General features: G+C 42.8%; 57 protein-coding genes, 1 tRNA gene and 4 pseudogenes. 48 read left to right on the top strand and 14 right to left on the bottom strand.

Annotated elements, in window-relative coordinates:
- Positions 1–9: 9 nt before the first annotated feature.
- Together HADU_RS04080 and HADU_RS04075 are read right to left on the bottom strand one after the other, a co-directional pair.
- Positions 10–918, bottom strand: coding sequence for a nucleoid-associated protein (locus tag HADU_RS04080; protein WP_008303827.1), 909 nt, complete (start codon positions 916–918; stop codon positions 10–12).
- 143 nt (positions 919–1,061) lie between these two features.
- Positions 1,062–1,751, bottom strand: a complete 690-nt coding sequence (locus HADU_RS04075; protein WP_008303825.1) for a S24 family peptidase — start codon at positions 1,749–1,751, stop codon at positions 1,062–1,064.
- Positions 1,752–2,151: 400 nt separating this feature from the next.
- On the opposite strand from HADU_RS04075, the gene HADU_RS04065 reads away from it, so the two are divergent.
- From HADU_RS04065 to HADU_RS04010, 13 genes and pseudogenes are all read left to right on the top strand, one after another.
- Positions 2,152–2,457, top strand: a complete 306-nt coding sequence (locus HADU_RS04065; RefSeq protein ID WP_227499331.1) for a hypothetical protein — start codon at positions 2,152–2,154, stop codon at positions 2,455–2,457.
- A 49-nt stretch (positions 2,458–2,506) separates the two neighbouring features.
- Positions 2,507–3,293 (top strand): annotated as a pseudogene (locus HADU_RS04060) (phage antirepressor KilAC domain-containing protein).
- On the top strand, positions 3,290–3,457 hold the full coding sequence (locus HADU_RS15490; RefSeq protein ID WP_155756512.1) for a hypothetical protein: 168 nt from the start codon (positions 3,290–3,292) through the stop codon (positions 3,455–3,457). Before HADU_RS04060 ends, HADU_RS15490 begins: the two are co-directional and overlap by 4 nt.
- A complete protein-coding gene (locus HADU_RS04055; RefSeq protein ID WP_008303817.1) occupies positions 3,454–4,398 on the top strand; it encodes a helix-turn-helix domain-containing protein in 945 nt (314 codons plus the stop codon). Before HADU_RS15490 ends, HADU_RS04055 begins: the two co-directional genes overlap by 4 nt.
- Positions 4,399–4,456: 58 nt before the next feature.
- On the top strand, positions 4,457–4,936 hold the full coding sequence (locus tag HADU_RS04050; RefSeq protein WP_004646831.1) for a hypothetical protein: 480 nt from the start codon (positions 4,457–4,459) through the stop codon (positions 4,934–4,936).
- The gene (locus tag HADU_RS04045) at positions 4,933–5,304 is read left to right on the top strand and encodes a hypothetical protein (protein WP_008303811.1); all 372 of its coding nucleotides are present in this window, start codon (positions 4,933–4,935) and stop codon (positions 5,302–5,304) included. Before HADU_RS04050 ends, HADU_RS04045 begins: the two co-directional genes overlap by 4 nt.
- A complete protein-coding gene (locus tag HADU_RS04040; RefSeq protein WP_008303809.1) occupies positions 5,301–5,984 on the top strand; it encodes a hypothetical protein in 684 nt (227 codons plus the stop codon). Before HADU_RS04045 ends, HADU_RS04040 begins: the two co-directional genes overlap by 4 nt.
- A 7-nt stretch (positions 5,985–5,991) precedes the next feature.
- Positions 5,992–6,369, top strand: a complete 378-nt coding sequence (locus HADU_RS04035; RefSeq protein ID WP_008303807.1) for a hypothetical protein — start codon at positions 5,992–5,994, stop codon at positions 6,367–6,369.
- Positions 6,347–7,078, top strand: coding sequence for a hypothetical protein (locus tag HADU_RS04030; protein ID WP_008303805.1), 732 nt, complete (start codon positions 6,347–6,349; stop codon positions 7,076–7,078). Before HADU_RS04035 ends, HADU_RS04030 begins: the two co-directional genes overlap by 23 nt.
- Positions 7,068–7,265, top strand: coding sequence for a hypothetical protein (locus tag HADU_RS04025; RefSeq protein WP_008303803.1), 198 nt, complete (start codon positions 7,068–7,070; stop codon positions 7,263–7,265). The genes HADU_RS04030 and HADU_RS04025 overlap by 11 nt, the downstream gene beginning before the upstream one ends.
- Before the next feature lie 7 nt (positions 7,266–7,272).
- On the top strand, positions 7,273–7,698 hold the full coding sequence (locus HADU_RS04020; RefSeq protein WP_008303802.1) for a DUF1064 domain-containing protein: 426 nt from the start codon (positions 7,273–7,275) through the stop codon (positions 7,696–7,698).
- On the top strand, positions 7,699–8,376 hold the full coding sequence (locus tag HADU_RS04015; RefSeq protein ID WP_008303800.1) for a metallophosphoesterase: 678 nt from the start codon (positions 7,699–7,701) through the stop codon (positions 8,374–8,376). It begins immediately after the preceding gene.
- Between the two features lie 14 nt (positions 8,377–8,390).
- The gene (locus HADU_RS04010; RefSeq protein WP_008303798.1) at positions 8,391–8,912 is read left to right on the top strand and encodes a hypothetical protein; all 522 of its coding nucleotides are present in this window, start codon (positions 8,391–8,393) and stop codon (positions 8,910–8,912) included.
- Between the two features lie 111 nt (positions 8,913–9,023).
- Here the strand turns inward: HADU_RS04010 and HADU_RS04005 are convergent, their stop codons facing one another.
- A complete protein-coding gene (locus HADU_RS04005; RefSeq protein ID WP_008303796.1) occupies positions 9,024–9,968 on the bottom strand; it encodes a hypothetical protein in 945 nt (314 codons plus the stop codon).
- A gap of 165 nt (positions 9,969–10,133) precedes the next feature.
- On the opposite strand from HADU_RS04005, the gene HADU_RS04000 reads away from it, so the two are divergent.
- The 28 genes and pseudogenes from HADU_RS04000 to HADU_RS15820 all read left to right on the top strand — a co-directional run bounded on the left by HADU_RS04000 (position 10,134) and on the right by HADU_RS15820 (position 37,136).
- Entirely contained in the window at positions 10,134–10,826 is a 693-nt protein-coding gene (locus HADU_RS04000; RefSeq protein ID WP_008303794.1) for a hypothetical protein, read from the top strand.
- An 88-nt stretch (positions 10,827–10,914) separates the two neighbouring features.
- Positions 10,915–12,576 (top strand): terminase, encoded by a 1,662-nt coding sequence (locus HADU_RS03995; RefSeq protein WP_008303792.1) that lies wholly within the window; start codon positions 10,915–10,917, stop codon positions 12,574–12,576.
- Positions 12,577–12,589: 13 nt separating this feature from the next.
- A complete protein-coding gene (locus HADU_RS03990) occupies positions 12,590–14,887 on the top strand; it encodes a hypothetical protein (RefSeq protein ID WP_008303790.1) in 2,298 nt (765 codons plus the stop codon).
- A gap of 122 nt (positions 14,888–15,009) precedes the next feature.
- Positions 15,010–15,282, top strand: coding sequence for a hypothetical protein (locus HADU_RS03985; RefSeq protein ID WP_034592236.1), 273 nt, complete (start codon positions 15,010–15,012; stop codon positions 15,280–15,282).
- Positions 15,283–15,387: 105 nt separating this feature from the next.
- Positions 15,388–15,615, top strand: coding sequence for a hypothetical protein (locus HADU_RS03980; RefSeq protein WP_008303787.1), 228 nt, complete (start codon positions 15,388–15,390; stop codon positions 15,613–15,615).
- Positions 15,615–16,124: a hypothetical protein gene (locus tag HADU_RS03975; protein ID WP_008303786.1), complete on the top strand. Its 510-nt coding sequence runs from the start codon at positions 15,615–15,617 to the stop codon at positions 16,122–16,124. Before HADU_RS03980 ends, HADU_RS03975 begins: the two co-directional genes overlap by 1 nt.
- 84 nt (positions 16,125–16,208) lie before the next feature.
- A complete protein-coding gene (locus tag HADU_RS03970) occupies positions 16,209–16,400 on the top strand; it encodes a hypothetical protein (protein WP_008303785.1) in 192 nt (63 codons plus the stop codon).
- Between the two features lie 17 nt (positions 16,401–16,417).
- Positions 16,418–16,723, top strand: a pseudogene (locus tag HADU_RS15825) (Gp49 family protein); the annotation flags it as partial.
- A gap of 311 nt (positions 16,724–17,034) precedes the next feature.
- The gene (locus tag HADU_RS03960) at positions 17,035–17,406 is read left to right on the top strand and encodes a hypothetical protein (protein WP_227499330.1); all 372 of its coding nucleotides are present in this window, start codon (positions 17,035–17,037) and stop codon (positions 17,404–17,406) included.
- A gap of 646 nt (positions 17,407–18,052) precedes the next feature.
- Positions 18,053–18,128, top strand: a tRNA-Cys gene (locus HADU_RS03955).
- A 77-nt stretch (positions 18,129–18,205) separates the two neighbouring features.
- Complete coding sequence (locus tag HADU_RS03950) at positions 18,206–18,466, top strand: hypothetical protein (protein ID WP_155756511.1); 261 nt, start codon at positions 18,206–18,208, stop codon at positions 18,464–18,466.
- Positions 18,463–18,819 (top strand): hypothetical protein, encoded by a 357-nt coding sequence (locus HADU_RS03945; protein ID WP_008303781.1) that lies wholly within the window; start codon positions 18,463–18,465, stop codon positions 18,817–18,819. The genes HADU_RS03950 and HADU_RS03945 overlap by 4 nt, the downstream gene beginning before the upstream one ends.
- A 192-nt stretch (positions 18,820–19,011) precedes the next feature.
- Positions 19,012–20,046 carry a hypothetical protein gene (locus HADU_RS03940; protein WP_008303780.1) on the top strand — a complete coding sequence of 345 codons (1,035 nt, stop codon included), beginning with the start codon at positions 19,012–19,014 and terminating at the stop codon, positions 20,044–20,046.
- A gap of 20 nt (positions 20,047–20,066) precedes the next feature.
- Positions 20,067–21,359, top strand: coding sequence for a DUF4043 family protein (locus tag HADU_RS03935; RefSeq protein WP_008303779.1), 1,293 nt, complete (start codon positions 20,067–20,069; stop codon positions 21,357–21,359).
- Between the two features lie 56 nt (positions 21,360–21,415).
- Positions 21,416–21,892: a hypothetical protein gene (locus tag HADU_RS03930; protein ID WP_008303778.1), complete on the top strand. Its 477-nt coding sequence runs from the start codon at positions 21,416–21,418 to the stop codon at positions 21,890–21,892.
- A gap of 87 nt (positions 21,893–21,979) precedes the next feature.
- Entirely contained in the window at positions 21,980–22,849 is an 870-nt protein-coding gene (locus HADU_RS03925) for a RyR domain-containing protein (protein ID WP_008303777.1), read from the top strand.
- A gap of 2 nt (positions 22,850–22,851) precedes the next feature.
- Positions 22,852–23,523 carry a hypothetical protein gene (locus HADU_RS03920; RefSeq protein WP_008303776.1) on the top strand — a complete coding sequence of 224 codons (672 nt, stop codon included), beginning with the start codon at positions 22,852–22,854 and terminating at the stop codon, positions 23,521–23,523.
- Between the two features lie 84 nt (positions 23,524–23,607).
- Positions 23,608–24,015, top strand: a complete 408-nt coding sequence (locus HADU_RS03915; RefSeq protein WP_008303774.1) for a hypothetical protein — start codon at positions 23,608–23,610, stop codon at positions 24,013–24,015.
- Positions 24,016–24,090: 75 nt separating this feature from the next.
- Positions 24,091–24,471: a hypothetical protein gene (locus HADU_RS03910; protein ID WP_008303773.1), complete on the top strand. Its 381-nt coding sequence runs from the start codon at positions 24,091–24,093 to the stop codon at positions 24,469–24,471.
- Entirely contained in the window at positions 24,452–25,666 is a 1,215-nt protein-coding gene (locus HADU_RS03905; RefSeq protein WP_008303771.1) for a hypothetical protein, read from the top strand. Before HADU_RS03910 ends, HADU_RS03905 begins: the two co-directional genes overlap by 20 nt.
- Positions 25,656–26,006, top strand: a complete 351-nt coding sequence (locus HADU_RS03900) for a carboxypeptidase regulatory-like domain-containing protein (RefSeq protein ID WP_008303770.1) — start codon at positions 25,656–25,658, stop codon at positions 26,004–26,006. Before HADU_RS03905 ends, HADU_RS03900 begins: the two co-directional genes overlap by 11 nt.
- An 11-nt stretch (positions 26,007–26,017) precedes the next feature.
- Positions 26,018–29,653 carry a hypothetical protein gene (locus HADU_RS03895; protein ID WP_008303768.1) on the top strand — a complete coding sequence of 1,212 codons (3,636 nt, stop codon included), beginning with the start codon at positions 26,018–26,020 and terminating at the stop codon, positions 29,651–29,653.
- Entirely contained in the window at positions 29,653–30,843 is a 1,191-nt protein-coding gene (locus HADU_RS03890; RefSeq protein WP_008303767.1) for a hypothetical protein, read from the top strand. Before HADU_RS03895 ends, HADU_RS03890 begins: the two co-directional genes overlap by 1 nt.
- A 29-nt stretch (positions 30,844–30,872) precedes the next feature.
- Positions 30,873–31,457 carry a hypothetical protein gene (locus HADU_RS03885; RefSeq protein WP_008303765.1) on the top strand — a complete coding sequence of 195 codons (585 nt, stop codon included), beginning with the start codon at positions 30,873–30,875 and terminating at the stop codon, positions 31,455–31,457.
- A 5-nt stretch (positions 31,458–31,462) separates the two neighbouring features.
- Positions 31,463–34,078: a hypothetical protein gene (locus HADU_RS03880; protein ID WP_008303761.1), complete on the top strand. Its 2,616-nt coding sequence runs from the start codon at positions 31,463–31,465 to the stop codon at positions 34,076–34,078.
- The gene (locus tag HADU_RS03875; RefSeq protein ID WP_008303759.1) at positions 34,071–35,231 is read left to right on the top strand and encodes a hypothetical protein; all 1,161 of its coding nucleotides are present in this window, start codon (positions 34,071–34,073) and stop codon (positions 35,229–35,231) included. The genes HADU_RS03880 and HADU_RS03875 overlap by 8 nt, the downstream gene beginning before the upstream one ends.
- Positions 35,231–36,502: a hypothetical protein gene (locus HADU_RS03870; protein ID WP_227499329.1), complete on the top strand. Its 1,272-nt coding sequence runs from the start codon at positions 35,231–35,233 to the stop codon at positions 36,500–36,502. The genes HADU_RS03875 and HADU_RS03870 overlap by 1 nt, the downstream gene beginning before the upstream one ends.
- Positions 36,405–37,136: a hypothetical protein gene (locus tag HADU_RS15820; protein ID WP_227499328.1), complete on the top strand. Its 732-nt coding sequence runs from the start codon at positions 36,405–36,407 to the stop codon at positions 37,134–37,136. The genes HADU_RS03870 and HADU_RS15820 overlap by 98 nt, the downstream gene beginning before the upstream one ends.
- A 58-nt stretch (positions 37,137–37,194) precedes the next feature.
- On the opposite strand, the gene HADU_RS15815 is transcribed toward HADU_RS15820, so the two are convergent.
- Positions 37,195–37,848 carry a hypothetical protein gene (locus HADU_RS15815; RefSeq protein WP_008303757.1) on the bottom strand — a complete coding sequence of 218 codons (654 nt, stop codon included), beginning with the start codon at positions 37,846–37,848 and terminating at the stop codon, positions 37,195–37,197.
- 680 nt (positions 37,849–38,528) lie between these two features.
- Here HADU_RS15815 and HADU_RS03860 point away from each other — a divergent pair.
- The gene (locus HADU_RS03860; protein ID WP_008303755.1) at positions 38,529–40,565 is read left to right on the top strand and encodes a hypothetical protein; all 2,037 of its coding nucleotides are present in this window, start codon (positions 38,529–38,531) and stop codon (positions 40,563–40,565) included.
- 50 nt (positions 40,566–40,615) lie between these two features.
- Here the strand turns inward: HADU_RS03860 and HADU_RS03855 are convergent, their stop codons facing one another.
- Positions 40,616–41,512, bottom strand: coding sequence for a KilA-N domain-containing protein (locus HADU_RS03855; protein ID WP_155756513.1), 897 nt, complete (start codon positions 41,510–41,512; stop codon positions 40,616–40,618).
- A 77-nt stretch (positions 41,513–41,589) separates the two neighbouring features.
- A complete protein-coding gene (locus HADU_RS15485; RefSeq protein WP_155756510.1) occupies positions 41,590–41,751 on the bottom strand; it encodes a toxin-antitoxin system HicB family antitoxin in 162 nt (53 codons plus the stop codon).
- A 110-nt stretch (positions 41,752–41,861) separates the two neighbouring features.
- Here HADU_RS15485 and HADU_RS03850 point away from each other — a divergent pair, with 110 nt between their 5' ends.
- Positions 41,862–42,098, top strand: coding sequence for an Arc family DNA-binding protein (locus tag HADU_RS03850; RefSeq protein ID WP_008303750.1), 237 nt, complete (start codon positions 41,862–41,864; stop codon positions 42,096–42,098).
- Between the two features lie 41 nt (positions 42,099–42,139).
- On the opposite strand, the gene HADU_RS03845 is transcribed toward HADU_RS03850, so the two are convergent.
- Positions 42,140–43,024, bottom strand: coding sequence for a zinc ribbon domain-containing protein (locus HADU_RS03845; RefSeq protein WP_008303748.1), 885 nt, complete (start codon positions 43,022–43,024; stop codon positions 42,140–42,142).
- A gap of 132 nt (positions 43,025–43,156) precedes the next feature.
- Here HADU_RS03845 and HADU_RS15810 point away from each other — a divergent pair, with 132 nt between their 5' ends.
- Entirely contained in the window at positions 43,157–50,911 is a 7,755-nt protein-coding gene (locus HADU_RS15810; protein WP_008303745.1) for a PLxRFG domain-containing protein, read from the top strand.
- Between the two features lie 265 nt (positions 50,912–51,176).
- On the opposite strand, the gene HADU_RS03830 is transcribed toward HADU_RS15810, so the two are convergent.
- Together HADU_RS03830 and HADU_RS03825 are read right to left on the bottom strand one after the other, a co-directional pair.
- Positions 51,177–51,503 carry a hypothetical protein gene (locus tag HADU_RS03830; RefSeq protein WP_008303743.1) on the bottom strand — a complete coding sequence of 109 codons (327 nt, stop codon included), beginning with the start codon at positions 51,501–51,503 and terminating at the stop codon, positions 51,177–51,179.
- A 201-nt stretch (positions 51,504–51,704) separates the two neighbouring features.
- A complete protein-coding gene (locus HADU_RS03825; RefSeq protein WP_008303741.1) occupies positions 51,705–52,247 on the bottom strand; it encodes a phage antirepressor Ant in 543 nt (180 codons plus the stop codon).
- A 157-nt stretch (positions 52,248–52,404) separates the two neighbouring features.
- On the opposite strand from HADU_RS03825, the gene HADU_RS03820 reads away from it, so the two are divergent.
- The 3 genes and pseudogenes from HADU_RS03820 to HADU_RS16090 all read left to right on the top strand — a co-directional run bounded on the left by HADU_RS03820 (position 52,405) and on the right by HADU_RS16090 (position 53,826).
- On the top strand, positions 52,405–52,776 hold the full coding sequence (locus HADU_RS03820) for a hypothetical protein (RefSeq protein ID WP_008303739.1): 372 nt from the start codon (positions 52,405–52,407) through the stop codon (positions 52,774–52,776).
- Complete coding sequence (locus HADU_RS03815) at positions 52,773–53,318, top strand: glycoside hydrolase family 108 protein (RefSeq protein WP_008303737.1); 546 nt, start codon at positions 52,773–52,775, stop codon at positions 53,316–53,318. Before HADU_RS03820 ends, HADU_RS03815 begins: the two co-directional genes overlap by 4 nt.
- Positions 53,319–53,826, top strand: a pseudogene (locus HADU_RS16090) (hypothetical protein). It abuts the gene before it with no gap.
- Positions 53,827–53,860: 34 nt separating this feature from the next.
- Here the strand turns inward: HADU_RS16090 and HADU_RS03805 are convergent.
- The 4 genes from HADU_RS03805 to HADU_RS03790 form a co-directional block, all read right to left on the bottom strand.
- On the bottom strand, positions 53,861–54,376 hold the full coding sequence (locus HADU_RS03805) for a hypothetical protein (RefSeq protein WP_034592228.1): 516 nt from the start codon (positions 54,374–54,376) through the stop codon (positions 53,861–53,863).
- Positions 54,377–54,513: 137 nt separating this feature from the next.
- A complete protein-coding gene (locus tag HADU_RS03800; RefSeq protein ID WP_008303728.1) occupies positions 54,514–55,275 on the bottom strand; it encodes a hypothetical protein in 762 nt (253 codons plus the stop codon).
- 5 nt (positions 55,276–55,280) lie between these two features.
- The gene (locus HADU_RS03795) at positions 55,281–55,526 is read right to left on the bottom strand and encodes a hypothetical protein (RefSeq protein WP_008303725.1); all 246 of its coding nucleotides are present in this window, start codon (positions 55,524–55,526) and stop codon (positions 55,281–55,283) included.
- A gap of 1 nt (position 55,527) precedes the next feature.
- Positions 55,528–56,745: a tyrosine-type recombinase/integrase gene (locus HADU_RS03790; RefSeq protein WP_008303723.1), complete on the bottom strand. Its 1,218-nt coding sequence runs from the start codon at positions 56,743–56,745 to the stop codon at positions 55,528–55,530.
- 165 nt (positions 56,746–56,910) lie between these two features.
- On the opposite strand from HADU_RS03790, the pseudogene HADU_RS03785 reads away from it, so the two are divergent.
- Positions 56,911–57,237, top strand: a pseudogene (locus HADU_RS03785) (aminoacyl-tRNA deacylase); the annotation flags it as partial.
- Positions 57,238–57,363: 126 nt separating this feature from the next.
- Here the strand turns inward: HADU_RS03785 and HADU_RS03780 are convergent.
- The coding region (locus HADU_RS03780) for an IS5 family transposase (protein WP_008303718.1) at positions 57,364–57,671 on the bottom strand (308 nt) is incomplete at its 5' end.

Below are 57,671 nucleotides of genomic sequence, written 5' to 3'. Positions count from 1 at the left end.
AGCTAATCTTTACATTACCATTAGTGTAACCGATTCTTTTGAATTTTTATAACTCGTTGGGTTTGGTTTAAATGTATAGTCAATGTCTATCTGTTTTTCTTTTAAGTAATCTGTAAACTCAGTGGGGGCAACAGCGTTAACAGTGTTGGCAATAGTATCTAAATCAACCTCCTCACCGAGCTTATGTTGTTTTTCAAAATATAAAAAAAGAGAATCTCGTATGGCTTCCTTTTGCGATGGTTCTAGATTCTTTGATTCCATATAATTAAATACAGTATCCACAAGATTTTTTGTATTCTGTTTACTTGTTATGTATCCATCACATGAAAGTGCAAATCTAAAATACTCAGTAACATCTTCATCCTGCGTTTTTTTCCCTTTCATAAAAGAAAGGCAATTTTTATTACTTTCTTCGCTTTTTACTAAGTTGGATTTCCATTTTTCTACATCAATACGTGCTGATTCATTTAACTTTTCAATATTTAGATATTGTCTTTTTTCAAGAGTTAAAAGTTTCGTTAAGCCATAACCTTCATCATTTTTTAACATGACAATTAATAACCAATCTTTTTGAGAGTCCTCATAATTTAAAAGCAAAACAAAACCGCCATTTGCCAAGAAACTTTTAGAAAGCTCTTTCTCAATCAGACCGCAAACATTCTCAGTAAACTCCATAAATTCAATCGGTTTTTCACTAAAGAACCCCTGTAAAACATTCTGAAAATCTGAACCATGCTTTATATTTCCATGCATAGGATTATGGTCACGATATGATTTTAATATATCCTGGCATAAGTCTATAACAATTGGATCATCAGGTTGTAATAGCTCCTTTGCATATTCCGGCTTTACACTAGCTGGTCCCTTACTTTTTTGTTCCTTTAAAATATGATGAAATACCACATTCTTAATTTTCATGGATTTCCCCCTTAAAATAATTAAATTTAAATATTAAAAAATATAGTGCGTATTAGTAGCTCACTCTAGTCACTTGCAACTTACCTTTTAAAAATCTCAGCACAATACAGTGACCTTACCCTAGCTGCATATAGCGGTTTTTATTACCAACTTTCTAGACTAGATATTTGCCAAACCCAGCCAATAATCTCCAACTGCTGATCAACTATTTCTTGAGCACTTAAATGCATTTCCGGGAACTCTATAGAATTATCGGAAACAATTCGCACACCACCCAAAGGCAGGTTGTATAGTCGTTTGCAGTAGAACAATCCACCAAGACAAATAGCGAAAATTTTCCCGTCTTTAATATTTTTTCTTCCTAGATCAACATGAATTGTATCGCCATCCTTAATAGTTGGACTCATTGAGTCCCCGATAGCTGTCGCTGCCACAGCATTCTCTTTTGCAATAGATAGGTTTCGCAATGTTGCTTTGGACATTCGTAATTTGCGTGTCTCATTAGCTATAGCCTCGCCAATAGAACCACCACCACAAGCAAAAGAAAAATCTTTAAAGAAAGGTATCTCAATCTCATCATCATCAAGCGGAGTAGTGCTATCCCACGGTTCGACTTGTGTAAATTCAGGCGTTGAATTTCCAGTTAAAAGCCAGCTAGAGGTAGTTTTTAGTGTTTGAGCTAATTGAATCAATCTCTTTCCAGTAGGGTTATTCACTCCATTAATCCAATTGGTCACAGTCCCTTTGCTTGCTCCAGTGGCAGCAACCAAATCCTTATGTTGCAGACCTAGTTCCTTCATGCGCTGGCTAATTCTGTCTGATGTAGTTTGCATAATAGTGAAACCTTGTATTTGTTTAAAATACTAAACAAAAAAATTGACATATTCCTAAACTTATCGTTCAATAAACTAAACATAGTGGTTTAGGTAAATAAACATGACCGTAGACGACTTACGAGCTTTCTATAAAGCTAAAAGTGACGCTGATCTTGCTCGGATTCTTGGTCGGGATCGATCTGTAATTAATTATTGGCGAAAAGGCATTCCATTAAGTACCCAGGCGGTTTTTGAGATCTCAACCAAAGGGAAGCTAAAAGCCAAACTTGGAAAGCTAAGCGCATAGGTAGGTTCTTGAAAATGGGAGTAGATGATTTGAAGAAAGCAATTGAAAAGGAATATTCGGGCGGTAAGTACACTGTTCCGAAAACAATTAAATTTACACATGAAATGCTTGATGCAATTTCCCTTGCCAGTGAAAACAATGACTAGACAACGACGACCTAAAAAAGATGCATCCATCACTATGCATATGCCACAAGCCATTAAAGACCAGTTAGCTGGTTTAGCTGAAGTGCAACGCGCTGGGCAGGGTGCTAGTGAATATATTTTTGAAACTTTAATCATGCCTCATCTCGATCAGTTAAGAGCTGAGACCAAGATTAAACAAAGGATATTTGGTTTAACAGGGAACGATAAGAACTATGAGCACCGCTCAGATTTATCAGATCGGAATGACCCAATAGGCAAAGAAAAAGCCTGATGTATCAGATCAGGCTTTCTAAGTGTTTCAATCTCAGGAGATTCAAACAATGAATTCAATCATACAAATTCAGCCTAATAATAGCACACAGCCGGTTACCATGTCATCAGTGGAACTTGTTGAATTTATTAACAATCACCGTAAAGAAGTTGCAACTGCTGAAAAGCCTTATAAAGAATTACGCCATGATCATTTTATGGCAAAAGTTCCACAAGTTTTAGGTGAAAAAGTAGCTCCCAATTTTTTGGGAACTGCTAATTACACCAACGGCACTGGTGGAACTGTTCAGCGTCAAATTTACCACTTTCCAAAACGCGAATCTTGCCTTTTGGCCATGTCATACAGTTATGAGTTACAGGCTCAAGTCTTTGACCGCATGACAGCTATGGAAGAAGAGCTGAAAAAACCTAATACATTACTTCCCGACTTCACTGATCCCGCTGCTGCAGCACGTGCCTGGGCCGAACAATTTGAAGCCAAGCAACTGGCACAACAGCAAATTGCCGAGTTAGCACCTAAGGCTGAAGCACTCGACACGATTGCGGATACTGCCAATACCTACTGTTTACGGGACTGTGCAAAAACTATCGGCATCCGTGAATCCGATCTAATCAAACTTCTGATAGACAAAAAAATGGATCTATCGAGATGCGGATCGCAAGTTACAGCCGCATGCTCAATACGTTTTGAACAAGGTATTCACCAACCGTACGTCACCAGTGATCGTGAATCGCAATGATGGGAAAGAACGCGTTTTCTTACATATGCGCGTTACTGCATTTGGTCTGACCCGAATTACTGGGTTAGTCAACAAAAATAGAAAGGTAGCGGCATGACCTCAGAATATTTAGACGTTCCTAATCTCAAGGCTCGGATTGAACAACGCGAGTTTGAATTAGGGCTGGCACCAGATGATACCTACGTGAAAACGGGGACCACCATCATTGAGGCTATTAATGACCTGGTGGATGAGTTATTTGGTGAGGATGGTGAAGTATGAGCTTAGATGCAACAACCTGGGCATGGAAAGTGCGCCAGAAACAAAAGCCTGGCGGAAGTACTAAACCTCTTAAGCGTTTAGTCCTTCTGTCACTGGCTGACCGAGCAGGTGAAGATCACTGTGCTTATCCGAGTATTGCACGTCTGGTGGAAGACACCGAGATGGATCGCAAGACTGTACTCAAGATTATTGATGAGCTGATTCAGGATGGATTGATCGAAGATACGGGGGAAAGAAAGGGCAGAACAAAGCAGGTCAAAGTCTATCGTTTGATCGGTGTAAATGGCCGTGAAACAGTCCCAACAATGGAATCCTTTGACGCTGAAAACGAGGATTTAAAGGGTCCCAATATTGGAACAGTCCCAACAACGGAACAGTTCCAACGTTCCGTCGAAAGAGTCCCAACGTTCCGTGGAAAGAGTCCCAACGTTGGGACACGGAATCTTTCAAAGAATCTATCAATAGAATCTAAAAATAAAAAATCATGGTTTTGTTTTAACAAACTTCGTGAAGAAATATTTTTGACCGATGACAGTATCGATTTTGAAATCATCGTGGATTCGAAATGGATTGAACGTGAAAAACGTGCCTTTGAAGTTTACAACGCTGAAAAACTAATGAGCGATGAGCTGATGATTTATCACTTCGCTGACTGGGTGATCAACGCATACCGAAATAAATATTCAAAAGAAACTTCTGTAAAACCTGCAGGTGCATCTCATAAGACTGATCAGCTTTCTGAAAAACAAATTTTTACTTTTTCACAAAAGCTTTCTCAGCATCCTGAATTTGCCAGCAAGTTCAGTGAACCAGGGGAATCCTACGAAAAACTTGCTGCCCGTATCGCCGTGAAACTCAAAGATCCGGCCCAGGCCAAGAAGTGGGAAGGTTATTTAAAACAGGTTGGATTTAATGGGGATTTACCTGATATCGCTGCATAACACAGACAGGTTCAGGATCTCTATCAAAATTAATTAAGCATCTTCGAGGGGAATTGAGATGACTTTACAGCACATAGAAGCACAAAAAGCGGCACGTTACGTGGGGAATTATTCAGAGAAGCAGGCGCAACGTCGTGCACTGGATGAAATGCTAAAGGGGTACAAGGGGAAGATCACTGAATTACCAGGACCAAACTTTAAACCACGTCCTGTTCACCACCATTGTGAAGATCCAAATGAGTTTTGCGGTCTGATCAAATTAAGCCGAATCAAGAACTGGTTCAATGCCGGCACTAAAAACCTGTCACGTCGCAAGATGATTTTAAAGTTTGTGGATATGACTGAAGACCAGGTGCTGTATATCACCCTGCCATCCAATGAGCAGAGCCTAAGTAACCGTGAGTACCGCAATATTATGAATGCTATGCCACTGGTTGAAGCAGAAGAACAGCGTTTGTTGTCTGATATGACCAGACCTTTGCTGGATCGTCAGCCTGCTGTTCACCAGTCAGCTTTTGATTTTGGGGATGTGTCATGAAAGCAATAAAAATACCGTGTGAACATGACTTGTTAAGCAAGAATCACAATGTTTGGGCGGATGCGGTGATCCGTTGCAAGCACGGCTCTGGTTATTGTGGCAGTGATGGTTATTGTCATGCTGATGGGAAGTGTTTTGCGGATCAGGAACTCACAAGAGAGCAGGCTATTTTAGAAGTAGATCGTTTGGCTCAGGAGCTTCACCAGGCTAAGCAGGAAAATGACAATTTAAGAACTTCTTCTGCGAGCTTAATCAAGCAGCTTGAATTTGCACTAGAGCAGAACAAGAAGTCTGGAAAATCCGAGCGAGTTTTTGCAATTCGATATTGCATTGGTGAGATCAAGAAAGCCCTGCGAGGTGAGTTATGAATCACCGTGATCTATGTGAAATTGGAGCAAAGTTTTTAAAACGCCCTGAATCTGCTAACGGCCACGGCTGTCACTTCACCATTGTTGAGGCGGCTTGTTATGGGGAAAACCCGGATGTTTTCGGTGTACGGCATGGTTTGAATCGAAATGGTATGGGTACATTTTTACTTGAAGCGAAGACAAGTCGCTCTGACTTTCTGGTAGATAAAAATAAACCTCATCGCCTTAATCCGGCACAGGGTATGGGTAAATATCGCTATTACATCTGTCCAACCGGATTAATCAAGCCTGAAGAAGTCCCAGAAAAATGGGGCCTGATCTATGTCAGTCCTAAGGGCATTTGTAAGGTAGTTGCTGGTGTCCTGGCTGTGCCAAGAATTAAGAGACTCAATCCGTATAGCAAAAAAAATGAGAGCTGGCCGGACCATCGAAAAATTGAAGAGAATCTTGAATTACTGGCCTTTGAAGAAAGAAATATCCAAAACGAAATGAATCTTCTGACTATGGCATTGGCCAGATTGAAGGATCCAGAGCAGGTTCTTTATATGCAAAGGAATTATTCCAAGCTTGAAATGCATAACCAAGCCTTAGAACGAAAAGTACGAAGCATGGAAAGAGAAATTAGTCTTTCAAAAGCTTCAAATACTTTATCAAAATTTCAATCAAGTATTACAGGGTGATTACCGCATGAGTTTAGGCCAAGACACATTTATGCCACGTGTTGAGCTAGTCGTTCACAAATTTACAAATCCTGAGCTGAAACAGACACAGCGCGAGTACTGGGAAAAAGAAGTCGCAAAATTTAAGAAACAGGGCAACCAGATTACCCAAATCCCAGCAGGACAAAGCGGCTATAAACCAGCGGAAATGGAATATGTCAGCAAGGGCAGACAAAGCAAGGGTGGAGCACGACAGTCTACTACGGTTTATAGAACACATGAGGCGGATACCTATGAAGGTAAGCCATGTAAAAAATGTGGCTTAAAACTGCGTTACGTTTCAAATAGTGCTTGTGTGGATTGTGCGAAATCGAGAAAGAAAAATGGCCAAGATAAAAGTTCGTAAGAAAAAGTTCAATCCAAACCGGGTATCACCAGCAGCGACCAGACAGTTCCAGCACGACGCATTATTGCGTCGTGACATGGCTCAAAAGTTCCCAATGGAAATGGAATATGTTGGCCATCATGTGCATGAGTACATCGAACGCAAGAAATTAGATGAAAAAGAATTATTTGATCTTTTTTCAGACAGCAAGACGTTACCGTTCCATATAGCGTTAGGGGCATACGATTGGCAGAACATGGGTATTGTCCTGGTGCTCGATCATATCAAGCCATGTGAGTGGTTTATTCATACCAATATTCACCTGATGAATATCTATGAAGAAGAAACCAACATGGTCACTGTGCCTTATGAGCAAAGAGTTCCAGAGATGCATCACTGTGAACTTTGGCAAGGTAAGGCAGATGCCAAGGTGGATATGGGTAGGGGTTTAAAGAAGGTCGGCTGGAAAGGTCTAAAGCAAGAGCTAGCCGATGCGATTGATGCCCGAAAGGATATACCTGATGGTCATGCCATCGAATGTATGCAGATTTATATCAGTGCTGATGTCGAGTTTAAGAGTCTTGCGGCCTACAAAGAATATCTGGCTGTAACTTCATGGCTAAAACAGGGTACGGCAGTAGCTGAAAGAAATCTGCGATCTTTATGGGTACAAGAGCAGTACTCACAGAGATTACAAGGGAAAAGTTACGGGGAACAACATGCATCTTAAGCAAAATCTTTTACATCGTGCATTAGCTGCTTCAGGGATGTATTTCAACTTTGAACGTCGTGTTATGGCGACCTTCAAGTCAAATACGAAAAAAGCAGTTACTGGCTTACCAGAGGTTAAAACTTTGGATGAGCTTATGGCTGAAAATACCGGGCTGGTTTGTGCCTGGGATCTGGCTGTTGAATAAATAGCCTATGCCAGCGGTATTGACTGATCGGGAACTTAGGAAAGCAGGCTTGGGGCACTTGTGCGCTAAGTCTATTCCTGATCCAAAAAAGAAAATTCCAAAATACAACAACATTAAGACCGAAAAGGACGGGCTTAAGTTTGATTCAAAAAAAGAGGAACGTCGGTACACCACTTTAAAAGCCATGGAACGTAATGGAATTATCCAGGACTTAAAGATGCAGGTTCCGTTTGTACTTGCACCTAAGGTGAAGTTCAGCAGTGAATTGCGGGCTAAGCCAGAATTACGTTACGTTGCAGACTTTGTTTATATGCGTAATGGCCAACAGATTGTGGAAGACGTTAAAAGCATAGCAACACGTAAAAATGATACTTATCGCATTAAGCGCCACCTGATGATGTCGGTGCATGGTATAGAGATTACAGAGGTCTAAATGGCACTATTCAAAAAATTGGAAAAGCAGATTGAAGGAAAGCTCTATGCCGTTGGGGACCTACACGGCTGCTATAACCTGCTCATGAATAAATTGCAGCAGATCGGCTTTGATTTTGAAAAGGACCATCTGATTTCAGTAGGTGACCTGGTGGATCGTGGACCACAAAACCTGCAGTGCATCGAATTACTTTCTCAGTCATGGTTTAGCGCTGTACGTGGTAACCATGAAGATCTATGTGTTCAAGGCCTACATAACGAATCTGCAAAGCGCTGCCATATCGCCAATGGTGGTGAATGGTTTTATATGCTCGATGGCCAAGCTATGTACAACATTGCACACACCTTTGCCGAGTTGCCTATAGCGATTGAAGTTGACTATAAGGGCAAGCGTTTTGGGTTTGTGCATGGCCATATTGAACACAACAACTGGGATACCTTCAAAAACGACTTAAATTCAATGAATGAAGGCCGCCACGTAGCAGATCACGTAATGTGGGGACGTGATCGTTTCGGGGATTGGGAAGGAACTCAGTATTCAGCGGTTGAAAATGTGCATGCAGTGATACTTGGCCATAGCGTTTCACCACAGCTTGTCAAACGTCATAACTGCTATTTCATAGATACAGGTGCAGTCCATTGGGCCACGCTCACTGTACTTGATCTGGATTTGATTTAAAGGGGTAGGTAGATATGGCCGAGCGTAAGAAACACACTGATGCAGAACAGAATGATGAAAAGAAGTCATCGACTATCATGATTTTTGAAGCATGTGTGGATCTGCATAACCAGGGGCAGATTATTACACGTGAAACTCTGCAGATTGCATTGCCACATCTCACCCGAGGACAGATTGACGATCGCTTAAGTTATCTGGTTGATACAAATCAGGTGAACCGCGTAGAACGTGGTGTTTATATGCCGGTGCAGCAGCATCGTCCTGCACGCATGATTACCAAAACAGTGCTTAATGACGGTACGGTAAAGATTGAGATCGGTGATGATATTGTGCTGACCTTAACACCTAAAGAAGCACGGGATTTTGGCTGTTTAATGGTGAGTGATGCCATGCAGTACAGCAATATCGAGATGGGGCGTAGCATGAACTATGTCACCAACAATATTGCTACTCAGGTAAGCAAATTGGCTCGCAGTATTGAGCGGATCCATGAAGATAAAATTCAAGGAGGCTTGTTTGATGAAAGTGGTCCATAACGGAATGGAGCACTCGGCACTCTAATCAGATTGAAAAGATAGTTGCTGGGAAACAAGATGATCTATTCAACGAGTAAAGTATAATTTTGATAAAAAACTTATTTGTAATTGCTAACGAATAATATGGGTCGTATGTATTTTGAAAAAAGCCTCTTTGCGGTAATGAATTCTAATATCGAATTCATTAATGAGAAGGGGGTCGTGTTTATCTGAGCGCAAGTTATAAATCTCAACATTCATGATTGTACAATTCATTTGTAATTTATATTTTTGAATATATTGATTAACAAAAAAATAAATCTCTCTCGTACACTGCATCATGCGAAGCATATGTTCGGAAGCTAGAGAAGATAATGAATGTTCCTTTTCATTTTCCTTTTTCTTTTGAGATGATCCAACAGTTACAGGGCCAAATTTTGCAGGCATGTATACGGATCCATCATCTAGTGTTACACCAAAAGCATATCCATTGTTTCGTAAATTATTTATATCTTCTTCATTAGATATCTTGGGTGATATATCCTTCAAAGTCGTTACCTTATTTTTACTTATAAAATGTGGTCTCTCTCTATGAAGTATTTCCAGTACGCTTTTATTCGACCATGTATAAGGGAAATCCTTACCATGGGGTTTGGTTTCAATAAAAAATATTTCATCATCACTCACGAAGGCTAATGCAACAGGTCCAGTACGCTTAATGTATTTGCCCTTTAATCTTTCACCAAGATGAAAATGTACGCAGCCATAATCATCTAAAAAACGATCAGAAAACATTAGTTCGTTAACCTTTGTGCTGAGATAGATGTTGATATCTTCGCCGCTCTCAATTTTTTTAACTAAATTTTGATATCCAATTAAATTCTTATCAGGAACATTAAAGTTTTTTGATGTGGTAACGGCTCTAGGTTTTTTTTTAATTAATTTGCTTAGGTGGTTGCTTAATTGCATATATGCAGGAGCTTTTGGATCAAATTTAAGTTTGCGAGCCTCAATTTCATTTACTGCAAAAGAGTTAATAGCCCGGCTGACTGAATCATATGGAAATTCTTTTATCATTTTTTAAACGATTTTATTAAGTATGTGAAAATATATTACATGCTTTATTTTAGATGTAAATCTAATCGTGGAACATATCAAGCCTGTACGCACTGCGTAAAACTGTAGGGTTCGACAGTACGCACTGCGCACTCCCATCATCACCTTGTAAGCAAAGGTGGTGTGATGTCAGAGAAGAAAACAGCTCCTGATTGGGAACGTATTGAAATCGAATATCGTGCAGGCGTGCAGTCTATAAGACAGATAGCACAAGCCTTTGGCGTATCTGATGGTGCTATTCGCAAGCGTGCAAAGACCCAAGAATGGACCCGCGACTTAAACGGAAAAATTAAGGCCAAAGCAGAAGCAATAGTACGCACTGAAGTAGTACGCACTGAGGTACGCAACTCACCTGAATATAAGGCCACTGAAAAAGAGACCATTGATGCCAATGCCAATCTGATTGCCAGTATCCAGATCAATCAGCGTAAAGATATCCAACGTGCCCGAAATTTATGTATGGGTCTGTTCGATGAACTTGAACACATGATCGGACTGGACAACATTGCACTGCTCGATGACTTCGGCGATGTCATGCGCAAGGAAGATGACAAAGGCCAGGACAAACTGAATGACCTGTACATGAAGATCATCCAGCTGCCGAACCGTGTGAAGTCGATGAAGGATCTGGGCGACACACTCAAGACTTTGGTTGGTCTGGAAGTACAAGCATATGGCCTGGATAAGAAACAAGAAGAAAAAGCTGATGATTTGACCGCACTACTTAACCGTATCTCACAAGGCAACAGTTCAGCATTCCAGCCAGTCGCACAAGATTCTGATTTTGAGCATTTGGACAGTGAGGTTGACGCTACGTGAACGAAACGGCCAATGACCCTGCTCAAAACAATTTCATGCACGTACGCGCTCTAAAGTTGCACTACATTAGTGCAAAAGGGGTGGAATTATGATGTATAACACCGCTTTAGCGGAATTGCCATCGAACCCCGAAGAACTGGAACGCTGTCTTGCTGACCCGAAATGGCGGATATTTTCCGGCTGCCTTTACAAGATCAAAATTAAGGGTGATGACTTCAAGGATGAGTTCGGGAATGTCATTGAAGCAGATACCTATGAGTTACCTTTTAAACCGAATGATGCCCAGATAAAATTCCTGGAAAGACTGTGGTACCGCAATATCATTTTAAAAGCACGTCAGCTTGGCTTTACTACGCTGATCTGTATTCTCTGGCTAGATCATGCCTTGTTCAATGCTAACCAGAACTGCGGCATTATCGCTCAGGATCTACCGATTGTTTATAACATCTTTAAGGACAAAATTAAGTTTGCTTATGACAATCTACCACCTGAGATCAAAGCACGTTTTCCTTTAAAGGCATGTAATAAATCAGAGATTGAGTTTGCACATAACGGCTCGAATATCCGTGTAGCGACTTCATTTCGTTCTGGTACCTTGCACCGTCTGCATGTATCCGAGTTCGGTAAGATCTGTGCAACTGATCCTGCTAAAGACGACGAGGTTATTGAAGGTTCGATCCCAACAGTACCATCTACCGGTATTCTGGTCATTGAATCCACTGCCGAAGGTCGTAACGGTTCATTCTTTGGCATGGTTCAGACCGCACAAAGCAATTACCTGCAGCGTAAAAAACTCACCAATAAAGATTACCGCTTCCACTTTTATGCCTGGTGGCAAGAACCGAAGTACCGCATTGATTCAAGCACTGTGCCAATCACACATGCCGATCATGATTATTTTGATGAGATTGAGCAGATCGTACGCCACAAGATGGGCGTTAAGATGCGTCTTGATCCAGATCAGCGTGCCTGGTATGTGAAACAGCGTGACGGGGATTTCAACGGTAACTCATCCAAGATGTGGCAAGAGTTCCCATCATTCCCTGATGAAGCATTCCAGGTGGCCAAAGATGGTAACTACTATGCCAAGGATATGCTGGCACTACGCAAGCGTGGTGGTATTTGTGATGTAGAAGTACTGGATCTGCCAGTCTATACCTATTGGGATATCGGGAATCATGATGGTTGTGCGATCTGGTATGAGCAGATCATGAATGGCCAAGACCGTTTTATTCGCTACTACGAGAAGCATGGCCAAGACCTGAGGCATTATGCAGCAGAGATTGCCTCTCATGGTTATCTCTACCACACCCATTTCCTACCACATGATGCTGCACACCAGCGACTCGGTGACTTCAATAAGTCTGTAATGGAGCAGCTGGAAGAACTATTACCAGGACATAACTTTGTCATCGTGCCGCGTATTACCCAGCTGATTCATGGGATTCAGTCCACACGTAAGCATCTAAAGAATGCCTGGTTCGATAAAGACGGCTGCAAATTAGGTATTGAGCGTATCGAAGGCTATCAGAAGAAATTCTCCAAGGCAGATAAATGCTTTATTGATCAGCCTAACAAGGCCAATGGCTGCTCTGAAGGTGCCGATGCTTTGCGTCAATGGGCACAGGCCAAGGATGCAGGTCTGATTGAAGATGTGGCAGATATGACAAGCCGTGTAGGGTTCGCAGAAGATGAACCAAAACGCCAAGATAACTACAACGATGAGCCAGTCGACTGGCGACTAATGTAGAACAGGTAGCAGCATGCAGAATGATGAAAACTCAGTGACTGATACGCCAGAAGTTATAGATGAAATGGCATTGAACCTCCAAGAGCTCAATGAGATCCATGACGAGATAGAGCAGCAACCACACTGGCGTACGACTGCAGATAAAGAAATGGACTATGCCGACGGCAACCAGCTGGACAGTGAATTACTGACCCGGATGAAGCTGATCGGTATTCCTCCTGCCATTGAGAATATGATTGGTCCTGCATTGCGTGCCATTGAAGGTCATGAGCTGGAAACACGGACAGACTGGCGTGTGACACCCAATGGTGAGCCTGGTGGACAAGATGTTGCAGATGCACTGAACTATAAATTGAATCAGGCTGAGCGATTATCCAAGGCAGATAAGGCATGTAGTGATGCATTCCGACCGATGATCGGCTGTGGTATCGGTTGGGTTGAGGTCAAACGTGAAGCAGATCCTCTGAAGTATCCATATCGCTGTGTCGCCGTAAACCGTAATGAAATCCATTGGGACATGAAAGCCCAGGAAGATGACCTGAGTGATGCACGCTGGTTGCGTCGTAATCGCTGGGTACATCCGCAGCGTCTTAAGATTGCATTTCCTCAGCATAAGGAACTGATTGAAACGATTGGCCGACATGGTGCTTTGTGGTGGCAACATGACAGTATGATTGATGGTGGCAACTCTACCGGTCTACGTAACGCCTGGGGTGATGCTCAAGCCTGGTCTAAGACAGAACGTTTCTGGTTCGATCAGACTTCTAAAGAGATTAATGTCTCAGAAGTATGGTATCGCCGGTGGGTAGAACTGACCATGCTCCGTTTTGATGATGGCCGGATCGTTGAGTTTGACGAAAGCAATCCAGCACATATTTATGCTGCAGCAAATGGTTATGCTATTCCTGAACGTGCGCCGGTGGCTAAAATGCGTCGTTCATATTGGATGGGACCACATTGCCTATACGATGGACCTACACCATATCCGCATGAAAGTTTCCCCTATGTACCGTTCATAGGATTCCGTGAGGACAATACCGGCATTCCATATGGCTTTGTACGAGACATGAAGTACAGCCAAGACCTGATTAATTCAACACAGGCTAAACTGCGTTGGGGTTTAAGTTCGGTACGTGTAACCACAACACGTGGTGCATCTCAGATGACACGTGGCCAGATCATGCAGCAGATTGCACGTCCAGATGCCTACATTGAACTGAATCAGCAGCATATGGCCAAGACTGGGGCAAAGTTTGAAGTTGAGCGTGACTTTGAATTGAATCAACATCAATTTAAGTTGCTGGAAGATAGCCGGATCTCGATTGAGCGTACCAGTAGTATTACTTCAGGCTTTCAGGGCCGTCAGGGTACTGCGACCAGTGGACGGCAAGAGCAGCTGCAGATTGATCAGTCGAATCAGGCATTGCGTAAAATCATGGATCACTTTAAGGAATCTCGAACCCTGGTCGGTGAGTTATTACTTTCTATGATTGTAGAAGACTTGGGCAGCAAGGAAGAAGTAGTCGTGATTGAAGGTGATGCGATTACTGCAGAGCGTCGTGTACATATCAATAAGCCTGAGACAGATCCAATGGGTTATACCTATCTGTCTAATGATGTACAGCGTACCCGGATTAAAGTCATTCTTGAGGATGTGCCAAGTACCAGCGGATTCCGTGCCCAGCAGCTTGCAGCCTTGTCCGAAGTTACCAAGTCATTACCACCGAATATTCAGCAGACGATTCTGCCGTACCTTATTGCGCTTACAGATACGCCGTTTAAGCGTGACATCATTCAGTCGATCCGTGAAGCGGTGGATGCGCCAACACCAGAGGAAGTGGAACAGCGTATTAAGGATGCAGTGGCTCAGGCACTGAAAGAATCTGGCAATGAGATCAAGTTACAAGAATTGCGTTTGAAAGAGCGTAAGACAGAGAGTGATATCAAGTTGGTGGATGCTAAAGCTGTACAGACAGGCGTTCAGTCGCAGTACAGTGCAGTCCAAGGTGCGGTACAAGTAGCTCAGGTACCACAAGCTGCACCGATTGCCGATATTATTATGCAGGGTGCTGGGTATCAGCGTCCGAATCCAATGGGTGATGATCCGAACTTACCTATCCCTGGTGAAGTAGCTGCACGTGATATTCGTTCACCATACCTGGAAGGGGAAGGTGCCCAGATCGGAAGTGAAGGTATTGCTGATATGCAGGTACAGCAGAATACCAGTCCGATGAATCCACCGGTACCGCAACAGCCTTCTACTGGACTACAAGGAATTGAGACGGCACGAACCAGTGATAATTTACAATAATGAGTTATTTTTAAGCTTTACAAACTAATAATTCATGCTATTGGTAGATTGCAGCAGTTTCTGTGGAACACATATAAAAAATGTTCCACAGGTTTTTTAAATCTACTTTTATAGGTGATCAAATGTCACAAAGAACTTGGAACCAGCACATTAATTATATGGGTAATGTAAACAGAATTCTTGAAATGCACCAAGGTGGATGTAAAGAGCATCAGATTTCTGGTGTCTTTCAGGATGAAGGGATTGATATCAAACCCCATCAAGTTAAAGCAACTATCGAATCGCATGAGGCGATGTGTTCGAAAAGCTTACCTACGGAAGTTGCAAAAAATGCAATTAATCACAATGCACAAAAAAAACCATTTGACTTAGGTGGTGACTTGCAACCTGCATGACTCTTATAAAATATGAGTATATGTAATTTATTTAGCTTAATAAATAATCACCAAGACGTAACCCAGTACCAAACAATAGCCTCATTACCAGATGAGGCTATTTTTATGGATATTGAACAAGCAAAACGTTTCCACACTCACAAAGGTAATGTATTTGTGATCCAGCTACTTAACGAAGCGCCGAAAGATGCGGTCTATTATGTAGATGAGCATTCAGAGCATACGAATACACAGGGATTTTATACAGACAAGTTTGTTGTTGGGGTGCATAACAAGCATACGCATTACAAGTTAAGTGATTTGATGCAGCTGGTATGGTGGGAGAAAAAGTGATGAACAACTTATTCATGACCCAGTATGCAAAAGAACGGTTAAGAACTGAGGGTATTTATCCAGTGCTTATGAAGGATGATCTTTATGTTCGGTTACTTTTTAAAAAGAAGGGCGGGTTTGGAGTTCCAAAACTTAAAGATAATTTAAGGGATATTAAGAAGTATCCATTCAGTGAACGAGTACTTCTGGAAAATAAATCAGTATCGAAGGAAAAGATATTTGATGCGGATGATGTGCTTTTTCCGAGTATATCCGAACCTATAAATTCCAATATTATTGCTATTGTCATTTTTGATTCATCAGATAATCCATTAATGGTGATTCAAACACAAAACCTCTTGCGTGGAGAATTGGAAGTGAATGGTGGTGATGTGATTGTCACCTGGGAAAATGGAGTAAAAAAAATTATCGACATGTATGAGGATGACTATCCATTTTATGGCAAAGAATCTGTAGAAAAGAAAACTTATAGCGAACGTAATTTCCCGCATATTTTTAATGACCATTAATAGGTTGTTAGCCTGATTTTTATACAGCATGACGTAAACCATAACAGCATCATCATCTGCATAGTCTTTGAGATGATGATGCACATGAAAAAAATAATTCTTCTGATCCTTCTCAGTTTGCTGGCCTTTTCATTAATTCTCTATCGAGTGGAACGCTTAGGTCTTGCTGCGGTCGTCATTTCCTTGACGATCTGCGCCCTGATCATCATGGCTGCGTCGTACCTGATGGAGCATGCATATATCAAAGACATCAATTCTAAAGATCGCCATAAATAATCCACCAGGAGACATTCATGTCACATACAGATGAACAGATGGAACAAGAGATTCAAAACAAAGGTTTGGAAGCTCCACGAGTCACACTTGATCAGATCAAAGAAATGATGAAGCGTGTGCAATACGTCTTTGAGCAACCAGAAGGTACGACCTCTACATTCGCTCATGCATTTCTAAATGGTGATTTCTATTTAGCAACTGGCCATACCGCTTGTGTGTCAAAAGAAAACTTTGATGTGTCGCTTGGTATTAAGTATGCACAAGAAGCGGCAGCTCAGAAGGCCCAGGATAAATTATGGGAACTGGAAGGTTATAACCTGTACCGTAACCCGATGAAGAGTTGTGAAGGTTCAAAGCATTGTTCAAGCAACATCAACTTCTCTATAGCTCCTGAATTCCCTTGGGAAAGTATTCCAACACAGCAGGTTCTTAAGTATGTAGGTCCTGTGGCATTTGCATATGTCTGGGCTGTTACCAGTGATCAGCAGGATTATTGGACGTGCACGATTTCCTTGCATGCTGCACCAGAGCCTGTGCCAGAAATCACACAGAACGGTATTACTGAAGAAGTGGCTTTTGCAGCTGCGATCCGCACACTTAAAGAAATGGCTTATAAAAATGAATGGGTGCTGGGTTGAGTCATAACAACGTTGGTGTAATTGGCACACCACAATTCAAACTGTCTGCATTGACCATGGCGATAGCTGTGGCCATTACAACTCAGCCAAAGCAGGAAGATGAACCGCACTGGTTGGATGCAGAGGAAGGGCCACTTTGCGAACGCTTCGATAACTTCCTGAATAGCTGGACTGATGATACTGAGTTCACTATTGAACATGAGTCATCTGATGCACTGGACTTGTACTGCATGACAGCCGATGGTATTCCGTTCTCATTCCGTCGTATCGATGACCGTTATAGTCTGCTATTCGACAATGAATCAGAGACGATCCAGCAAGAAACCTTTGAGTTTTTTGTCGAGCAATTAAAATATTTACCACTTTGAACTGTTTGTATTTTTTTTATACACGCCGTCGTAAACCGGCGACTTACTATAAATATATCGGGTGGTGGTGAGCATCGTTCGGTAGACAAGCCAAGGTTTGTTTAATCTCCATTGACGGTTCGGAAAGACGAGCACATTGATTGAATCCGTAGGCGATACGGTAACGCACACTCTTAATGAGGTCGGCAATAACTCACTGACAGACTTGAGTTGGAAGTAAGTGAATAAAGCAACTATTCGCACGTTGCCAATCAATGCTAAGTCCCTAAAGGTGAGATGTTGGGGTCTTATGACAGCTCGGAAAGACGGCATTTACCCTTGGCCACAGGCGGTGTGTGTGCTTTTGCTTCTTCCCTCAAGTTGCAATGCACAGTAGGTTCGACTCCTACGCTCAGGGCCAGATATTTTGGAGTGCCATTAGAACGGTGGCGTTTGCACAGTCCAGACAGGCTTCGGCAGGAATGGATAATCCACGTTGTGGAGATGGGAAGCGCGATCCTGGCGCATTTATAAAAGTACCGTGCAATCAACAGTTCTGGAATTAAGTATTGGGAGATACTTGATTGTGGAAATAACCGTTTAGGCGGGTTTTTGTTGTTACCTTGAATCAGATCACCCTTATCTGAGCCGATCAAAGGGAATTTATGCATGTATGGGTGAGGTGGATTAGCCAGCGGACTGCAACTCCGTTTATACAGGTTCGAGTCCTGTTACATGCTCCAAATAGCGCTGTGGGTTCTTACCCTTTTTGCCCACCTTTCCCCAAGGGTGGGCTTTTTTTTAGGTGACTATGATGATAATGCTGCATTTAATTTCACGTGCTACAGCAAAAGAATATGGTCTTAAAAAATACTTTACCGGAAAACCATGTCGTTATCGGCAGCATGCTGAAAGAAAAACAGGAAATAAGAACTGTACGTGTTTTTTATGTGAAGCCGTTCATAGAACGCAAATGAAGGAATGGCGACAACATAATCCTGGTCATGTTACGAAATGGCGTAAAGAAAAAAGGGTTGCACCACATAACCCAACTTTCATTGAGAAGGAGAATCAAAAATGAGTTTGATTGATCGGTTGGGTGGGTATGGGAAGGCTAAAGACATTATTACTCAAAATATAAAAGACTTCGAAGAAGCAGTTGATGAGGTTGGAATATATCACCCTTCTTCTGGGTGGATTGTTCACGAAGATTTAGTCAAAGAACTTCTCGAATACCGCCGTGAAAATAATATTTATGAGTTAGGAGATAAAATCGTATTCATTGATAAATTTATGCACGATGAGGTAATGACTGTTTCTGATGGTAATAATGTTGCACTCTGGATGGATAATGATACAAAGCATGCAGTAATAGAAATGGTACGCCACGCCACTGATGCAGAAATTGATGCAAACAGACGACTAGATCTATAACTACATTCAATCTATGTAAGCCACTTAATTAGTGGCTTTTTTTATTGCCTACCTATTGCCCCTGTGTAGGGTTCGACCACTTCATACCACATCCCAAATACTCAAGCCTACGTTGAGCAATCGACAGCAAGCGACTCTTAAAAGTCAGCACTTCACCTATATGCGGCTACAGCGATAAGTGGCAGGAAAGGCATGAGTAATACAGAGCATTTAACGACAGACATTAACGCGGATGCTGATCAACAGAATCTGGGCGCAAGCTTATTAGAAGCTGCGCTATTTGGCGAGACTGCAGAACCAGCTGCAGAAACAGGTAGTGTGCCAGCCACTACACCAGAAGAAGTAAAAGCAGATGCAGGGACAGCTTCACCTGAACCGGCTCCGTCAGAACCAGTGGAACCACCACCGGCCGCTGAACCAACGCCACCAGTTGAAGAAAACGCGGAAAATTCTGTGGTCTTAGCGAAGGATAAAAAACACACCATTCCTTTTGAGCGACTGCAAGAAACCCGTGAACAATTACAGCAGTATAAACAGCAAGTGGAACAACTCACTGCACAGTTAGCAGCACAGCAGACACCTGGTAACACTCAGGTCGCACAGCAGAATGCAGCTGTAGCAGAGGCAGTCATTGAGGCAAGTGGAAACAATGCCGATGTGATGGCTTTGTTTGGTGATTTCTCAGAAGAAGCGATTGCCAAAGGAGTTGAAGCACTCGTGAGTCAGCGTGTATCTGCACAAGTGCAGAGCATGATGGATGCAGCCCTTGCACCGTTTAAGCAGCAACAACAGCTGAGTGCGGAGCAGCAACACTTTGCTTATATCGAAGCACAACATCCTGACTATGACTCGATTGCAGAATCGCAAGAATTTCAGTCATGGAAAGATGCACAGCCAAGTTTTATCCGTGGTGCTTATGACGACGTATTGAACAATGGCAATGCAGAGCAGGTGGTTGAACTCTTAAGTTTGTACAAGTCCCAAAACAATGTCAGTCCAAAGGTTGATACACCAGCGCCAACACAGGCCATGGTGGAAAAAGCCAAGCAAGCTGTACAGAACGCTCCATCCAAAGTACCGCACAGCGTGACGGATCTACCTGCAGGTTCACCTGCAGCATTATCCGCTGATGAACGTTTGTCGAATTTGAGTGGGCCTGAGCTTCTCGCAGAAATGGAGAACTGGTCCCCTGATCAAGTCGAAGCGTACATGAGCCGTCGTGCATAAATTTGTTAGTGGAGAATACCATGACTGATAAAACCCATGCCGCATACGGCGATAAAACCAATATGATGCAACAGTCCGTTGGACTCTTTGCAAAAAGCTTACGTCGTAAAAGCACCCTGAACAACCTGGTTGGCCCAATGCCAAAAGGTGAAGGCAGTGCAGAAGCGACCATTAAAAAACAAACCTCTAAGCACATGCCGATTGTACGGGTTCAAGATTTGGGTAAAGGCCTGGGTGATGAAGTTACCTACAACCTGATCCAGCCAGTAAACGCTTATCCGATCATGGGTAGTGAATATGCTGAAGGTCGCGGTGTCGGCATGTCGATCGTTGAAGATCGTCTGCGTGTAGACCAGGCACGTTTCCCTGTAGATCTGGGTAATGTGATGACGCAGATCCGCTCACCAGTCGATTTCCGTCGCATGGGCCGTCCAATTGCACAGGATCTGATGGACCGCTATAGCGATATGTCTCTTTTAGTTCATCTGTGTGGTGCACGTGGTTTCGTTAAAAACGTGGAATGGCCAATTCCAACCGAAGAAGATCCGAAGTTTGCCAAAATTATGGTGAACAAGGTCCTGGCACCAACCAAAAACCGTCACTTCATGGTCGATGGCCAAGGCGTTAAATCATTTACCACCAATGCTGGTGAAGCATCTCTGGCAACTACAGACCTGTTCACACTGGACACTGTGGATTCAATGAAGCAGGTGCTGGATGACATGATCCTACCGCCACCTTGTATCAAGGTCGAAGGCGATGACGGTGCAGAAGATTCACCACTTCGCGTATGGCTGGTATCTCCAGCACAGTACAACTGGTTTTCAAAACAGCCTACTTTCCGTCAGTTCCAGGCTGATGCAGTAGCACGTGCATCGAATGCCAAGTTGCATCCGTTGTTCCGTGGTGATGTGGGTATCTGGAATGGCTTCCTGATCCGCAAAATGTCTCACGCAATTCGCTTCTTTGCGGGTAATGCAATCAAGTATGCAACGAGCCATACCTCTGAGACAGAAGCGTCAGCGCTTGTACCTGCAAGCTTTGGTAAAACGCATGCAGTGGATCGTTCAATCATCTTGGGTGGCCAGGCATTGGCAGAAGCATTTGCTGCGCATAAAACCTCAGGTGTGCCGTACTTCTGGTCTGAAAAGGGTGATCTGGATCATGGCGATAAGGCCGAGCTTTTGATCGGAACAATTCGTGGCGTGAAGAAAATCCGCTTTGATGTCGATGTGGATGGTGATGGTAGCAACATGCAGTACACCGATCATGGTGTGATTGCAGTCGATACCGTAGTGAAAATCCAAGGCTAAGGCTGAAACAGGGCTGAGTGATCGGCCCTCCGTCAAATTTTAGGAGTATTTAACTCATGGCGACAATTAAACGTAAAAGCGGATTTGCGAATCGCTTCGGTGGTGCAGTGCCATACGGCAACGTGACAGCCTTTGTTTTCTCATTGGCTACCAATGCGGCAGGTGCAGTATTGGATTCCAATTCCGATGTGGCAGTGGCTTCAGGTGATGTAATCGAGTTGGGTTTATTGCCAGTAGGCTTCCGACTGGATGATGCACAGGTGCTTATCAATACGGCGATGACCGAAGCTGTGACTGGTTCACTGGGCTTTAAATATGCTGATGGTGTGGACTCAAGCGAAGTACCGCAGGATGCAGCGTACTTTATTAACGGTGGTGCACTGGCGACTGCAGCACGTTTACGTGCAACCGGTACCAAGTTAGTGACTTTGCCAAAGCCTGCGATTTTAACGCTCACCACTGGTGGTGCGGCCAATGCCAAAGCATCGGACATCAAGATTGTGGTGTCTGGTGAATTGACTGGCCCGCGTTAAGTAAAAGTATAAAAACATGAAGTTTATGGGATGGATGATTTTCAGCGAGTCACCATCCCTTTTTTATATTTCACATGAGGAATCATTATGAAAATCGCTTTATTGGCAGCAATTGCACATGGAATGAATCTGGCATATTCCGCATCACTGGGTGATCAGTCTCATTTACCTTGGGAAGAAACATCAGATGAGCTGAAAAAAAGTATTGAGTATGGTGTAAAACTGCATTTAGAAAACCCAGATACCACACCTGAACAGTCACATGAATCTTGGTTAGCCCAAAAAGAACAAGATGGCTGGACCTATGGTGAAGTAAAAGATCTGGAAAAGAAAACCCATCCTTGCATCCTGCCTTATGACCAGTTACCTGCAGAGCAGAAAACCAAAGACTATCTGTTTAAAGCAGTGGTGACTTTGCTTAAAGACCTGCCAGATCCTGATGATGTGTCTGAATTGAATGGCGAACTTGTCAAACTACAGCTGCAGGTGGCAGCTCAAAAGACACAATCAATTGGTGCAGCGGCAGCAGCGCAAGTTAAAACAGCAGGCGTGACCATTGTCTATGACGGGCCGAAAGACCAGTTCACAGATAACTTGTACGGCACCAAACTGGTATTTAATCGTGGTCAGCCGCGTACGGTACCAAGCAACTTTGCCAAGCAGTTCCTGAGTCATCCTGAATTCAAAGAAGTAGAAGCAGGTGATGCACCTGTAGCACAAGATCTGGATGATACCGATGCAATTCTGGCACAGCAAAAGGCTGAACAGGACAAGCTGAAGCAGGAACAGGATCGAATTTTCAATGAGGTTGAATCGATCAAGCAGTTCGGTACCAAAAAGGCTGTGACGGATTACATCGAAGCAAACTACGGTGAAAAGGTAAATCCGAACTCATTCAAGCTCGATGAGCTGAAAGACAAAGCGATTGAGAAAGTACGTCAGTTTGGAGCGATCTAAATATGGACTTAAAAGAACTGCGTCGTCGATTTCGTGTTGAAGCCGGTGATTCGATACAACCATACTTTACCAGTGATGAAGATGTGGATGCATGGCTAAATGACGCAGTTCATGAGGCCTGTATTCGTGGCCGTCTTTTGCATGAAGCGGAAGATGCCACAATCTGCCGTATTCAAATTACAGCAGGGCAGGCACAGTACCCGCTTGATCCGCGTATCTATGAATTGACGCATTTGCGCTTCAGCCTCGGTCATGACCATTTTGAGTATGAAGTCAAACTGGCTTCTGAAGAAGTACTCAGTCATCGCTACCATAGCAACTGGCGTACGAGAATCGGTGATCCAGAGCATGCCATTCAATCTGACACAGGTTTGCGTCTGGTACCACGTCCTGAACAAGACGGTACCTTGATCATTGAAGGCTATCGTTTACCACTTGTTGATATGGTAGAGGATACGGATCAGCCTGAAATTAATCAGGCACATCATGCACACTTGGTGCAATGGGCATTGCATAAAGCATTCAGCATTCCAGATACCGAGTTTATGGACCCAAACCGGGCAGCAATTGCTGAAGCCAAGTTTATTGACTACTTTGGTGATCGGCCTGATAGCAACTTACGTCGTGAGGTTCGAGAGGATTTTGAACATCATGTCACACCCTTCTGGCCATAACCCCCTAAGGCCCGTGTAGGGTTGGTCGAATCTAGCCCTACTTTCCCATCATAAAGCCATGTTTTTATTATTTGGATAATTACCATGGCGAATACCCTATACGACTTTGCTCGTCAGCGTTTCCTTGAAGCGCAGATTAACTGGATGAGTGACGTAATCAAAGTGATCCTGGTGGATACAGGAGCATATACCGCACAAACCGCAGTACACCAATACTTGTCCGATATTCCGACCTCAGCACGTATTGCCGGTCCAGTGACCTTGACTGCAAAAAGCACGACTGGTGGTGCAGCGGATGCAGCAGATATTACCTTCACTGCGGTATCAGGTGCATCGATTGAAGCCATCATTATCTATGTGGATAGTGGTACAGAAGCAACATCACCGCTGATTGCCTTCATTGATACGGCCACCGGTCTGCCGATCACACCGAATGGTGGTGACATTATTGTTACCTGGGATAACGGAACAAACAAAATCTTCAAGGTTTAAGGCTTGCGTTTACCGTTTGAATTTTCAGGCGGTAAATCACAGTTCATTTTTAGATTGTTTAGGAGTTCTCCCTCAATGGCCGATCAAGCACCCGATAAACCAAAGCGCAAACGGCGCACCAAAGCGGAAATGGCAGCAGCCAGACAAGCCACCATAAAGCCACCTACCCAGGGCGTAGGCGTTATTGGAATTAATGACAGTGCTTTCGGATCGGATACCAGTGGTGTTCGATGGGAAGCTTTAATCCATATCCCTAAATTTCAGGCATTTTGTATTGAGCGATCAGGTCTGTCTTATGAGAATGTGATGGACTGGATTGTTGATTTTTGTGTTACTGAACTGAATAAGGACGCATCTATTTTCTTTGAAGAATACAAGAAATGGCATGACGGTAAAGGCTATTGGAAGAATGAAACCATTTATGGGGAATTGATTGATGAAGCAAACACAAACTAAATTATTTGATTTTTCGGATACAGGTTTAGATTTTTGTTCAGGCTCAAAAAATCTATTTCCTGATCGCTTTAAAAAAATGCTGTCACTTGGCTATAACGAGCAGACAGTTAATAGTGTTGCTGTTTCTGGCAATCAAGTCACATTCACCTACGGTGGTGTTCATGGTTATGTGGCAGACCGTGTTTTGAAGGTGGACTCAGGTGCACTGTCATCAATCAATGGCGGTGAATTTTTGATTGATTCTGTTGCGACAAATACAGTGACATTTACGCTTGATGATGCACCAACTTCAATTACAGGTGGATTTACCACAAGAGTTGCCCCACTAGGTTGGGATCTGTTATATGAACAACCATATGTTCATCTTTATAAAATGAAGAATTTAGATGAATCTGATCTATATGTTCGTTTAGTTTTTCAAGCGGTGTCTAATTACCGAAATAGAGTCGGTATTTGTGTTGGTCATACTGCTGATATTGCGGCAGGTACAATCACAGATATAAATACTTTGACGCAGTATGCGACCGCAACTGTACCTAACGACACTTTTGCCTGGGAGTTTCAACTAACAGCAGAGGCGACATACAACAACTATACTGCGGCTCAAGGGTTTACTAAATTTGGTAAAACTTTACTGATCGGCAGTAAATACCATTTGGCTATCCCTGGGAATTTAGGAACAAGGGCCGCACAATATATGAATGGCATCCTCCCTACACATGCTTTCAATTACGACACTATCAACTATCCGTTGGTTTGCGGCACGACTTATGGTAATCCCACAGCAAACGGCTATAACTATCAAGGTACTGGTCCACAATCCGGGATGATGTTAGGAAAATTTCGATGTATTTTCCAAGAAACAAATCTATTGGCTGATCAGCCAGTGGCCAAGAACCCTGTGGCTTACGATTCATTTTTACCCACTGACATAGATGATTTTAATACAACGACGTGTAAGCCTATACCTTTGATATTGCAAAAAAATGGTCAGATACTAGGGTATGTTGCCGGAGGTATGTATCTGTGTAGTTATTCCTCAACCAACGCACCAGACGTTGCTGTAGATAGTTTGCCACTAAAAACCACCGATATTGACCTGAATAGCAGTGTTTACGTGCACACCATACCGAATGGTGGTACAAATAACGCATTTTATGCAATCCCTGTAGAGGAAATTAAAATTGGCTCTTAAAATTTTCAGGGTTTTTTGGGGGGACTATGTTGCTGATGATGCAAGGTTGAAACAGCTCGGCTACAAGGTGTTGAAGTTTCCGCGTCCGATCATTACTGCATTGAATGCAGATCAAGGCTTTGGTCAAATTAAAGGGCGAGTTCGTAAGAGTGGTATTGGGCTACCCAACCTTGAAGTTGTTTGTTTTAAAAAGGAAACAAATACCTTGCTTTGGAGGTCCAAAACAGACAAATCAGGCTTCTATAAGTTTAGAAATATTGCAGTAAATTTGGAATGCTTTGTTACGGTATTTGACCCTGAAACTGGGGCATGGACCAAAGATCGACTTATTGTGAAATAAAGAGCTTATTCATGACCGAAACTTTGCTCAATCCACATCAGGTTGATTTCGATCTACCTGAAACCAGTTATGCACCTCCTGACGCTTGGGCGGTACATTTTGATCTTGATGATCAAACTATCAGTGTGCAATATGTCACACCGATTGGATTTGATTCGCCTGAGTTTGGTCAGCTAAAAACCAAGTCGAGCAATGTAACACTTAGACCCTCTGGAGTTTCTTCACAACTACGTTTCGGTCAAGCCAGTATTATACTGGCACAACAAATCGTTGCACCTAAAAGTTTTGACAGCTCTAAATTTTCAAATCCTTCGATCATCAACTTTCATAAAAACGTCTATGGTGTAGGTTTTAACGCTGCGATATTTGATCGCCCAACGATCTACAACCTGCGTAAATATGTGCTACTCAATGGTCGTGGTATAGAGAGTAACGTCTTTGGTACTGCCTACATGCAAGGTGGGGTGCGCTTTGTGCAACCAGGTGGCTTACATGCTTTGCGATTTGGTGATCTAGCGGTTATCAATACAAAAGCTGACCAGAAGGTTCAGTTAACCGGTATTGCTGCACCCACTATACCCAAGCCAAACGTATCACCACAGATTTTAACCGTCCGTGGTATTTTGGGGACACAATGGGGTAGTCCATACGTTCAGCGCAACCCAAGCCCAAAAGGTTGGAATAGTGAAAAATATGGTACTGCTTGGGTGTCACGCAGTCCGCGCTTTTATACCGTAGGTATTGGTGAACTGACTGAGTTTGGTTCAGCGAAAATCTTTGATGCCAAGCAGACGGTTACTATCACCGGTGTAATTCCAGGTGGTATTTTTGGTGATATTCAGATTCGCAATCTTAATTTTAAGGTTGCGCCTGGATCCATTGAAGCACCGCCACTGTCCGACTGGACCAAAGTAGATAACACGGCACGTTATTACCCGCTTAAAGGCTTTGATACGTCGCTGTTTGGTACAGCATCTATCAATAACGGTACGCCATCATTTGCACCAGATGGATTCGATAGTGCATCTTTTGGTAATGCCCTGGTCGCGGAACGGATCCGTCGAATTAATACGCCTGGTTTCAGCCTATTAAGTTTTGGTCGTCCTACAGTCACTAAAACACCACAGCTCTCTCCACGTTCGATTGCGCCACTTGATCTAGGTCAGCCCACCTTAACGCTGTACACGCGCTATATCGTCAGTTCTGGCCGTATGATGATGGCTATGGGTGAGCCTTCTATTGGGATGGCCAAGCGTAAACTTGCGGTTGGTGGCTTTAACTCTATGCGCCTGGGTGATCCAGTCATCACACATGGTCAGCGTGAACTACTGGCACAGGGTTCCAATCACAGCCGATACGGTAATGCACACCAGGTATGGTTCCGGGTGCGGTCTATTGCACCTGCATCGATCTATGAGGACCAGAAACAATATGGCCACCGTCTTGGTGGATCTCAGCATATCCAAGCGAAAGGCTTTGATGCGACCTTGTTTGGTACACGGATCATTCCAGAAAGCCAGAGCATTCTGGCCAGTAATTTTGCATCTTCTGTATTTGGTACGGCCAGACTGCAAAAAACACGTGAGTATTTGTCTGTAGTAGGATTTGCCACCGGTGGCCAACAACCTGCAGACCGTTGGGGTAAAACCACGGTTTATAATTCTCGTCAGTACATTATCCAGACCTATGATGTAGATAGCGATTTGAATCCACCGAAGTTGCAGGGATGGATGAGCATTATCAATCGCAATCGCACAGTACGCATTACCGGTAGCAACATGGCCTTATTTGGTCGTGCCCTGGTGCGTAATAACGCGACCTTGATGCAGCCAGGCGGTATCGATGCACGTCCTTTGGGTACGGCCTGGATTTCTCATCGTGTGCGTCCGATTCGCCTAGAAGGAATGGAGCCGCCATATATCTCGGGATGGACGCACTTACACAATGCGGCATTCGTGATCAAGCCGAAAGGATTTGATACTGAAAAATGGGGTACAGCTGCAGCTGTCAACACACGTCGCTATTTCCCACGGATCGGTAATTTTGAAAGCCTGGCATTTGGTCAGCCAATGATCAGCTTTAAAAAGCGCGGCCTATCGATTGAATCACGCTATTCGATTGGTCCAATCTATATCCCGATTCATAAGGTGGATTTATATACGCGCTATGTGGAAACCCTATCTAATGACTTTGCCCAGGTGGGTGTGCCATCACTGAGTATTCACAGGAAGGTGATTACACCGAGATGGTATTTAAGAGATTTATTTGGTGATCCGTCCTTACGCAATGTCACACCCGAAGTAAAAACCCGGGGTCGCAATGCAGAGGAATTTGGCCAGGCAGCGATTCGTACACAATGGCGAAATGTGGATACGTTTGGGGATAATGCGCAGCTGTTTGGCAAGCCGATCATTGCAGATCGTAACCGCAAACTGAACGTAAACAGCTTTGTGGCCGGTGCCATCGGTGCTTTACGTGTTCGCGGCACAGCAAGCCCACCGCTATCCACTCAATATATTTTCCTGAATAACGTCGAGAATCGCGGTGAAGATAGCGACGATGATACCAGTGTGATCAAGGATGGCCATGGGATCGGTATTCCATTTGATCAGGTGCCACGTGCAAGCCTGAGAACTAACGTCATTCGTCCACAAGGTTTTGATGCAAAGCTGTTCGGTACTGCAGATGTTTATTCCAATGGCATTCTGATGGAAAACGGCATCAAGCTCGATAAGGAATTGGGAACACCAATGGTTCAGTTAGCCAGACGGACCATTAGCATTAATGAGGGAATTAATAACCTGATTGCGATGGGTAGGCCACGACTGTCACCACACACCATTTATGCGGTACTCGAAGCAACCGAGCAGGCTAAAAGAAATCACCCTCAAGCTAATTTACATGCGGTCAATAGTGACAGTGGCTACCGTAAGCCTGGTGAAGTATTTGGTCGTGCACGTGTCTGGATTCATAATCCCTATCTGAATGTGCAAGGGATTTGGCCTAGAAATGACTACGGTACGCCAAGAGTAGAGCTAAAAAGACGCTATCTTGAGGTGAAAGGCATCCAGGCATATCGATTTGGTTGGCATAACATAGGTGATGGTACACAGGAAATTAAAAGCCAACCTAACAACCTCTTTACAGTATTTGGTCGACCAGGCATTACCTTGGCCAAAGAAAAGAATGTGCAGCTGCGTCCCCCTGGATTGAGTGCCAGTCTGTATGGCCGTCCGGTAGTGGAGTTTTTCCACCGTACCATCAAGCCAAGCGGATATAACACACTGGCTATGGGTTCCTCGCGTGGTGGTACCTTGTATATGCCACAGAGTTTGCATGTCGGCCCACGTCGTCCAACGATACCAGTCGGCACCTTAATGGAAAAATTTGGGACCACCTATATTGGCTTAAAGGTGCGTGATATTCAGGTACAAGGATTTGAAGCTACAGTGATTGGATACGATCCGACCCAATTTAAAGAGCGTATGCGCGTAGAACGTGGCCAGGGCGGTGCTGTGATACCGGCACAAACGATCAAGCCTGTAGGCTTTGATGCTTTGCGCTCAAATGCGTCTAATGTGAAGTACGCCGTTCACTATATTCGTCCTGACGGCAATTCAGACCAGTTTAGGAAAGGAGCATTTTAATGCCGCAAAAAAAACTACCTCGCTTTCGTGGCATGGATAATGTCCGTGAAGATGAGGAATTGGAACAGTTTGGCGATTCAGCCAGTCTGTTTGTCCGGGATGCAATAAATATCAACTTTACCAGTGCCGGACGAGCTGAACTTCGCCAGGAAATGAAACTGGCCACAGATCAGGCATTGCGCTGTTTATGGCAATCACCGCTACACAAGGACTGTTTTGCTGCTTTGGGGAGCTACTGGTGCAAAGTAGATACTGAAACCTGGCAGATTGAGCAATTGATTGAATGCGGCCCAGGTGATGTATTTCATATTGTGCTTAATAACATGATCTGCATGGCCTGTGATGAAGGTTTGTTTGTCTATGATGGAAGCCAGGCCAAGCGATTAACTATCGATACACCGGCCAAGCCAAATGCAACAGATGCCGGTGATGGCAGTTTACCTGCAAGTGATTACAGTCTGGCTATTTCCTGGGTGGCGAATGGTCTGGAATCAGCACTGTCTGAAATTGATCAGGTGAGTTTATCCAAGAATAGCTCAATCAATCTGCAATTCCCGATGTGTCTTGATCCCAATGTCAGTCATGTCCGGGTATATATGACTGAGCCTGGTGGTGGTGAATTGCAACAAGCCATAGAATTAAACATTGCAACAAGGTCCGTCTTGATTGCAAATCTTCCTGAACTTGGACGTGCGGCACAGTTTCAGTATCTATCACCGATGAAAACCGGCAACTTTCTGCGTGAGTGGCGTGGCCGGTTGTGGGCTGTACGTTCCAATGTGCTGTATTTTTCCGAAGCCATGTCTTATCACCTGACTGACGAGCGTTATAACTTTATCCAGTTTCCGCAACGGATCCGGTTTATTGAACCAGTGGACGGTGGTATTTGGGTGGGCCTGGCAGATCATGTAGCGTTTTTGCGTGGCCAGGATGTACGGTCCATGAGTATTGAGCGCAAGGCTTCACGTGCTCCGATGTATGGCAGCAGTACCTTACTGCATAGCGATATGATCAAGGAGCTTTCCCAAGGCGGAACTTGGTGTGCGGTATGGTTGGCTGAAAATGGATTTGTGGCCGGTACTACAGATGGCCAATTGGTTGAACTGCAATACAAGTCAATCAAGGGTATTAGTGCTGAATCCTGTCAGCTTGTAGGGTTTGCTGATCGTTTGGTGTCGGTTGTAAATTAAATTTTATTTAATATACAAAAGGATTCCTCATGGATCACAAGCTACAACAGGTGTTGCTGAAAGATGCGCGTAATGAGCTTTTTGACGAAACCGAAGAAGGCATTTTTTTCCCTAAGCATGGTTTCATGCTGAGTGGGGAATACATGGACCGGGTGAACGGTGGCGAAGCGACCTTCACCAAAAACTTAATCCCAAAAGAAGCCCTGGTGCACGTGCTGAATGTAGCCATTGGCAGCAAGGCAAAACCTGCCGGATCTTACCTGGCGTTATTCAGTGGAGCAGCGGCACCGGCAGATAACTGGACCGCTGCCAATTTTGCCGCAACAGCCAATGAGATCGTGTCATTGACTGAGGGTTACACCAATGCCACACGTCCTGAGTTCATCCCGACCAATGCGGATGCAGACAAGTTTATTGACAATTTCAGCAACGTGGCGCGTGTCACCATTGCTACCACTTCACAGCTGAACGTGACTGGTGTGGCCCTGCTGACCAACAACCAACGTGGTGGCACAACAGGTGTGCTGTTATCTGCAACCAAATACCCGGCTACACGTGTATTCCAGAACGGTGATGTATTTGATATTGGCTATCGTATCACTGCTACATCGTAAGCCTTATGCACAGTCCTGAGCCTTATGGATTATTGATTGATGGGGATGAACCGACAGAACGCGATAGCAGCTTTGTCGGTACACTCTTACGTCAACTTTCCAACAATCGCACCGTTTACCAGGTTGAAAGTTTGCGCCTGGTCCGTGATCTGCCCGATGGCGGTTATGTCATCGTGCAGCACATGGGCGGTTTACTCAAAGCCATTATTAAAAAGAAAGATCCTGACGATAAAAAGCGGCCTATCGATGGCATTGCGCATGGCAAAATTCCCATGCTGTTTAGTGGTGTATTTGAAAAGCTGACGTTTAGCATCGATGAAAACTACCTGCCACTACATTTGAGCCTACAAACACGTCGTCGCTTATCCCAATACGGCAGCATCCGGGTACCTGAGCGCATCAACCTGAATCGTTTTGTAGTGGAATACCCACCGGCATTTAAATATTTTGAGCCTTTGATTAAAGGGGATTACTTCAAGCATACGCAATATGTACGTCTAAAGCCGTCCTGGTATAGCGGTGCAATGGGTGAAGTGGTCCAGATCGTGACCGGTTATGGTAAACCCAACAATCCGGAATTTCCGGATGATTCAATTGAAAACAGCATTTTGACTTTGCCGGCTGATGTGGCTGAGAAGGTTGAAGCACAGTTATCTAAACGCGCCTTGCCAGGCTATACCGGATATCCGCATGAAGAAGGCCATATCCAGTATGACTACAAACAGTCAAAAAATGATGTGGTGTCCTTTGACCGCAGCGGCAAGCCCTGGTTAGTACGGATTAGTGCAGGTGGCGTATATGCCATGCCTTTACCGGTTATCCCTGCCACCACAACAGAAGCATTTCGAGAATACATGATCCAGGTCCAGGATGATGAGATCCTGAAAATCCTGGACCGTTTTGGAGGGATGCCAAGTGGGGAAACCTTCCCGGAAGGACGCGCCTTTCAAGCCTGGATCAGAGCCGGTGTAATTATCAAGGTATGTGATGCCGGGGATTTTTACCAACACATGCCGGTCTATGATGCGGCCAGTTGGTCCATGAATAGCCGTGGTGATGAAGGGTTCAATACCTGCTACCAGATGACCGGTGGCCGTGTCGAATTTCTTTCCTATAAGCTGCGGTTAAGTCTGTCACCTGTCCAGGATCACGGATGGATAAAACCAGGTAGCACCAATTCCAGTAATGTTTTTAAATATATCTCGGATCTGTATAAGCTGCTTGATGCAAGTGATGCCTATGACCGGGCCATTATCTACAAGATCAAGAATGCCAAGCCGGAAGAAATTCAGGAACGTGCAAGCAGCTATATCCCAAGCGATTCAGGCAGTCAGCGAGAGTTTGATTATTGGGATAACTACACGGCAGAGCCGATTGCTGCGCATGGTGGATCCCTGACCCGGGTTGGAAGTGGCCTGGCTGAAATTCCAGTAATCAATGATTTCTACTCAATCAATGCCTTAAAATTTCCGGCCCTCACTGGCGAAGGCTGTGCATCATTTAGTTGCCCGGCACCGGAACGCAAAGATCGTCCAACCAATACCATTGCCTGTGATGTAGTGGTGTTCGGCTGTTATGTCGAGGATCAGCTCAAGGTCATTAAATACTTTTATGAACCGATGCAATTCAATAAAGCAGAAGAATCCACCTTCGAGGACATTATGATTGTGGGGCAATGGGAGAAAACCGAAACCACTAGTCCAACAGGTATTGCCGGCAATCTTTATACTTCTGATTTTGATGACCGTAGTGAACTGGAAAGCAGCTCAATCTATACTCATATCAAGGGCATTGACATGGGCTATGGAAACCCGGCTTTTAAAACACCGAATTTACTTTTTTCGCATGGCGCACTGTACCGGGCGCGTTACTACAAACATGAAATCACAACCAAGACAATCAGTGGTAACAGTCTAAGTAGTGCCGTTTGTGTGCCGAACTTTAACCGTGATGCCATCCTATATGCCTATCAGGAAACAACAGGATCCGAAGTCACTACCGAGGAACATGAAAAACATGCCATCGGTGATCCAACCAGATATGACTTATGGACCTATGATCCAATCTTCCACTATATCGGTGGATCCGGTAAAGGCAAGCCGACACCTAAAACCGGGGATTATGTCTATGTCTACAACAAGCAATATAACCCAACCAATATAAGTGACTTTGCTGACCAGGGCGATTGGTTTGGCGTAGGCAGTGGTTATATCGATGTAAGTGCGATCTGTTCACCTTATACCGATAGGGCTTCTGGTGGTCATCATGCCGGTGGCGTTTTGATTGGTGGTGAATCACCACACATGGAGCCTTATTCCAGTAAGAATGAAGTGGCCAACAAAACCAGTGGTTATGTCGGATTGACTGCAGCACACGTCGGATCCCTAACAATACACCGTAATGTCCCGGCACGATGGTACTTTGATTTTTCTCCCCAGGATGACGGTGCCGGTGGCCTGGTCTACTTCCAACGTGATTGCTGTAGGGTTATGTTCGGTGATTCCAGTTATGTGAATATATCCGATGAAGGTGGTAGTGCAGGTCGGCGTAAATTTTGGGGACATACGCGCTTTGCGAATCACTCAACCCATCACTATTTTTTTGGAGTAATCAATGAGTGAGTATCGTGATGATGCCTTAGATACACTCAGGTTATCAGATTCCACCTGGATCATTGTCAAGGCAACCAATGCCAATGAAGTATTGCGCCTGATCGATTCAACCCAATCTACCATCACCGTTCAGCATCATGATCAATTCACCTTGTCTGATAGCTTTGGTGATAGCACTATCCTCAATACCTATGATCATTTCACGCTATCAGATAGCGTGTCCGGGCAAAAAACGTCGACCAGTTATCTCAATGACTGGATCCGGTTGACTGATGTGGCACGTCTGCAGTTTTCCGACCTGGTAGAAGATCAGCTGAGTTTGGATGATGCAGTATTTAGCATTACCCGAAACAACAGCAACGACAGCTTTAACCTGGCCGATACGATCACCGGACAGCGTTTAGTCACTGTTCACGTGAGTGATCAATTCAAGCTGAGTGATACAGCCAACAGCGTTTATGTAGAGCAGCTGACCGACAGCATTCTATTAGGTGATTTCACCACGTCGAAACTGTATAGCAAAGCCTATAGCATCGATTCGCTTGTCCTGGGGGATGAAGATCTATCCAGTGTGCAGCTTGCCAGTCATGCGGTGGATTCTATTCGCCTGGGTGATGCTACCCAATCCTTGCTGACGGCACGTACAGACAGCATCGATTATTTTTCTTTATATGACCAGATCAAGGACAGCAAAGAATATGGCCAGGCATGGACTGCCAATACCGATACCTGGGCCATGAGCCGCTACATGCCGTTTGCTTTTGATGGACTGGCCGTGATTAATGACAAGCTGTATGGATGGAATGCCAATGGCGTTTACCTGATGGACAAGCCCCAGCACTCAATTCATGGACTTATTCAAACCGGTAAACTTGATTTTGGTGAAACTCTAGTTCATCCAACAGCCGCATTTCTGGAATACGAAATGTCCGGTACCGACAAGCAGCTGAATATCTCGGTCACAACAACGCAAAGCGGCAAGCCTTCTACCTATACCTATGTGCTACCAGATGAGCAAGCAGAGCATTTAACCAATGGCCGGGTGCTGTTTGGGCGCGGTTTACGTGGTCGTCATTTTGCTTTTGGGATTTCGATTGCGGCAAGATCCGCCAAGATCAATGCCTTGTCGCTTGATTTCACCAAAACAGCAAGGAGAATTTAATGAGCACCACTTCAAGTGTGGCACCTGACGGCATCATGGATGCAGCCATGACTACGGTAATGGACCAGATGGACAAGCTAGATAATGTTTCTACGCGCTACCGCAAGGAATTATCAGAAGCTCTAAGCGGCATCAAAGAAGTGACCGTTACTCAGATTGATCCACCACAACGCATGGATGTGCCTGAAACACCGGTACCAAATATTGATCTGTCCAATGCGCCAGTTTTTGAAGCAAAAGATCTGGATAAACCGCAGCTGCCAGAATTTAAAAGCATTGAAAATCTGCTGAATGAGCTAGATCTGGACGATCTGAATATGCCGGATGCACCGGTCATGCCAACCATTGAACTCCCTAGCTTGCCTGGTATTGCAAATATTGAAATGCCGGCACGTCCTGACTTCGATACCGAAATTGAAATGCCGGATGCACCTGATCTGGATTTACCAGAAATGGATCAACTCAAGACCATCGATATTCCTGAATTTGAATTTCCTGAATTGCCGGACTTTAATGGTGAGCCACCTTCCATTTCAGACATTACGGTTCCCGAGGTTTTTATCAACTGGTCTGAGCCGGAATATGAATCTGAAACACTGGAAGTCCTAGCAGAATATATCAAAGAGGGAATCCAGAAGGGCGGTACCGGCTTACCAAAAGATATTGAAGAAGCTCTATTTAACCGGGCACGTTCACGCGAAAGCCGAGAAACCACACGCGCAGTCCAAGAAGCCATGAACGACTGGTCGGCACGTAACTTCACCATGCCACCTGGCATGTTGGTGAAGCAGGTGGCCACCATTCGAGAGCAGGGCCAACTTCGGGCCAGTGAAATCAATCGGGATATTCTGGTTGAAGCATCACGTATGGAGATTGAGCAGCTACGGTTCTTGGTGCAGCAAGGCATGGCACTGGAACAGCTGACAGTTAATATCTTTAACAATGTTGCTAATCGTTTATTTGAAGTGGCCAGATATAACGCAGAAAGCCAGATGAACGTATTCAATGCGCAGATCTCTTTGTTTAATGCGCAAAATGAATCCTTCAAGGTCCTCTCTGACGTTTACCGCATTAAACTGGATGGTGCCATTGCCAAGCTCACTGCATACAAGGCTGCTATTGATGCGCAAGTTGCGGTGGGCCAGATCAACGAACAGTATGTCCAGGTCTATCGTGCCAAAAATGGATGCGGTACTTTCCAATGTGGAAATCTACAAGGCCATGGTTCAAGGTGCATCAGTACGTGCCGATGTAATCAAGAATCGTTTTGATGCCTATCGTGCCGACGTTCAAGCCTATAGCGAACAGATCAATGCCGAGAAGGTGAAAGTCGAAGCCTATGAAGCACAGATCCGGGGAGAATCGACCAAAGCAAGCATGTTTGATACCCAGGCACGTGCTTATGCGTCCACCGTCCAGGCAGTGCAAGCCAAAGCTGATGTGAAGGGCAAACAGATCCAGTTAAAAATGGAAGCTGCTCGGGTATGGATTGGCAAGTACCAGGCCGATCTGGAAGCGTATAAGGCAGAACTGCAAGCCAATCTTTCTGATGTTCAGCAGAACACAGCGGCCTTTGGTGCGGAAGTGGAAGCGTGGAGAGCGACGGCAGGTATGGAAGTGAGCCAGGCCGAAATGCAATCACGCTATGCTGATATGAACACCCGGACCAATATTGCTTTTGCTGAAATGCAGCTCAAGGAATATGAAGCCAAAATGCAGAAGGCGATCCAGGAAGCCAATATTGCACTGGAATCTGCGAAGGCCATGGGGCAATACACGGCACAACTTGCAGCCGGTGCCATGAGTGCTGCACACGTGTCAGCCAGTATCAGTGGTAGTGGATCTGCGAGTACGTCATTCTCTAACAGCCAAAGCAAAAGCGAGAGCCATAATTACAATTATTAAATCCCTCCAGAGTTATTTATATACAGAAATAGCTCTGGGTTTTAACTTTTTAAATGTCTTATATTGCTTCTATTTCACCAATAGATTCGATATTAATTAGAGATTCAGAATACAGGTCGTGTAAGTGATCATCCAAATCATCTGGATCACATTTAGCAATCTCAGAAAAGTCTACATTGCTTGTATCTATTGTAATCGACACAATTCCTGTCACTTTAATATTGATATCACTTTCAGCACGAAGAACATGATCATTCCAATCTTCAACGGAAATATTTGAAGCAAGGCTTTGACCAGAATAAAATTCGGAATAATAATCAGATTTATTAACGAAATAATCTACCAATACTTCCACTTCAAGTTCAAAGTTATATCCAATTTGATTATTGCCATAATGTATAGGATTATCTAAATCAATTCTGATATTTTCGCCATTATGATAAGAATTTATACTGGCTTCACCATCCATATCATTCGACAGGGGGATATCATAAATATTGGCATATAAAATTTTTTCACCGATTTGAGATTCAAGAAAAGATTCTATTAAACTTGTAGTTGCTTCGTATTCTTTAATAAAGTCCACTAAATTTGTGAGCCTACCTTGGAGAATAACTTTACCCCTAATAGTGTCTAGTTCTTCAAGTATTTCTTGTACTTTTTTTGAATTAATAAAATCAACAATTGTCTTGTGTATTTCAATATTAGACATGTCCTTAAACGTATTATATACCTTTGAATCTTTTGCCAAAACAGTTAAATTAGTAACTGTTTCTTTGATTTCTTTAATAGCACTACAGATAAAACTATCTGGTATATCCTCTCTATTCTTTTTCGATGTTAGGGGTGCTGTTCCATTGAAATATGCATCCCAAGCAGAAATTGCCTGAGCCTTATTTAATTCCCATATATTGCTATTTAGGCCATTTACCCAAGCATTAGAAAACCTTTCAATATCTGATAAAATCTCACTATCTATTTGCTTAACTTCTTTTTCATACCATTAAATTTTTCATAGAGTTCGGTTGGTTTTTGAACACTATTGAATTCTTTTAAACTTTTCTGTAATGCCTTATATCTTGTTAGATAAAATTCTTTCTCTTGAGACTCAATTTCTTTTTAACGATATAGGGAATGTGTATAGTTATTTTATTGGCATCAACGAGTCGTTGAAGTGCTTTGTAATTTGCATCATTAACAGACTTATTATTTTCAATTGCACTTGTATCGATAGCTATATGAATCATGGATTTATTTTTAAAATTGAATACATTGCTATGCTAAAAAAATACTTGAATGAATGCAAGTTAAACCTATAGTCCTCTAGGGTTCGCCTTAAGTCTTATTGGATAGGTAATCTTTTACCAATCAAATAAGATTTAGGGCTTTTTTATGAGCTTCGGTTTAAAAAAAGGGCAGAAAAAGCCCAATCAGGAAGGCGGTAAAATTCAGGGACCAGGTACAGGTACGTCTGATGATGTGCAGAAGACCGTGCCAAGTGGAACCTATATCATGCCGGCAGATTCAACCGCTCAAATTGGTGAACAGAATCTTGCGCAAATGGGCCAAGATCAGCCAGTCGATGTAAATGTCAGTAATGGTGAGTTTGAAATGACACCAGAGCAGGTACATGCAATCGGTGTGCAGGCGCTGGATCAGATGAAAGATCTAACTCATACGCCTGTGGATCAACCGCAAGTGGAAGGTGGATTTGGTTTAAAAAAACCACAATTATTCTTTGCAAATGGTGGTGTTGTTGAAGATGAATGGAAACGAAATTTAAAAACACAGAGCCAGCCGCAAAGCGGTTTCGGGGCAGTGCAGCCACGTAGTGGATTTAATCAAACATCGACTGCACCTGCACTGACTGACAACAAGAACATTCAATTCCCAACAGCACAACCTAAAGTGAATACTCCTGCTGTAGCTCCAACTCAAGCCAGTACACAACAAGTGCAGCCAAAAGAACAACCGCAATCAAGTGGTTGGGGAATAGGTAAAACCGCAAAAACATTTCTTGCGCCAGAACATGACAATGGCGCATGGAATCCTGTAGGTGGGCTGGTAAATACGGCGACTGGATTAGGTAAAGGATTACTCGGCGGTGCAGGCGCGCTTGCGGCTGGAGCAGGAGAGGGCATTCGCAGTACCGCAGCTTATCTTGGTGGTGCAAATAATCCAAACCGCGGTAATATGGTTGCACCTAGTGCTGAATTTTCAGGACAAGGCTTTGATCAAGCACGCCTAGGGATGCGGCAAATGTTTGGTTTGTCTGGTGAAAATTTAGGTTCCGGTAATCAAGGTAAAGCGGCAACCTCACTTGTAAATCAATCTACTGCCCAGGGAACGCCAGCTGTAAGTAGTATGCCTAAAAATAACGCTGCACAGCAAAAAACAAATACAACACCATCCTTTAATGACCAAATGAATGATGTCATGTACGGTGGAGGACAGGCAGCACAACCAGCGTCGCGCAATACTAGTCCTTATGCAATTCAGCAAAAAGGCAATAGTTTTAGTTATGCCAATCCGGGTGCCGCAGCTCAAGCCCGTGCTGCCGGTATTCCAGAGTTGCAAAGTAGTGGTTTTACAGGTGGGATACGTCCTACCAGAGATCCCAAAGGTGTAAAAAACCTTATGACTAATACCAGGGAGATGGGGCCAAGTGAACAGCAGATTCAGGCAGCAATGGGGCAGCAAATGAATCCGCAGGGCGTTGGTTTGCGTTATCCTGAACGCCCAGTGATGTCAGATGAGGAAAAAAGTAATCGAGCTTCTTTGACGAGTCAGATTAATTCGGCTATTGATAGAAAAAGAGGTCCAACTGCAAAGCAGGCTGAGATGTTACTTCGGTTGTCCAGCAATGATCCTGATGCATTAGATATTTACAAAACCGATGCGAACAATGCGACAAGTGTACAGAACAATACTGCTAATAATAATGCCAGTATTCTGCAAACAGGTATGCGTGAGGATGGTCAGAACTTACGGCATGGGGCCAGCCTGGCTCAAGATGGCGAGCAGTTCAATGCGAATTTTGGTTTAAAAGCGCGTGAACAGAACCTGACTGAGAAGAAAGAAGGTTTCGGTATCCGTCAGGCTGAACGTGCTGAAAAACTACAGGAGATGTATGATAAAGCCGAAACAGATGAGCAGCGTCAATCTATTCAGGCACGGATTGATCGCTTAACGGGTGCTAAAGCTCAGAATGGCCGTGATCGTTATATGACTGTAGGCGGTGGTCAAGAGTGGGATCAAAATGCCAATGTCATGATTAATCGTCCACAGCAGATTTTTGATACCCAGACGCAGCAGTATTTAAATACTTCACCTTCATCGAATAGTATTCCCAAACCGGGAGAAATTAGAGAAGGTTATAGATATAAGGGTGGAGATCCATCTCAACAGTCTTCATGGGAATCAATTTAACCCAATTAAGTCAGTAAAAAGCCACCGTAAGGTGGCTTTTCTTTCTAAAATTAACGTTTAAATTTAAGAGCCATACGCTCTGAACTGCTTAAATTCCATTGGAAATATTCCGTGAACTCTCTGTGCTTCTTTAGTTCATCCTTATCAATAAAATGATAGGCAAATGCCGCACCATTAGCAAAGTGGTCATGAATCGCACCAGCCATATTCGGATTTAGCTTACGCAAAGGCTCACCAAATTCTTTCCACCACTCCCGAATCCAAAGCATATGCCATGCAAGACCCTGAACGTCTTGGTGATAGCGGTTATCTACTTCAAGCATTGTTGTTTTAGCAGATGCTGTAACTTTGGATTTCAGCTCCATGGTTTCCAGATAATGCACAGATTCAGGAAAATGTATTGCTAACAGTTCAGCATAGCGTGGGATTTTAAAATGACGGTTATGACGCGCCCACATTTCGGAATAAACTTTACGCTCACCACTAGAGCGGCGAGCCACAATTTCATGAAGTAAAGCTTGTTGTTCTGGTGAGATAGATTGGCGGTCGTTGATTTTCCATTGGGTTACCAACATCTTATAAGCGCGAATGACAATTAGATGGAATTTTGCTGAAATCCACATTGCATATGAGTAAACTAAATCCTCAACAACGTATGTACCTCGATTTGAACCGCCATTGACCACTTTTACAGCACTGTGAGAATTCTCACAGTGGATATTTTGTGATGTATAAACTTGTGAGTTGCTATTTTGCAACTCACTAATCAGATCTTTAGTTTGATCATTTCGAATAAAATATGTTGGGCGATGTTTATCCAAGCCACCACTTGCCTTATGTAAATCATTTAAGCAATAACGACCTTCATCATCCTGACGAATCGTAAATTCACCAATAACCAACGGTTGATTGTTTGGGTTTGCAAAGTTTTGTGTTAAATTACTCATAGTTAACTTTCTCATGTTGTTGACTACAATCAAGCCCGACCGACCAAAGTTCTGGGCTTTTTTGTTGTCTGTTGATTTCATGCTTTCGCACTCTCTTGTTTAAGTAAAAGTTCAACTGCTTTATTCATTAAATAATTCATTGAACGTTGCTCTTTTTTAGCCATATCTTTTAATGGCTCGTGCAATTCATTTGTTAAGCGAAATCGCACATCGGTTGAGATTTTACTTTTCTCTTTCACTTGTTTCTCCTTTGTCCCCACATTGGGTACATGGTGATAGTACCCACAATGGGGTTATTGGTCAATACCCATTATGGGGTTATTATTCATTTTATTTTGATAGCTATTCAATGAGTGAAGATCAAAACAATATTGTTACCCTTAAGGTTCGTGTGAACTCTGAGTTTCGAGAAAAAATTGTTGCTACTGCAAAAGAAAATAACCGCTCAATGAATGCGGAAATTGTCGCTCGTCTTGAAAAAAGTTTTGAAGATGAAAAACCGCCAACTCAATATGTCGATATTTCGAAAGCATTGGGGATGATTTTTGAAGAAATTCAGGATTTGAAAAAAAACCAAGAAAAGTAAGTCAGTACTGACTAAAAAGCCGACATTAAGTCGGCTTTGTTTTAATGAGTTATATTGTTTTTATAGTCATTCAGCAGTTCGATGACCTGATCTGTAGTTCCCGATTCGATGACATTGCTATAGTAATTTTTCCAATCTACAGGTTGAGAATTGATCCAGTCATAAAATTTAGTTTGCTTTGCTATTTCATAAGCATCTGGATGCACTTTTAAAATAGCATCATAGTGAGCTTGTTCAACACTTCCCTCTAGATGATTTTCTGTATTTTCGCTTTGTGCGGTTTGAACTTGATTTTTAGTATGATCCCAGTCCATTTCCCATGGCTTGTCTTGATTACTTAATGCCGAGTTTTTATACCTAGCATCTATAATTGCTGAACTTATTGCCATTAATATAGTGAAAGAAAAAATTAAAATAATACTCGCAACAATAAGTGGAATACCCCATGATTTTTTTTGGTAGTTATTATGCAGATGTTTTTTGACAAAATCAGATTGAAATTTAGCAAAAGAAAAATACCATACAAAAATATATAAAATACCCAAACTTTTTGGATAGGTTTGTAATTGGTAAGGGTCATCCCAAATAAAGGGTGTGCCTAAACTTAAAAATAATATAAATATTATTGTGGCAATCAACCAGTATTTTGCATTATTTGCCTCAGCAGTACTGCCTATTGCCTGCCAGTTTTTCATTTGTAAGTATGAGCCAAACAAGGGAGTGAGCAATAAGCTCCAATTTATTGCGGCATTAGGGTTCCAGAGTCTAGGTTGCTTTTTTTTACAGTCTGTTAATACATTATTATTAATTTGAGTTGGTTGTTGAAAATTCAATTGATCTTCATCAGTTTTTTCTAATTTATTCCCGCAACTGCTACAGAATTTTGCATTTTCTATATTATTTTGACCGCACTGACTGCAAAACATAACCCCAATCCTAAAATCATAATTATTTGAATTTACGATAGTTAAACTTTAGTTATTTAGCAATACCTGTATAAGGTTCGACTAATGGAAATACAAAGTAGCATCATTCATGACATGCCATAGGAGTATGTTATGCCTGAACAAAAAAAGCCATGGGAACAGAATTGGAATCAACCAACTGAAACCCCTTCCAATACCCAGAATAAAAAGCCCTGGGAGCAAAATTGGAATGGGAATCCAGAACCAGAAGGGGAAAAATCAAAGGGTTTTGGTGGTCATATACGTGATATTGGAGCCTCTCTTGCAGCAGGTGCGGCATCGCTCCCAGACGTTGCAATTGGTATAGGTGATATCCTCACTGGTGGTGCGGTCGGAAAGACTGTTGAAGATTCAGGTTTATATACACCTGGTTCTGGTCGTGAATATTGGGCAGATAAAAAAACGGATCAAGCTAAAGCCCAGTCACAAAAATTTAGTGATGCTGAAGGAATCATTGATAAAACCAAAGTCGCCTTAACAAATCCAACATTAATCACCAATACCGTGGCTGAATCCTTACCAACTATGGTTGCAGGTGGTTTAGTCGGCCGTGGCCTGAGTACCGCAACTAAAGGGGCAATCAGCCCTATGGTCGGTGGTGCGATCGGTGAAGGTACAATGATGGCCGGGTCTCAAGCAGAAAATATCCGTCAGCAAACTGATGATGGTCTACTCACTGGCAATCAGGTAGCAGCATCAGTGGCGACAGGTGCACTCGGTACACTATTTGGTTTAGCTGGTGGTGCGGTAGCGAAGAAGTTTGGCTTCGGTGATATTGATAGCATGCTTGCCGGTGCCAATGCGCAGCAAGTGGCTGGTGAAATTGCCAAGGTGCCACTCAAACAGGTACCGAAACATGTTGTACTTGGTGCATTGAGTGAGGGCTTACTTGAAGAACTACCACAGTCGTCACAAGAGCAGGTATTACAGAACTATGCTCTAAACAAAGACCTGATGGATGGCGTGGACGATGCCATTGTCATGGGAGCATTGGCAGGCATGACTATGGGTGGTGCTGCTTCGGGTTTAAATGTACAAGGTCATAATCAACGCTATAACGCTCAAGAGCAGCTTAAAGTAGAGCAACAAGCTGCACAACAAGCCCAAGAAGCCCAAGCGATGCGTGATGCACAATCACAGTTATTCAGTGGAGATGTGCCAGATCCAGTGCTTGATCCAAGCAAATTAAACCCATTTTCCGATAATGCACCACTAACAAATCCAATCATTGACATGAACCGCTTAGAAGCTGCTGATGGGAATCCACGCTATGACAATGGTATTAATTTCCAAGCACCAAATATTGAAACACCATTATCACTGGCAGAGCAGTCACAAACACAAGCAGAGAATGGCATTGACTTTGAGCGACCCGAGCAAGGCCCAACTGATTTAGAACGTCAGATTCAGTTTAATAATACTTTTGGTTTAGAAACACCAGATCCTGTGGTGGACTATAACGGCATCAGTCCTTTTGATAATAATCCTCAAAAACCTGTTATTGACCCCCAAAAAGTCGATTTAACACCATCCCAACAAATGGGCCTTGATCCAAATCTAGGGCCATTATCTGCAGCGGCAGCAACAGCTGTGGATGGAGGTATGTCAGCACAGTTAGAACAAGCACAGACCATAACACCCGAACAAGTACGTGAACAGTCTAGGCAGTCAACCTATAGTCCTGAGCTTGCAGCTGCGGTTGAGCGTGTGAAACAGCGTCAACAAGGAGAACAAAATGCACCACTCACCATTGATGAAAGCACTCAGAATGGAACAGCACAGCCAGGAAATGCACCGCTTAACAATGGAGGCCAATCAGTTTCTGAACAGCATGACACCACTACAACGCTTCAGGTGGCAGATGGAACAGGAACAATATCGGAGGGATCGCAACTTTCGCAAGCTAATACAGGACAAGGAAGCACGAGAGCGAACTTTCTATCAACAGATATTAAAGCAGCAGACAGCACACCAGGTTTAACTGATACCCAACAGATTGCTGCACAGCAATTGAGTCAGGTAGATAGTGATATTGCCACTGTAAAACAGCAGTTACAGATAGAAAAAAGTGTTCCGAAAAAGATGCAGATGCGTAAGCAGCTGGAAAGCCTTCAGACACAGCGTACCGAAATTGAAACCCAACACAAGAATATTGAGCGGCAAACCAAAATTGAAAATGCTGCACATGAGGCCGCATCCAGTCCGCTTAATGATCTACCTGAACCAACACAGGCGCAAATTGAAGCCGGTAATTACAAGAAGGGACACATTAAGGTTCATGGTTTGGATATCGCTGTAGAAAACCCGCGTGGTTCAGAACGCCGTGGTACCGATCCTGATGGAAAGGAATGGGCGCATGAAATGAGTGACCATTACGGTTACATTAAATCCAGTATTGGTGCCGACAACGAGGCTATTGATACATATATCGGGCGTAACCCTGAGTCTGAACAGGTCTTTATTGTGGATCAGATAGACCAGAAAACTGGTGGTTTTGATGAACATAAAGTGATGATGGGATTCAACTCTCAGGAAGAAGCGATTCAGGCCTATTCATCGAACTTTGATAAGGGGTGGAAGGTCGGACCTGTTCGAGCCATGAATAAGGATGAGTTTAAGTCATGGTTAAAAGATGGGGATACCAAGAAACCTGCAGGTGAAAGTGCAGTACCTCAGTCCGAAGCCACCTTGGATCCACAAAGTATTCAGCGTGACTATGGTGATAGTCTGGAAAGCGTGATGTCTGATGTAGAAACATTGGCTGATGATTTTACGATTGACCTGCATAGCGTTCCCAAAAAGAGAAATGCACTCAAAAATCCAAACTATCATGCAGTACAACATGAAAATGGCCGGGTTGAAATATTGGGAATGAAGCATCCTGCTACGGGTGAATGGGTCGGGAAAGCGCCGACAGGGGACAAAACTCCGGCGCAAGACAGCCCAGCTCAGGCACAAGAGCAAATTAAGGATATTAAATCCAACTCTCCGGAAAAACCGGATAGTTCATCTAAAGCACAAAGTCCTAATCTTCAGATTCAGTCTGATTCAGGTTTAACCCATAGCATTCCAAGCAAGTTGATGGATCAAGTACATAAGCTGGGTGATGTGGTAAGTGACTTGGCAAGTATGAAAACTGAAGGTGTAAAAACCAATGTGCTGTATGGAAAACAATTACTGGCTAAAATTGCAAAGCTAAATCCTAATGTGCAGGTGCATATTGTTTCTAATCTGGATAATATTCAGGATAAAGCGACTCGAGCGAGATTAAGTTCGGGAGGTTTTTATATCCCTGATCAGAATATTTTGTATATCTACCCTCAAACAGATTTTTGGGAAGGTTCAGTTCTAGAGTTACTCAACCACGAGTTGACACATACAGTCACCGAGCAATCGATTACTACAAAGCAAGTATCTCGTGAAAATTTAGATAAGCTTGAAGAGTTTAGAAGTATTCTAGGAGAATATATTTGGAATCAGGGCGAAAATCTTGATGCGAATATGGCCGAAAGATTACGGTATGCTTATGAGCAAGATTTCCCTCATGAACTACTTGCGGTGAGCACTGCAGAATCCAACGTACGTGAAGTTTTTAAGAAAATGCTTGGTGAGAATGGGTTTAAGCAATTAGACGCAATATTTACCGAAATTTCTACCAATCAGTTCAAAGAGAAACAAGATGATCGATTATCCCCACGAGGTCAAAGTCAGCAGTCGCGTCGAGATCGCACAGAAAGTTTATCAACAAGCGACACCAGAACAAAAAATTCAGATGGAGCCAATGCTGAGTCAAGTGATGGAATTGCAAGCTCAACCTCAAACAAATCATCAGGAACGCAAAAAAGTTCAACACGAGCTTCTCAAACTCATGTATCAGATGGCACGCATTCTAACAATGGACGTAAAAGTGTTTTCAAAGATTCAGGAAGGGATCACGGAAAAACATTGGAAGGAATATCTGAAGAAGATAAACAGCTAGATAAAACTGAAAAAACTGAAACAGTTCAGCGACTTTACAGTCGTGCTCAAGATAATGTGCAGTCTGGCCAGACACCAGAACAAGTCCGTGAAGCTCTGGTGAAACGCTTCGGTGAAAAGACCATTTCTAGCCTAGAGCGTCGTGGCTTGCTCGATATTATCAGCACTGTAGATGAACCAGGTGTAGAAGGCTTTTATCAGAATGGCCGTGTCACTTTGGTTGCAAGCAACCTGAATGAAACCAGCATCATCCCAACCTTCCTGCATGAGCTGGGTGGGCATGGCGGCTTCCAGAATGTCATGAGTGAAGAAAAATATGCCGACCTTATGGGTATATTCAACGATATGGTACAGCGTAAACATCCGCTTGCACTAGAAGCCAAACGTCTTGCCGAACGGGAAACTGATGCCAAAACACAGCAGCTGGAATACCTACCTTATCTTTTAACCCTGACTTCGACTCAGCAGGAAATGAATGCCCTGCAAAAAAGTGCAATCAAGCGTTTTATTGATAAGGTCGTGAGTGCTGTGAAGGCATGGGCCTTTGATCGCTTGGGTATCAATTTAAACCTGAATGAAAACGATATGGTGGCTTTGGCCAACCGCATGATCCAGCAGCAGATTGCCGAACCGACTTCTGTAGAAAATGTGCGTGCTCAACTTCAGGGTACAGATCAGTGGATGAAAGCACCGAATGGTAAGCCTACCAATTTGACTGAACAGCAATGGTTGCAAGTGCGGACACCAGAATTTAAACAATGGTTTGGTGACTGGGAAAACAGCCCTGAGACTGCCTCCAAAGTGGTCGATGAGAATGGTGAACCTCAGGTGGTTTATCACGGCACGTCGTCTCAATTTACCCGCTTTAAACTCGGTGGTGGTTTATTGGGTCGTGGCGTGTATCTCACCGATCGTTTTGAAGAGGCACAGAACTATGCCGGCAGTCGCTCTCAAGATAATGAAGGTACAGTGATGCCATTGTTTGCCAATATTCGAGAGATGTTTAATAGCAATTCCAAGACCACACGTGAGCAGATTGTTGATGCTATGCAGGACGGATTCAGTGGAATTCGGCACCAGTTCAACGATATGGATTACCTGGTCGCATTTAACCCGGAGCAGGTCAAATCAGCAGTTGGAAATACAGGCCTATTTAGCAGCCAGGATACTGACATTCGATTTAGCCGGCAGGCCAATGCTCAGCAGATTATTCAGAATCTAGTCAGCAATATGAATAAGCAGGGCCGTAATAAACTTAAAACCGAAGCAGGGTATAAAGCCACACATGCATTGCAGTATGTATTAGGTGCACTGGGCCGTCGTCAGCTGACAGAGTTGTACCAAAAGCTATTGCCGCAGCTGAAACCGTATAACGATATGGTGGCAATGATGGATGCTGATCAGAACGAAGTGGCTGCACTATCAGATGATCTGGCACGCCGCTGGGCTGACTTGAAAGATGAAAAAGAGTTGGCCAATGTGATGCACGATGCAACCTTAGCCAAGATCGATCCAGCCAAGCCATATCAGCCGGGTGACAATGTTGCAGAATATGCCAAGCTGAAAAAACAGTTTGATGCGCTGTCCGGGGATGCGAAAAAGGTTTATCGAGAAGCACGTGATGCCTATAAAAAACATCACCGTGATGTGCGTCAGGCAATTCAGGATCGTATTCTGCGTTCAAGCATGAGTAACCAGAAAAAGACCGAATTACTGCAGCAGATGGATGCCAATTTCTTTGGTTATACGCAAGGCGTGTACTTCCCGTTACAGCGTTTTGGTAAATATGTAGTACTGGTGCGTGATGCAAAAGACCAGGTGATCAGTGTCAGTCGTGCTGAAACCTTATCTGAGGCACATAAACTGCGTGAGATCCTGCAGAGTGATTATCCGAATGCCAAAGTACATAAGCCAATGCTGGATAAGGAATATGATGCTGCGCGTGATGGAGTAGGCCGTGGCTTTATGACCAACCTGTTCAATGAGTTGGGCAGTTTTGGGTTGAATGCACAGCGTCAGGCAGAGTTAGAAGATATTTTAGGGCAGTTGTATTTAAAATCATTGCCAGACCTCAGCTATGCCAAACACAGTGTACACCGTAAAGGTACCGCAGGTTTTAGCCAGGATGCTCGTCGTGCCTTTGCCCAGAATATGTTTCATGGTGGCAGTTACTTGGCCAAGCTGCGTTATAAAGATCAACTTGAGGAAATGCTGGATGGAATGCAAAAGCATGCTACAGAACAGGCCAAAATTGATGATGATTATGAGCAGCCGGTGGCGCAACAAGTCATCGATGAGATGAATAAGCGTCACAAGAATATGATGGAGGCGAATTCACACCCATTATCGACAGCTTTAACCAGTTTAGGCTTCCTGTATTACCTAGGTCTATCACCGGCATCGGCAGCAGTAAACACCTTGCAAACAGTCTTGGTAGCCTATCCTCAGATGGGTGCGAAGTGGGGTTATGACAAGGCAGGGGCTGCATTGGCCAAAGCATCAGATGATTTCCGCAAAGGTGTATCTTTCAACAATAGTTGGAATCCTAAGAACTGGGAAAATGATATTGCCAAGATTCTGAAAGGCGATGAGCTCAAGGCTTATGAAGAAGCTGTGCGTCGTGGTGTGATCGATGTGACCATGGCACATGACCTGGCTGGTATTGCGCAAGGTGAAGACAGTGGGGTGATGTGGAAACTACGTCCGGTTATGCGTTGGGCAAGTGCGTTATTCCACAACGCTGAACGCTTTAACCGTGAAGTGACATTTATTGCAGCGTACCGGTTAGCACGTGATAGTGGCTCAATGCACGATCAGGCTTTTGAGCAGGCAATGGACTCTACCTATAAGGGCCACTTCGATTATTCATCAGGGAATCGCCCACGAATCATGCAAGGTAATATTGCCAAGGTCATTTTGCTGTTCAAACAGTTTGGCCAGAACATGATTTACACCTTGGCACGTACTGCTCACCAGTCACTTAAGGGTGAAACGCCTGAAGCACGTCGTGAGGCACAGCGTGCATTGGCCGGCATTATTGGAATGCATACTGTATTTGCCGGGGTAATGGGCTTGCCGTTGGTTGGGCCGATTTTGGCTATGGCTTCAATGCTCGGAAGTGATGATGATGAGCCTTGGGATGCAGAGGTAGCTCTCCGCAACTGGCTGGCAGATACCTTTGGCCAAAAAACTTCTGAAGTTCTTATGAAAGGTGCTTCACGCTTTGGCCCAGCTGACTTATCTGGCCGTGTTGGTATTAATAATTTGTTATTGCCAGATGTGCAGGACGGGTTAGAAGGTAAAGACTTTAGTGATGCTATGGTGATGAGTGGATTAGGCCCAGTGGTAGGGATTTTAACCAATACCTTTAAAGGCTTGGCTGAGCTAGCAGATGGGCATGGGCGAGGTATAGAAACCATGTCACCGGTATTCCCGCGTTCAATAATTCGTTCGATCCGCTATGGTTTATACGGTGCCCAGGATAAAACCGGTGTCATGATTAAGGATGATATCGGTTTTGCTGGCCTGGTCAGTCAGGCAGTTGGTTTTAGCCCAAGTGAAGTGCGTTTGGCCACCGAAGGACGTAGTGCAATTTATTCGCATACCAAGCGCCTGGATAAGCGTCGTACAGAATTAATGAATGATTATGTTCGAGCAGTTCAGCGTGATGATATGGATGACCAAAAAGAAATCTGGGCAGAGATTCAGGCTTTCAACCAGAAGAACCCGTCACGTCGGATCAGTAGAGTCCAGGCGATGCAAAGTTTACGTCAGCGTGAAAAACGTGTGAAGCAAGCAGAGCATGGTATTTATCTGCCGAATAAAAAACGTGAGGATGTAGATATAGGACGTTTTGCGTTTGATGAGTAATAAAAAAGCCCCTTAGGGGGCTTCTTCTTTTAAGCTTAATAAAGGCTAAATTCTATAAAGTCCAACTACGACCTTGTCCCATCTCATAAATGATGAGAATTAAGGCTACTATCATTATAACGACAACAACAATTTCTGTTTTTGTTAGCATTTTCGGCGCTCCACTTTTCATCATTCATATGCATATGATAAGTAAAGCAAACAATTAATAACATAAATGTTACAAAAAAATTATTGGTTGTTACAAAGGTGGGGAGGTTTGGTTTTATCTAACCCATTTTGGCAACTGTCTATATTTCTTCAAATACATTTCATCATGGCGACCTGAGACGTCCCAATAAAAAAATACAGCAAGTACCACTGGGAGGACAAGTTGCCCCCAAAATAACCAACCTATATTTTCTGCAATCAGATTTTGCAATGGATAGCTACCGAAATAGTTAAAGCTATGTGCCAATTTTAAAATAGGCATATAGAAAATCGCTAACAAAATTATCAGTGCAGCATAAAGCAAGGATAAGTACTTCAGTTTGGGAAACTCTCTAAAAGCACAATCTATTTTAGTTATTCTAAAATCTAACCACTCAGGCATGGCAACCTCATAATATTATTTATATATTCAATTTATACAATATATTGTTGTTTTTTCAAACATTAAAAACCACTCTCCGGAGTGGTTTTAGTTTAATTAAGTTATCAGGCGGTCTTTGGGTGGAAATATTTTATATATAATGCCTCTACCAGCGCTTGGGAAATTTCTTTTGCACTTTCTACACGTTCACTCCAGTCTAATTTAAATTTCTTCATTATCATTATCCTTAAAATCTAGACTTGGTTGTACTTGTTCAATGAGATCGTCTAATTCTTTTATGAGCGCCGGTTTAGTCTGTTTCCCATTCACTGATAAGAATCGACCCGCCTCTGATAGTGATTGGGTAATAATTTCTACTTGCACGGAAATTTTTGCAATTTGTGCCTGTAACCCATCTTTAAGCTGACGTGCTAGTTGCTCTTGCTCAATAAAATATTTTCGAATCTCATGGCCTTTTTCATTTCGTTCCATCATTCCGAGGTGTTTGGTCATATCTACCGAGATGATGTATTCAGTGGTTGGTCGTCCACCTTTTAGGTTATCGTCTTTTTTGACGTAAACCTGATAATCAAAATTTTCTTCAAATTTACACTGTGCAATTCGTCGTTTAATCCAATGAGAAAACTCAGCCTTTACTTCCAGCATCTTGTATAAATCACGCGCATTCACACCCAACTGGATTCTTCCATTCAACTCAACTTCGATGAATAGAGGTCGATCTTCAATTTTTAAAACTGTGCTCACCGCCTTACTCCAAATGATTCCGTATTCATAAAGATGCTTCTGGCTTTTACGTCTTGCTGTGTGTTTTTTAGGCTAAATGCTCCTGTGTAGGGTTCGCGTAACTATCTGTAAAAAGTCAATGATGCATCAATAGATCAGAATTTGTATTGAGAGCGTTATGCAAGAGAACACCATCCCCTGGATCATTAAGATCGTACCCGCAGTTGTTGGTGCAATCTTGGCGCTGGTCCTAAGCGGTGACATTGATAAAGACGGAAAAATCGAAGTCTCATTGAATGTCATCGTTAAATTTATGGCCAGTGTAACTGTCAGTCTATATGGCGGTTCAGCGTTCATTGAATACTTCAACTTACTTCACGTGTCCACGATGTACCAAGGCGCAATCATGCTGTTTTTTGCAGTGTTTGGATTATTGGGAATTGGCATCGTTTATCAGTCCGTTGCGTTACTGCAGGGGAAGCCTATGTCCGAAGTACTGCATGAAGTTAAAGCAGCATTTTTAGCGATTTGGGGGAATGGGAAGAAATGAATATTGATCAATTTTTAAATGAACTCATCCGCCGTGAAGGTGGCTATGTAAACAATCCAGCCGATCGAGGCGGAGCAACAAAGTACGGTATTACCGAAGCTGTAGCACGTCAAAACGGTTATAAGGGCCACATGAAGGATCTGCCTGAATCACTTGCGCGAGATATTTACCTTAAACAATATTGGACAGTGCCGCGTTTTAACCAGGTGAATGCACTTAGTCCACTGGTTGCAGAAGAATTGCTTGATACAGGCGTGAACTGCGGTGTTGGTTTTGCCAAGCCTACTTTGCAGCGCGCCTTAAACCTATTGAACAATCAGGGTAAAGGCGGTTGGTCTGACTTGGTTCCAGATGGTGTATATGGTCCAGCTACATTAGGTGCATTAAAAACATTCTTGGCCAAGCGTGGCAAGGAAGGCGAAAAGACTTTATTGAAAGTCTTAAATATTTTGCAGGGCAATCGTTACATTGAAATTTGTGAACGCAACCCAAGCCAGGAGCAGTTTTTCTTTGGATGGATCTCGAATCGAGTGGTGATTTAAATGGTACTAGATGCCTTTTTAGCCCGATTCTACAAGGCCGTGATTGTGGTGCTACTGGCCTTACTTGCACTGGCAGTTGCCTTTGGTGCATGGAAGCACTTTGCACTTGAGCGTAGTGAGTCACAGCGTGAAGCCGATATTGCGAAAGCAATTAAACCTTATGTAGATGCAATAGATCAGGCTCAAGAGGAAAAAGCGACCATCATGCAAACATGGTCAGCAAAAATAATAGAGGTTGAACAAAAATGCGATTAAAAAAATACAAAATGCGAATGCTGCCGCTCGTAGTGCTGATCTGGCTGCTAATGGGCTGTCAAAGCAACTCAGTGAAGCCAACAAACGTTTGTCCACAGCTTCCAAAGAAACCATCATTGAGTACACCGTTATCAACAGTGAGTTACTCGAAGCATGCACAGCAGAATATCGAGATATGGCAGAAAAAGCAGATGGCCACGCAATTGATGCAATGAGATTTAGTGAAAGTTGGCCAGAAGAAGCCCTCAATTGAGGGCTTTAAGCATTATCTGAGCTCTTACATTATTTTATATAGATGAGTTTTTATTGTTAAGCTCTTTTCTATATTGGATGCTAATCAACTTTTCACCAGTTTTTATAGCCATATCTAAGATTGTTAATCCAGCTTTATAGGCTTCTACACTAGAATGTACTTTATTATTAAAAACTCCTCCAGGTTTTAAATCTTGTACTAGGCTAGCTATTAATGCATAAAATAACACGACATCTTTAGCATTATTTTTATTAAGTAACTGTATTTTATCAAGATTATTATAATAAACAGGACAATAGTTATCCTGGATATTCATTGATAAAAGGTAAGGAGTGTCGGTTAAGCTATTCAAAGAAGATCCAAAAACCCCTTCTTCTAAAAATCTCCTATAGTTTCTGGCTTCAATTAAGTTTAATAGAGCATAAATCTCTGCTAGGATTGCCTGCTGGAAAGCTATAGCGTGATTTCTAGCCGCAAGCCAATCAAAGAAATATTTGCCCACTAAACCAAATGCAGCAAGAAGTAAGGCGTATTCTAATTTATCATCCATAATAATTCCCTTATTACTACTTCCACCCATCTACCATATTGGCTCAATCTTGCACTATTCTAATATCATATTGCATAGCCATTTAATACCAATAACGATATATGTTGAAATTTATGCTCAGTGTTTAAATCTCATAGTTAGTTTAGTGACTTACGAAATATTTTTATATCTTCAAATGATTGTGCTATAGCACTGTTAAGTTGCTCAAGGTAAATATTATCTACTGGTGGGTTTAAGCTAGATCTATAAGCATTAGCAAAATTACTGCTTATATATAAACATTTTTGCAAATGGCGTTTAGATTCTGTTGAATTTATACCTTTATCTATCTCTTCTCTATGAATATGGACATGAAAGAAGCTTGCCTCCAGACCTTTTATATACCTTTCTAATTTCTCATATGAATCTTGTCCAGAGATTTTTTTCTGAAAAATGTGTGACTGTATTTTCTCATCATAAATATAAATTTTTAGATTACAAACCCTAATGTTTTCTAAAGTCTGGAAAATATCAGTAAAATCAGGTAGCTCAAAAATTTCTATATCATTATCTTGGTAATCTTCATAAGCTAAAAATAACTTATATAAATAAGAGAAAACTTTTGGGTCGTTACGCACTTTATCAATTTGTTTTGATAATCTGGATAACTCATCTATTATATTTATAATTTGTTCAAGCCGAGCATTATATTTGATTTGATTTTTCCAGTTATCTAATAATATGAATGCTGCAATTGGAGTAAATATTGTTGCAGACCAACCTAGCAACCCCATAATTGAAGTTACTTTATCTGCCTTAGATTCGGGTATTGCAACCAGTATATAAATTAAAAAACAAATGCCAATAAGTAAGAGATAAGCTAAAAAAAGTTTTCCTACCAATTTTATATTTTTGTTCATTAAATTTAATTCACTGTTCCGAGCACTGGAATCATTCTAGGCCCAAACTTTCGTGCTTTACTTACAATTTCTACCAACTCATCATAAGTCAGATTAAATGAATCAGAACTATCAAAAACATAAACTACATTCTTATCCTTAAGTTCCTCAGGTTTTTCTGGAATAAAGCGGGTAGGGATCAGCTTCTGAGTGAGTTGCTGATCTGTTAGAGCCTTTGGTAATTTATTCAGATCGATTTTGTTAGTCTGCATTTCATTTCCCCCATTTATCAACTATGTCAGCCCAGTCCTGTAGCATTTTCCGGCGCTGACTAATGTATTTAGCGTGATTGTATGATGCCCTTACTTTGTTCTGTTCGGCATGAGCAAGCTGCTTTTCAATCCAATCATCATCGAAATCAAGCTCATTTAAGATAGTACTTGCGGTTGCTCGAAAGTCGTGTGATGTCGAGTTTTTAAGCCCTATTTTCTTTAGAGCACTATTCAATGTAGCACTTCCGATTGTGGCTGCGCTACTGTATGCACTTGAGAATACATACTCTTTGTTGCCTGTTTCAGTAAATTGAGACTTGAGTACATTGAACAGTTGATCAGACATAGGAACCAGATGGATCCTATTCTTTTTCATGGTCCTTTCCTGAGAGTTACTTCGTGTTGAAATCGGGAAGGTAATAATTCTTTCTTCAAAATCGACATACTCCCACTTCATACGTCTAATCTCGATTGAGCGTAGCATTGTATAAGCTAAAGTGAGTAAGGCATTTTTAACTGTTGCCGTGCCATGGTAACTCTCAACACCCTTTCTAAATTGCACCTGCTGCTCTTTTGATAGTGGCTGGGCATGTTCTACATCTGGACGATTAATAGCACCACGTACTGCATAAGTTGGATCATTTTCCGCTCTTAGAGTGGCGATCGCATATCGCATAACAGCACCAATAATTTTAATATTATTTGATGCTGTAACTTCACCTGTACCTCTAGCACCTGTTGTCCGAACGCGAGTGATCGTTGATTTTGCGATATAAAGTACTTCTGCAGCAGTCACGTCAGCAACACTCTTTGCTCCAATTACCGGATAGATATCCGTATCAAGCGACCATTTTACTTTTCCAACATACTTTTCCGATCTGTTTTTTAAAATCTCGGCAATATATTCCTCAGCAACGGCTTTAAATGTATTTGCATTTTTTACACTTTGTATGACTTTTTCTTCTCTGCGGGCTAAAGCAGGGTTTTTACCTTCACTGAGTAAAGCCTTCGCTTCATCACGATTCTTTCTGGCTTCTGCTAGACTTACCCGTGGATATTCCCCTAAACTTAACATTGAGGCCTTGTTTTCAAATCGGTATCGATAGCGCCACAGTTTTGTACCTGTGGGTCTAATCTCAATACAAAGCCCATTATGGTCAGCAATGCGATATGCTTTATCCCTTGGTTTAAGGCTCTTAATTTTAGTATCTGTGAGCATGTGAGTAACCTAAATAAAATATGAGTAACTTGTAAAATACTCACAATAGTACTCACAAAATAAGATTTTGCATATAGTGCTTAGGTTTGTTTTGGTTTTATAAGTATCTAATTTATAATAAATACAATAGTTTAAGATTTGTTTAGATTTGCTTTGCTTTATATAATAGTGTTTTCGGATGAAAAGCAATATTTTGTGGCAGTATTACCTGTTCATCATCAGCTTAATCTTAAAAAAGTAGCTGCTACATTCGGTTGTAAAAAATTACAGATGGCAGATCCTAAACAGGCAGAACGATTAACCGGATATCTGGTGGGTGGAATCAGCCCAGTGGGACAAAAGAAACGCCTGAAAACTGTAATTGATGCATCAGCAGAAAGGCTGAATAAAATTTATGTCAGTGGTGGCAAGCGTGGTTTGGACATTGGTCTAAACCCAGCAGATTTAGCCAAGGTTTTAAATGCACCTTTTATTGATATAGTTGATGAATAATTTAATGTATTAAAAAGACATTAATTAGTATTTTAATTAAACCCGGAGAGTAAAATTCGGGTTTTCTTTTGGTCGGAAAGCGCTACACATTTTTTTTGCATTTGTATATTGTTTTAGGGCGTGTCCTCATTTGGCTTTACACCAAATAAACATGCAAGCAATGTAAATCATAGACTGGTAATTTCGTGCAAGCTTATCAAATCGGGTTGCAATCGCTCGGAAATGCTTCAATCTCGCAAACACATTTTCAACTAAATGTCTTAATTTATATAGATATTTATCAAACTCCTTATTCGATCTTTTACTATTTGATCTCATTGGAATGATGGGAATCATATCCTTGTTCTGGGCATATATTCTAATGTGCTCAGCATCATACCCCTTATCAGCAATGAGATAAGTTGCCTCGCCTACAGTATCAATCAGTTGTTTTG

This window comes from Acinetobacter sp. HA, assembly GCF_000264725.1.
Lineage (GTDB): Bacteria > Pseudomonadota > Gammaproteobacteria > Pseudomonadales > Moraxellaceae > Acinetobacter > Acinetobacter schindleri.
Note: the sequence above shows the minus strand (reverse complement) of the source record. Positions and strands in the feature narration are given on the sequence as shown.

Coding starts and splice junctions, on each gene's coding strand:
- HADU_RS04015 (WP_008303800.1), top strand. CDS start 7,699: ATGGCACTATTCAAAAAATTGGAAAAGCAGATTGAAGGAAAGCTCTAT.
- HADU_RS03950 (WP_155756511.1), top strand. CDS start 18,206: ATGCTGCATTTAATTTCACGTGCTACAGCAAAAGAATATGGTCTTAAA.
- HADU_RS03820 (WP_008303739.1), top strand. CDS start 52,405: ATGCAAGAGAACACCATCCCCTGGATCATTAAGATCGTACCCGCAGTT.
- HADU_RS04050 (WP_004646831.1), top strand. CDS start 4,457: ATGACTTTACAGCACATAGAAGCACAAAAAGCGGCACGTTACGTGGGG.
- HADU_RS03885 (WP_008303765.1), top strand. CDS start 30,873: ATGGATCACAAGCTACAACAGGTGTTGCTGAAAGATGCGCGTAATGAG.
- HADU_RS03940 (WP_008303780.1), top strand. CDS start 19,012: ATGAGTAATACAGAGCATTTAACGACAGACATTAACGCGGATGCTGAT.
- HADU_RS15810 (WP_008303745.1), top strand. CDS start 43,157: ATGCCTGAACAAAAAAAGCCATGGGAACAGAATTGGAATCAACCAACT.
- HADU_RS15490 (WP_155756512.1), top strand. CDS start 3,290: ATGACCTCAGAATATTTAGACGTTCCTAATCTCAAGGCTCGGATTGAA.
- HADU_RS04020 (WP_008303802.1), top strand. CDS start 7,273: ATGCCAGCGGTATTGACTGATCGGGAACTTAGGAAAGCAGGCTTGGGG.
- HADU_RS04025 (WP_008303803.1), top strand. CDS start 7,068: ATGCATCTTAAGCAAAATCTTTTACATCGTGCATTAGCTGCTTCAGGG.
- HADU_RS03980 (WP_008303787.1), top strand. CDS start 15,388: ATGGATATTGAACAAGCAAAACGTTTCCACACTCACAAAGGTAATGTA.
- HADU_RS03930 (WP_008303778.1), top strand. CDS start 21,416: ATGGCGACAATTAAACGTAAAAGCGGATTTGCGAATCGCTTCGGTGGT.
- HADU_RS03915 (WP_008303774.1), top strand. CDS start 23,608: ATGGCGAATACCCTATACGACTTTGCTCGTCAGCGTTTCCTTGAAGCG.
- HADU_RS03790 (WP_008303723.1), bottom strand. CDS start 56,745: ATGCTCACAGATACTAAAATTAAGAGCCTTAAACCAAGGGATAAAGCA.
- HADU_RS03845 (WP_008303748.1), bottom strand. CDS start 43,024: ATGTTTTGCAGTCAGTGCGGTCAAAATAATATAGAAAATGCAAAATTC.
- HADU_RS03985 (WP_034592236.1), top strand. CDS start 15,010: ATGTCACAAAGAACTTGGAACCAGCACATTAATTATATGGGTAATGTA.
- HADU_RS03830 (WP_008303743.1), bottom strand. CDS start 51,503: ATGCCTGAGTGGTTAGATTTTAGAATAACTAAAATAGATTGTGCTTTT.
- HADU_RS04065 (WP_227499331.1), top strand. CDS start 2,152: ATGCAATTTCCCTTGCCAGTGAAAACAATGACTAGACAACGACGACCT.
- HADU_RS03880 (WP_008303761.1), top strand. CDS start 31,463: ATGCACAGTCCTGAGCCTTATGGATTATTGATTGATGGGGATGAACCG.
- HADU_RS03905 (WP_008303771.1), top strand. CDS start 24,452: ATGAAGCAAACACAAACTAAATTATTTGATTTTTCGGATACAGGTTTA.
- HADU_RS04030 (WP_008303805.1), top strand. CDS start 6,347: ATGGCCAAGATAAAAGTTCGTAAGAAAAAGTTCAATCCAAACCGGGTA.
- HADU_RS04005 (WP_008303796.1), bottom strand. CDS start 9,968: ATGATAAAAGAATTTCCATATGATTCAGTCAGCCGGGCTATTAACTCT.
- HADU_RS04055 (WP_008303817.1), top strand. CDS start 3,454: ATGAGCTTAGATGCAACAACCTGGGCATGGAAAGTGCGCCAGAAACAA.
- HADU_RS03925 (WP_008303777.1), top strand. CDS start 21,980: ATGAAAATCGCTTTATTGGCAGCAATTGCACATGGAATGAATCTGGCA.
- HADU_RS03895 (WP_008303768.1), top strand. CDS start 26,018: ATGACCGAAACTTTGCTCAATCCACATCAGGTTGATTTCGATCTACCT.
- HADU_RS03805 (WP_034592228.1), bottom strand. CDS start 54,376: ATGGATGATAAATTAGAATACGCCTTACTTCTTGCTGCATTTGGTTTA.
- HADU_RS03850 (WP_008303750.1), top strand. CDS start 41,862: ATGAGTGAAGATCAAAACAATATTGTTACCCTTAAGGTTCGTGTGAAC.
- HADU_RS04075 (WP_008303825.1), bottom strand. CDS start 1,751: ATGCAAACTACATCAGACAGAATTAGCCAGCGCATGAAGGAACTAGGT.
- HADU_RS15815 (WP_008303757.1), bottom strand. CDS start 37,848: ATGTCTAATATTGAAATACACAAGACAATTGTTGATTTTATTAATTCA.
- HADU_RS03855 (WP_155756513.1), bottom strand. CDS start 41,512: ATGAGTAATTTAACACAAAACTTTGCAAACCCAAACAATCAACCGTTG.
- HADU_RS04045 (WP_008303811.1), top strand. CDS start 4,933: ATGAAAGCAATAAAAATACCGTGTGAACATGACTTGTTAAGCAAGAAT.
- HADU_RS03910 (WP_008303773.1), top strand. CDS start 24,091: ATGGCCGATCAAGCACCCGATAAACCAAAGCGCAAACGGCGCACCAAA.
- HADU_RS03935 (WP_008303779.1), top strand. CDS start 20,067: ATGACTGATAAAACCCATGCCGCATACGGCGATAAAACCAATATGATG.
- HADU_RS03920 (WP_008303776.1), top strand. CDS start 22,852: ATGGACTTAAAAGAACTGCGTCGTCGATTTCGTGTTGAAGCCGGTGAT.
- HADU_RS03945 (WP_008303781.1), top strand. CDS start 18,463: ATGAGTTTGATTGATCGGTTGGGTGGGTATGGGAAGGCTAAAGACATT.
- HADU_RS03995 (WP_008303792.1), top strand. CDS start 10,915: ATGATGTATAACACCGCTTTAGCGGAATTGCCATCGAACCCCGAAGAA.
- HADU_RS03875 (WP_008303759.1), top strand. CDS start 34,071: ATGAGTGAGTATCGTGATGATGCCTTAGATACACTCAGGTTATCAGAT.
- HADU_RS03890 (WP_008303767.1), top strand. CDS start 29,653: ATGCCGCAAAAAAAACTACCTCGCTTTCGTGGCATGGATAATGTCCGT.
- HADU_RS03975 (WP_008303786.1), top strand. CDS start 15,615: ATGAACAACTTATTCATGACCCAGTATGCAAAAGAACGGTTAAGAACT.
- HADU_RS03970 (WP_008303785.1), top strand. CDS start 16,209: ATGAAAAAAATAATTCTTCTGATCCTTCTCAGTTTGCTGGCCTTTTCA.
- HADU_RS03815 (WP_008303737.1), top strand. CDS start 52,773: ATGAATATTGATCAATTTTTAAATGAACTCATCCGCCGTGAAGGTGGC.
- HADU_RS04000 (WP_008303794.1), top strand. CDS start 10,134: ATGTCAGAGAAGAAAACAGCTCCTGATTGGGAACGTATTGAAATCGAA.
- HADU_RS04010 (WP_008303798.1), top strand. CDS start 8,391: ATGGCCGAGCGTAAGAAACACACTGATGCAGAACAGAATGATGAAAAG.
- HADU_RS03795 (WP_008303725.1), bottom strand. CDS start 55,526: ATGCAGACTAACAAAATCGATCTGAATAAATTACCAAAGGCTCTAACA.
- HADU_RS03860 (WP_008303755.1), top strand. CDS start 38,529: ATGAGCTTCGGTTTAAAAAAAGGGCAGAAAAAGCCCAATCAGGAAGGC.
- HADU_RS03990 (WP_008303790.1), top strand. CDS start 12,590: ATGCAGAATGATGAAAACTCAGTGACTGATACGCCAGAAGTTATAGAT.
- HADU_RS03800 (WP_008303728.1), bottom strand. CDS start 55,275: ATGAACAAAAATATAAAATTGGTAGGAAAACTTTTTTTAGCTTATCTC.
- HADU_RS04040 (WP_008303809.1), top strand. CDS start 5,301: ATGAATCACCGTGATCTATGTGAAATTGGAGCAAAGTTTTTAAAACGC.
- HADU_RS03870 (WP_227499329.1), top strand. CDS start 35,231: ATGAGCACCACTTCAAGTGTGGCACCTGACGGCATCATGGATGCAGCC.
- HADU_RS04035 (WP_008303807.1), top strand. CDS start 5,992: ATGAGTTTAGGCCAAGACACATTTATGCCACGTGTTGAGCTAGTCGTT.
- HADU_RS04080 (WP_008303827.1), bottom strand. CDS start 918: ATGAAAATTAAGAATGTGGTATTTCATCATATTTTAAAGGAACAAAAA.